The organism is [Anoxybacillus] calidus, from assembly GCF_013760845.1.
GTDB classification, from domain to species: Bacteria; Bacillota; Bacilli; order Bacillales; family Anoxybacillaceae; genus Paranoxybacillus; species Paranoxybacillus calidus.
In genome coordinates this window covers 230685-288355 of sequence record NZ_JACDUU010000005.1, presented here as the reverse complement: position 1 = coordinate 288355, position 57671 = coordinate 230685, and the positions used below count along the sequence as shown (strand labels likewise).

Below are 57671 nucleotides of genomic sequence, written 5' to 3'. Positions count from 1 at the left end.
CAAACCAGAATACTTGTAATTCCTTCTGTTAAATTAATGTCGCCATCCATCGATAATGATCCAGCGATATCACCGATAGTGATACCGACAATATACTCAAAAAACGATAACTTCGATAGCTGTTTTTTTCCTAATAACTTTGTGATAATAAACAGCCCGATTAATATACAAACTGATCGTATCACTGCTTCTAACCATGCTGGCATCATTCCTACTCCTTACATTCCATTGTATTGAGGTTCTTCTCGTTCCAATTGTCCAATTCTTTGTTTCAAATCGGCAATGATTTCTTCCGTTATAATCATCGCCTCGTGAAACTCCCGCTGCGAGCGCTCGTCCGTTGAGATGAGCGCAAAATTTTGCAGTCCGGCATGAATGCTCTTTAAACTCGCCAAGCTTTGCTTAACTTGTGAACCGATCGTCACCTCTTACCACCCCGCTTATCCTTTCGGTTTAAATAACAAAGCACCGATGAAGCCAAACACAATTGCCGCAGAAATTCCCGCGCTTGTAACTTCAAACATTCCTGATAATACACCGATAATGCCGTGCTTTTCCGCTTCTTGCATAGCGCCATGGACAAGAGAGTTTCCAAAACTTGTAATCGGAATGGTTGCTCCCGCTCCAGCAAAATCGATGAGCGGTTCATAAAGACCAAGACCATCCAGAATAGCGCCAATGACTACAAACGTACTAAGCGTATGTGCTGGTGTTAATTTAAAAACATCAAACATAATTTGGCCAATTGTACATATAATGCCGCCGACCACAAATGCCCAAAAAAACATCGCCACCATCCTTCACTCACCTCCATACTCAATCGCTACAGCATGGGCAATGCACGGAATCGTCTCATTTTGCTGAAACGTTAATGGTGATAAAAGTGCTCCTGTTGCAACAACGAGAATACGTTTTAATTCCCTACGTTTCATCCTGTTAAGGAGATGTCCATAGACAACTGTTGCAGAACAGCCGGCACCGCTTGCTCCCGATAGAACGGGTTGTCCCTCGCGATAAATCATAAGACCGCAATCTTGATAACGTTCATCTTCAATACTAAGCCCGTTTTTCTTCATGAGGTCTAATGAAACTTCTCTACCGATATGTCCTAAATCTCCAGTGACAATCAAATCATAGTAAGATGGTTCAATTTGTAAATCACGCAAATGTGCTTCAATCGTATCAACAGCTGCCGGCGCCATCGCTCCTCCCATATTGAATGGGTCGCTTAATCCCATGTCAACCACTCGACCAATCGTTGCGGAAACGACACGTGGCCCTTCTCCTTTATTACTTAGCAATGCTACTCCTGCTCCTGTCACCGTCCATTGCGCAGTCGGCGGCTTTTGTCCACCGTACTCCGTTGGATAACGAAATTGCTTTTCGACAGCAGTATTATGGCTTGCCGCTCCTGTTAATACATATTGTGCCCCACCGTAGTTGACAATAAACGCACCTAATGCCAGTCCTTCCATTGATGTAGAACAAGCACCAAACACTCCGAGATACGGCGCTCCAATCGTTCTTGCCGCAAAGCTTGATGGCGTAATTTGATTGATCAAATCTCCAGCAATAATAAACTGAACTTTTTCCTTTTCAATTCCCGCTTTTTCCATCGCCTTAAAAAATGCCTCTTCAAATAACACTTTGTGCGCTTTTTCATACGAATCTTCGCCAAGCCAAAGGTCTTCATGCAATAAATCAAAATCATCAGCGAGTCTGCCATTTGCCTCAAACGGACCGCCAACTGTTGCAGTTGAGATAATAACTGGTTTATTCTCAAATATCCATGTTCGGTGGCCCTTCATCATCCTAATCCACCCCACTGTATAAGAATCGTTTTAATTAAGGCAACGACAAATGCTGCAAACGTACCAAACAAAATAACAGAGCCAGCCAGCTTAAACATATTCGAACCTACTCCTAGCACAAATCCTTCTGTGCGGTGTTCAATTGCTGCAGAAATGACTGCGTTCCCAAATCCTGTGACAGGTACTGCACTTCCCGCTCCGGCAAATTGGGCAATGCGGTCATACACGCCTAACCCCGTGAAAACCATTGAAATAAACACCATTGTCGCTACCGTTGGATTCCCGACCGTTTGCTCGGTAAAATCAAAAAAGTAAATATAAAAATAGGAAATGGCTTGGCCAATTGCGCAAATGAGTCCTCCTACCCAAAAGGCCCGAATACAGTTTTTTAAAACGGGTCGCTTTGTTTCTCTCTCTTTTTCAAACAAATGATACTCTTGCTGAACAGGCGTAAGATTCTTTCTTTTTTCATTTGCCATATCATCACCTCTTTCTAAGCCTTTTCATTGCTCAATTTTTCTAATTTTTCAATTTGTTTATCGATTTCTTTCTCATCCATTCCATCTTTACTTAATTTTCTTCTTAGTTCTTCTGTTTTCCAAAACAACTTAATATCGCTGGAAAGAATGATGTCATAATCTGGGAATAAATTCTCAAGCTCTTCTTTTACATCTTTCCGAATTTGCTTCATGCGAAAGCGCTGCATATGCTTCACTTGATACGCTAATAAAAGCTTCTTCTTCGTATTAACAGCAACAACATCCTTTATCTCACGCTTTTCTCTTATCTTTTGAACAGCCTGCTTAGCGACAGACTGATTAAGATTGGCATCCGCCGTTTCCTTTGTGCTTGATTTTGTAATATTAAAATTTTGTAATGACTGCTGCTGATTCTCTTTTTCCTTCGCACAACCAAAGAGGATTCCAATTATGAAAAAAGCCAGAAACCATTTTTTCATCATCCACCATCAACCCATTCATTTATGTATTTTGTTTGAAAAAAGGTTGGCCATAACCAACCTTTTCCGTCTCTGCTTTTCTTTATTGTCTAGCTCGGCTCGCAACGCCTTTCGGAAAATAACCTTCCTCCGTCGAAATGCAAGCATTTCTCGTCGGAAGAACATTTTCCTTCGGCGTTAGGCGCTCGCCTCCGCTTTTCTTTATTGTTTATATTGTGGCTCTTCGTTTTCGATTTCTTGCACGCGTGGGCTGATTAAATCTACAATCGCTTGTGCTTGTTTTGCGGCTTGTTGATAAAGCTGTTTTGCAGCTTGGTTTTCTGTCTGTAATGCGAATGTTTCAAAACTTGCTTGAGCTGATTTTAATCCTGCTAGTGTTTGTTTTACTTGAGATGCTACTGTCATCTTCTTAACCTCCTAAAGTTTCGTTACAATTTTTATATTGTATTTTTCATGAAAAAAATATAATAACAATTTTTTACATAAAAAAAGCTGTCTCAAACAAAGGGACAACTCCTTTATGAGACAACCTCAACAAATTGATTTTCTTTATTGGTTTGATCTGAATAACCCCGGTTCCTAGTGAAGGAGTATGAAGAATGCCAGCCATGACGAGAATGCTTAAAATGGCGTTATATCGTATGTCCGAAATCCATGTCTGCTCCAAATGTTTGGACAAGAATGACAACAAAAGAACCGATGGCAAACCAGAGTCCATCATTTTTAAAGCGATCCATAAAAATCCCCTCTCACTTTTTTAATAAATTATGTTTAGCTGATAGCGATTGAAAGGGGGGACACCTATTTCTTACTTCAACATGTTACTTTGCAAAATCATTGGTTCTGTCCAATGATCTACATTTACAAGGAAACTAAATCCAAGAAAATCGATTTCTTCGCTGATCGTCGTCATCAATCTCTTGTTCTTCGATCGCCGTGTCATCTTGTACGTCCTCAGCCGCTTCTAATTCAGGTCGATTTGATCCTCCGAACAACCAAGGATCGAACGGACGTCTTTTCGGAATGATTACGACATCATCTGCATGAACAATTAACTTATCAACATGAACCACACGTGATTTATGTTTTCTTTCTGACATTTATGTTACCTCCTTAATTGAATAGCCTATTCACACTGTTAGACTATGCACATTTCCGCTTTGTTGTATAGGCGTTTTTCATAAAAAAGAGATTATCTTTTTCGATAATCTCTTTCATCCAATGCTTATTTCTTCTTTATTTTTTTTCCGCATCCACATCCTCCTGTTTTCTTTGCAGTTGCAGAAGATGTAGAGGTGAGCGTCACTATTTTCTTCCCTATAATAATCGGCTTCTTCTGTGTCAATCACTTTCCCTCCTAAAGCATTAGAATACTAATAGCTTATGAGGGGAAAGATGATTTGCTCCGGCATTCGTTTCTATTTTTCTTCCTCACTGAAGGAAAAAGGACTTGATATCGAATGATGTTTCGGATTTGTTTTGGCAGAAGGAGAAACAATCGCGTTTTGTTGCTTTAACGTGCGAATAAACCAAGAATCAAGATTGGTTTCTTCCTCTATTTGCTTTTTCCGTTCTGCTAAACGTTTTTCAAGTTCGTCCTTTTCTTTTCTTACTTGTTGTAACTGTTTATATCTTTCCTCACTTTGAAACGCCAATTCTTTAAGAAGAACATTTTCCGCTGTCGCTTCATGCAGCCTTTTTGTTAAAGATTCTAATTCCCCTTTCAAATATTCATTTTCTTTTATTAATGACATCATATCGCTTTGTTCATACTGTTGCAATTTCGCTTTATAACGTGACAGCTCAGACTGATAATAAATGAGTTTTTGTTTTAACATCGTCACATTCTCTCCTTGTTTTTGTTTCACTGGTTAGCCTCCCCATCAAAAAATCATTTCCTCCTAATACATAAAAATTCAAACATTCACCAATTTATTCCATGAAAACTAAAAATAAAATTCCGCGTTTATCACTGCACACTTACCTAACTTTTTCATACTATACAGTAGTCCCGATACCCGCATGAAGTAATCATTCAATTTATTACAGCGGGAAAAATTTTTAAACAGGAGGAAAGAGTTATGAGTTACTCTCATCATAAAGAGAAAGTATGTATTAGTACTCGTAAAGTGTACGACTGGGTTACTCGTCAAGTGGATGTACCATTAAAAAGCTTCTCTAATAGCGACTTAGAATCCATTTTTCCAGATAACAAATGCCCCAGACACGGAAAAACGGTTTGTGAATTTTTCACTTCACACGGTTTTGACCCAGAAGACTTCAGTATTAGATGTTTCTTAACAGACGAGGACGGGAATCGAATCGATCCAGTAGTCGATAACAACGCATTAATTTGTCAAGAAATCATCCAGCCAAATGGCCGTCAACCAGTACAAGTTACACTTCCTTCAGGAGAAACAGTCACACTGCAAAAAGTAAAAGTACTAGTTAAAGGTCATGTCGTTGTGCAAGTTGTTAACGCAAACGGTCAAGTTGTTTGTGAATCTGATCCAATTCCGTTCGCAACTGCTCAAACATTCATTTTATGTGCCCCTGAAGGTACTGTGGTAGACTGCCATATCTCCTTCTTCGAATGTGACGCTAGCTTAATCTGCACAGACAATTTCTCACAACTGGATGTTTCCATCACTCTATGCCTTGAAGTACAAATGGAAGCAGATGTAAAAATCGAAGTAGAAGCTCGTTTCTGTAAACCACGTGAAGAAATTTTAGAAGCTACACTTTGTCCTACAGATAAGTTCCCACCTCAATGTCCTGAAGTATTCCCAGCTCACTAAATTCACTTAACGAGTTAGGCTGTTGTGCTTTCCAACAGCCTTTTTTGTTTTACAAATTTATTTCTTTACATATACATTAAAGCGAAGAGGGGTGAGAAAATGGAGCGACGTCGCCCAACAGCGGATATGAATCAACAAATTCAACTGCAACAAAAAATTATTCACTATCGTTCAGAAATATCAAATTATAAAAATAAACTAAAAGCATTAGAAACAGAATTAAAAAAAGAAACACTTCGAAATCAATATTTACAAAAAAAATTACATCATATTCAAACTGAGAATATTGAGCAATACGAAAAAAAGATTGCATCTCTAGAAAATCAACTACTATCATATGAAGTGGCATTAGAGGAAGAAAAAACACAGTTGAGCGAGCTGAAAAAAAATTTGTATTTACAAAAAGATAACCATCATTCACAACCTATCGTAAAACTCCAGTCGTTTTTTAATTATTCGTTGCTCCTCCCTGGAACAAGTGAAGATGAGTTATTAATATTTGGCGATTTCACTATGGACAATATTGGGACAGAACCTCTACATGAGCCTATGATATGCATTCGTATAAAACCGATTCATGCGGGGAAACTAAGTGGTAAAATTACAACACAACCACTGAAAACCACCGGAGAAAACTTCTTGCTAGCTGAACATTCCTCTACAGAGTGGACATTTGTCCATGAAAATTGGAGAGAGATCATAAAAAATAACGGTGAGTATTGGCTGAAGCCATTGTATCATTCAACACTAGAGCCAAGCGAGTTATTACAGTTTCATAATTTTGAAATTCAAGCAAGAAAAACGGATGATAAACATGCTTTAGTTATTGAAGGCTATGTTTACTGCAAAGAGTTTCCAAAAGGAATTCCATCATTAAACAATATTATAGTCAATTGGTAGACATCCATATCATTATGTTTTTAGCTTCACTAGCAAAATGCTGACTCGATCATCTTCCCTCTATCCATACAGCATATAGAGTAGATGAGATAGCAAATCCTCTAATCCTCTTATATTTCTTAGATGATTGAGTCAGTATACTTCAAGTAAAATCAATCATTTTTCTCTTAGAACTATGCGCTTCTCTCCCCAATCTCTTATGACAATCTTTCCACAACCACTTCCACTAAGGCAGCGCAGCCAGCAATCGCCAAAATAAATATAATCGGTGTAAAAATGCTAGACCAAACTAAATAACCTATATATAGAAAAGCCGAACTCCATATCCCTGTGCACCAATAACAACTCAATAGTTCACCAATCCAGTATTTTAAGCCGGTTCCTTTCACTTTTAAAAATGTTTGCATTGAACCATCTGGCAATTGTTCCTCTACGATTTCATGAAACGGTTTTCGAATAAATGAAGTAATTGTATCATTCACAATTAATCGTGTTAACCGAAAACTCGCCAAAAAAAGAATAAGAAATTCAAAGGAGCTTAGCATAAATCCCCCGCCTTTATCGATCCAAAGTTTCTATATAGTTTATGAGATGGACGAAATGCAAATGATAAAAAATTCCTTTTATTCTTAGGCTGATGACCATCCGCACCAAAAGATGGAAACATATGATGGTATAGACGCTTTAACTATAAGTAGGAGGGAGAGAAAATCATGAATAAAATTATTTTCAACCAAAATTTCATAAAAAAACAACGTCAGCAACAACATCAGGAAGTTGAGCAACATAATAGCGTGCATGAAATATTACGCAATCTCGAACCTGGAACAGAAGTAAATATTCATGTGGGAGAACAGACGTATTATAATGCTGTATTTTTAGCATTTGACATAAACCACAATAAAGCATCTTTTTGGAACGATCGATTTTATAAAGGTAGCAATCGCTTAACTATTTTAAACAGCAGCGATATCACTTCGATTGACTTACCAGTACTAACAGACAAAGATGTGAGTGTAGATAATGAGGAGGATGAATAAAAGAGTAAAGCCAGCCCTTTTCGACAAAAGGCTGGCTTTACTCTTTGAACTTTTGGAACAAGCTTCTCTACTTCTATATGCCCTTCTGATAAATCATATTTACTAGAGAAATATAATCATGTGGAGAACCTATATCAAACCTTTTTCCATCGGGAATTTTACCATAGCATGCTTCTTTGGCTAGTAATTCTTTTATTGCATTTGTCAGCTGAACCTCTTCTCCTTCTTGCGGATTTAATAATTCCAAATATGAGAATATGGAAGGAGTAAACACATATCTTCCAATGACAGCTAAGTTGGATGGTGGATTTTCTTTCGGTTTTTCGATAATATCCATAACATTATAAATCTGATTACCAAGCTCTTTCCCTGCTATAACGCCATATTTATGCAAATGTTCCGCATCAACTTTATTAAGTCCAATTACACTATAACCATGAATCTCATGCTCTTCTATTAACTGCTTTATCGCGGGCTTCTTTCCTCCTAATATAATGTCGTCAGGCAAAAGAACCGCAAATGGTTCGTTCCCAACAAACGACTTTCCTAAACGCACAGCGTCACCGAGCCCCTTCGCATATGGTTGACGTGTGTAATAAAGCTGTATGTTAGGAACAAAATCTTTCCTCAATAAATGTGTTTTGTTTTTCTTTTCTAAAAACGCTTCCAATTCAAGAGAATGATCAAAATAATCCATAATTAAATTTTTTGTTCTTGAAACGACAATTAAAATCTCTTCGATTCCCGATTCGATCGCCTCTTCTACTACAAACTGAATAGCTGGTTTCACTCCGATGGGGAACATTTCCTTTGGGATCACCTTTGTAATCGGCAAACTTCTAGTACCGTATCCTGCTGCCGGAATAATCGCTCTCTTTACCATGTTCATTTCCCCCTCTATTTTCTTTATCTTTATCGTATTCGTTACATAGCAGCAAGGAAAGTTGTCTAAAGAAAATAGGCACTGCACTCCGCCACATTGGGTATCTGCAACTGTAACATATTAGACCTGTCCATTAATACGCTATAAGAGCCACATACTTTTTATTGAGGGGAGTGTACTATTTGTGAATATATGTGTAATAGGCGCCGGATACGTAGGCTTAACAACCGCTGCCGTTCTTGCTGAACTTGGCCATGAAGTAAACTGTGTCGACAAAGACAAACAAAAAATAGAAATGCTAAATAACGGTAAAGTTCCTATCTATGAGCCAGGCCTAAAAGAATTAATTGATAAAAATTATAATCATCTCACCTTTACTGATTGCCTCGATGATTATATAAAGAGAGCTTCCGTCGTTTTCATTTGTGTTGGTACCCCTTCTTTAGAAGACGGAAGTACCGATTTATCATATATTGATTCAGTGATTGATGAGCTATCAAACCGCATTAACTCGTATAAAACCATTATTACTAAAAGCACTGTGCCTCCTGGAACGAATGAATGGATGTATAAACAGTTGATTAAAAAAGGTGTCTGTCCGGAACTTTTCAACATCGTCTCAAACCCGGAGTTTTTAAGAGAAGGCTCTGCCATTCATGATATGTTCCATGCTGACAAAATTGTTGTAGGTCTTCGGTCTGGCGATCATCAGTCATTAGCAGTTATACAAAAAATATATACCGGAATCGACGCTCCTTACGTGATTACTAGCTTAAATGGAGCAGAGATGATTAAATATGCTTCAAACGCCTTTTTAGCTACAAAGATTTCATTTATAAATGAAATTTCTCGCATTTGCGAAGCATTTCAAGTAGATGTAAACGATGTTGCAAAAGGGATCGGACTAGATCCGCGAATCGGTCCGCATTTTTTACAAGCCGGCTTAGGATATGGAGGTTCTTGTTTCCCAAAAGATGTAAAATCACTTGAACGAACTGCTCTTTCGAAAAACATTCAACCTTATATTTTACAAGCAGTACAAACAGTGAATGAGACACAAATTGATATTTATATGGAAAAATTAAAAATGCTTTTCCCTCATTTTACTCATCTTAAAATCGCTGTTTTAGGAATTGCCTTTAAACCGAACACCGATGATACACGCTACTCACCGGCTAAACGACTCATTCAATGCTTGAGCCAATTAGACTGCGAAATTCATACTTATGATCCACAAGCGAAGTTAGAGAATCCTCTTCCTGCAAATGTCATCCAAAAGGACTCAATCACTTCTACTATTCATGACGCTGATTGTGTTATTATTGCAACCGATTGGAATGAATTTAAAGAGTTAGATTGGTCGGAAGTAAGGCAACTTATGAAAGGGACGATTATTTTCGATACACGCAATTGCCTTGATCGCAACAAGATAGAACAGTATGGATTACATTATGTAGGAGTTGGTCGGGGATGAACATTCTCGTTACTGGCGCTGCTGGCTTTATTGGCTCTCATTTATGTGAAAAGTTATTGGAAGATGAAAATAATACGATCATTGGTATCGATTATTTCATTGGTCCTACCCCATCTAATATCAAAAAATGTAATTTAGAAAAACTCATTCTTCATCCAAGGTTCACGTTCATTTCAGAAAATCTTCTCTCCATTGACCTTCATGAACTTTTAAAAGATATAGATGTTGTTTACCATTTGGCAGGAATGCCAGGTGTTCGTACAAGTTGGGGAAGAGACTTTCGAACATACGTTGACCATAACATTTCTTCAACTCAATTGTTGTTAGAAGCTTGTAAAAACCTTCCGCTGAAACAGTTTATTTTTGCTTCAACATCTTCTGTTTATGGAGAAAAAATAGGAAAAGTATCAGAAGGAATGGAGCCAACACCATTATCACCATATGGGATTACAAAATTAACAGCCGAACATTTATGCAAAGTATACAAAACAAGTTTTGAAATTCCTATCGTTATTTTGCGCTACTTTACCGTTTATGGCCCTCGCCAAAGACCCGATATGGCCTTTCACCGTTTCATCAAACAAATACTAACGAATCAACCAATTACCATTTTCGGAGATGGAACGCAAACACGGGATTTTACGTACATTTCTGATTGTGTAAGCGGAACGGCAGCTGTCTTAGGGAATACAAATACGATTGGAAAAACCATCAATATCGGTGGAAAAGAACGAGCATCAATTAATGACATTATTGATTTATTAGAGGTACTGACAGGAAAAAAAGCGAAGAGACATTATACCAAAACCGTCATCGGAGAACCTAAGCATACATGGGCTGATATCTCTACTGCAGAGCGTTATTTAAACTATGCTCCAACCATCACATTAAAAGAAGGATTGCAAAGGGAAATTGACTATATACGCTTCATTTATAAGGATGAAATATCATGAAAATCGCTTTTATATGTACAGAAAAACTCCCTTCTCCTGCTGTGAAAGGTGGAGCGATTCAGCTCATGATTGATGGAGTTGCCCCATTCATTAGCCAAAAACATCAACTTATAATATTCTCTATAACAGATTGTTCCTTACCATTAAAAGAAAAAAGAAACAACATTGAATACATTCGCTTTCCAAAAGAAACGTACGAAGAAAATGTCGCTACTGAATTAACTAAACACACATTTGACGTCATTCATGTCTTCAACCGTCCAGCAAATCTCGTTAAATATAAAGAGGCTTCACCGACAAGCGCTTTTGTGTTAAGTGTTCATAATGACATGTTTTCTCCTTTAAAAATCACTAAAGAGTTAGCCGAACAAGCAATACAGCAAAGCACCATCATTACGACTGTCAGTGAGTACATTAAGCATACGATTACTGGACGATATGAACTGCCTTCTGACAAGATTGAAGTCGTCTATTCTGGTATTGACCTTGAGCAATATGTTCCGGTATGGACAGAAACAGGGCAAAAGATTCGTGAATCCATGCGAAAAGAATGGAATGTTGCAAATAAAAAAGTGATTTTGTTTATTGGCCGATTAAGTAAAACAAAAGGACCTCATATACTCATTCAATGTATGAGTGAGGTTCTTTCCTGCCACCCTGATGCTGTTTTAGTCATTGTTGGCGGGCGATGGTTTAGTGATAACGGATGGAATGATTATGTTGAACGATTGCATCATTTAGCCAAACCATATGGAGAGAAAATTATCTTTACAAACTACATCCCCTCTAAAAAAATTCCACATATTTTATTAATGAGTGATGTGTTCGTTTGCAGTTCTCAATGGCATGAACCGCTAGCGAGAGTACACTATGAAGCGATGGCTGCAGGGGTCCCGATTATTACAACCAATCGTGGTGGGAACGCTGAAGTGATTCATCATATGAAAAATGGGTTTGTCATTGACGACTATCAAAATATTCAATCATTCTCGAAAGCAATTCATTTTATGCTTTCTCATCGAGAAAAAGCTGCGCAAATGGCGAAAAACGGACGAAACTATGTAGAGGAACATTTTCAATTCACACATGTAGCAGCACGGTTAGAAGCCATTTATACGAAAGCATACAACATCGTTCAAAAAAGAAAAGCGGGAGTGTCTCATACGGAATGAGACGCTCCTTTTTTAAGACTTGATCATTGAAAAAACTCTACTTTTCCTCTTTATTGACAAGCGTTTGTTCCTCTCCTATACCAATTAGCGTGAGAGAAGCAATTTTTTCCGTTGAAATCGTTACTCTTTCGTTATCTTTTGCAGTTTGAAATATTACTTGTTTATCTTTATATTCGATTATATACCCTTCATAATTTTTATTGTCGATGATCAAATTACACTTGATCTTCGAAAGATGAGCAGGAAGGTTAGCTAAAAAATTCAACTTTTCACCAAGTGTCATTTCTTGAAAACCCTTTGTTTCAAACGCTTTTCTTAAATGTCCCTCTGTTTCTTTTATAGTCTGAGACTCTTCAGTCTGCTTTTTCACTTTTTCGGTGTGTGCTATAAATGTTTCTTGCATATAGGTTACTGTCTGCTTTAGTTTGGGTTGAACAATATATAGGAGTGGAGAATTAGGAACAGCTTGATGTGTTTTCATTACACGCCCTCCTTACTTTTTTATATAAAATATATATGCTTCTTTCTTTCAGAATTGCGAATAAAATGTTCGCCAACAAAAAGAAAAAAGCTGTAACGGTTAAACCCCGTTGACAGCTTTTTCTTTTTTATTTCAATTGATAAACTAAACGGTTCAGATTGTAGTGAGTCGCCTCCGCTTTTCTTTTTGTCTAGCTTCGGCGCCCAGCCGCTCGGGGACAAATAACCTTCCGGAGCGAAGTCAAAAAGCGACTTCTTGCTCCGGAAGAACATTTGCCCATCGCGGCTAAGCAGGGCGTCTCCGCTTTTCTTTTTGTCTAGCTTCGGCGGCTATCCCCTCGCGACGCTTCGGCCCCGCTGTGGCGGCAACAGCCTCCTCGCGGGTCCTCCAGCGCGTTTCGGGGATAAGCAAGCCGCCTCCGCTTTTCTTTTTACCGGGCTAAAATGTGGTAACCAGAGTCGACATGAATATTTTCACCTGTAATACCGCGAGATAAGTCGCTGAACAAGAATAATGCCGTGTCGCCTACTTCTTCCTGCGTTGTCGTACGGCGCAATGGAGCACGTTCTTCAATTTCCTTTAAAATGGAGTTAAAGTCACTGACACCTTTTGCTGATAATGTACGAATTGGACCAGCGGAAATGGCATTGACGCGAATTCCGTATTTTCCTAAGTCATTGGCTAAATATTTCACACTCGCTTCAAGCGAAGCTTTGGCAACACCCATAATGTTATAGTTTTGCACGACACGCTCGCCGCCAAGATATGTCATCGTTACAATGCTGCCGCCTTCTGTCATCAAATCTTTTGCCGCTCTTGCCACAGCCGTTAATGAATAAGAGCTAATATTATGCGCTAACAAAAAGCCGTCACGACTTACGTTCATATATTCGCCGCTTAAATCTTCCTTATTTGCAAACGCAATGCAGTGAGCCACGCCGTGAATGACACCAACTTTTTCTTTAATCTCAGCAAAACATTTCGTAATTTCCTCATCGTTTGTCACATCACAAGGAAGTACAAGCGCAGTTTCATCTTCAAGCGTTGCCACTAATTCACGGACACTTGCTTCTAAGCGTTCGCCTGCGTATGTAAAAATGAGTCTAGCACCCGCCGCATGCAATGAACGAGCAATTCCCCAAGCGATGCTTCGTTTATTGGCTACTCCCATGACAACATATGTACGGCCTTTTAAGGATAAATTCATTTTGTCATCCTCCTAAATATATTGAACTCTATTTTATTATTTGTTATTAGTACCAAGTATTAATTTCATTATAACAAAAAAGAAACTGCCCCTCAAGGAAAAGTATCAGCCACTGCAACTATCCTATAACCACTGGATAAAAACACGATATATGGTGGATTGCACGTAAGGTTAGATACTTCTGGGCAGTCCCTTTTAAGTCATGCAAAATTCTAACACTCTTCGCAGTTCATCGACATATTCTTTTGAACCGGTAACAACAAGACGATCACCGATATGCAGTTCCGTATCTCCATGTGGAACGATCGAATCTTTGCCTCTAAAAATCCGAACAATAATACAATCGCCGGTAAACGGAAAGTGTCGCAGCATGACACCATCATATTGTAAATTGTTCATTTCGATTTGGTACAAAGCAGATTCTTGATTCGTGAGAATATTAACAACACTTGGCGATTCGATCAACGCTTTTAATAATGCTTTTGTTGAAAATAATATGGAAATAACCTCAATATTCATCGCTCTCAGTTTCTCATCAAGCTCCGATGTTCCGACAAGGGCAATGACTCTCTCGACACCTTGTTCTTTCGCAAATATGGCGATTTCCGCATTTAACTGTTCAGTGCCTGTAGAGGCAATAAGAATATCCGCTGTAAATACTTGCTCACTGCTTAATGTTTCAAGAGCATAGTCATTTACTTCAACGATTGGAAATACAGGTTGAGCGATTGGTAGTTCAATTTTTTCCTGCTTTGTATGATACAATGTCACGCCATATAGCTTTTCATCCAATTCTCGCGTTACAGGTAATGTGAATTGGTTAGCACCAATAAAATGCACTTTCAGCTTATGTTCGTCTTCTGATAATTTTGGATATAGCTTTTTAAATAAAATCGGCGAAATAATACTCGTCAATACAGCTACTAAAATGAGCGCTCCTTTCATTTCTTCACCAATCATGTTCATACGCTCAGCAATCGTCGCAGCTGCGATGACAAGCGAAAGGGTCGATACTAACAAAAAACCGGAAGCAAGCGCCGTTTTTTTATCATACCAAAATCTCATCATATAAACAGGAACCATTTTTGAAATCACTAACGCGATAAACAATAATGGGATAAGCAATAAAATTTTTGGTTCTGCGAACAATGAACCCAAATCAAGGTTGACCCCAACCATCACAAAGAAAATGGGAATTAAAAAACCATAGCCGAATGAATCGAGCTTATGAACTAACTCTTGATTTGGAGAAAGCATCGAAACAAGCACTCCCGCTAAAAAAGCACCTAAAATGTTCTCTGCACCTAATGTTTCTGACAGAGCAACAAGAACAATAATAAGCGCAAATACCGCTCTTGTTCCAATCTGTATCGTTCCTTTTGCCATCGTCTCCATAAACGAAAGATTACGGAAATATTTACCAAGGAAATAAAATAAAACACCGACAACAAACAATCCGAGCAACAGCCATGTATTGCCGTGTCCCGTATCATAAATAGAAACGAACACAGCTAATAAAATCATCGTTACTAAATCAGAAATAACAGCAACAAGCAAAATAATTTGTCCGACGTTCGTTTTCATCATTTGCGCATCTTTTAATGTCGGTACAACAACACCCAGTGAAATCGTTGAAATAATCAACGTCATTAAAAAAGCATTATCGATATAGCCTAGTACCACAAACAAATAAGAAAGTCCAAGTGAAATGACAAAAATACCAAGAAAAATAAGTGCGGCAATAAGAAACGGATTCGGGGCATATTTTCCGTTTGCGAGTTTCTCTTTCTTTTTATTTCCAGCGAAAGAGGAAAAATCAATTTCAAGTCCGCTTAAAAACATGAGAAAAATGAAACCGAGAGTAGACAAAATCTCAATCCATGCATCAGGCTTAACAATATTAAAGCCTGTTTTTCCTATCATTAATCCAACAATAATTTCCGCGACAACAACAGGAATGATGTGCAACCTGAATCGATGTAGCAAAATTGGCGTTAAAAACGCAACAACGATGACAATAACCAAAGATGTAATGGACCCATGCTCTTCCATTTCCAGCCCCCTTAAAGTAGATAGTTCATAAATATTGTCGCTAACCCAAAATAAATTAAAATGCTGATAATATCATTAATCGTTGTAATAAATGGCCCTGACGCCACAGCCGGGTCAACTTTCAGCCTATACATAATCAGCGGAACAAGAGCCCCGGCAACCGTTGCCACCGTTAATGTAGCTAATAGCGAAAAACCGACAAGCAGTCCTAAAAAAAGATCATGTTTCCATAAGTAAACAATTAGAGTAATCAATGCACCGCAAGTTGTTCCAGTAATCAATCCTGTTCCTGCTTCTCTAACAATCAGCTTCCATTTCCCCTCTTGTTCAAAATCCCCCATCGCAAGACTTCTCACCGCAACCGCTAACGCTTGTGTTCCCGTATTTCCTGACATTCCGGCAATAAGCGGAATAAATACCGCAAGAATCGACACCTTCTCAATCGTTTTCTCAAATCGTCCAATAAGACTTGCTGTCATCATTCCTAAAAACAATAAAATAACAAGCCATGGCAATCTTTTTTTCGCTGCGCTAAACGGATTCTTGTCTATAGAATCCATATTTGTTACACCTGCTAATTTTGAATAATCATCTGATGCTTCTTCTTCGATGACATCAACAATATCATCAACCGTAATAATCCCTAGCAAATGTTTTGAGGAGTCCACAACAGGAATCGCTAAAAGGTCATAATCGCTCATTTTGTGGGCTACTTCTTCTTGATCATCATCAACAAGCACAAAAACAACTCGTTCGTTCATAATATCACAAATCATTGTATCGTCATTGGAAACGAGTAAATCTCTCAAAGACAGAACACCGACAAGCCGCTTATCTTCATCGATAACATAAAGATAATAAATCGTCTCGGCATGCAGCGCTTCTCGTTTTAAAATTTGCATCGCTGATTGAACCGTTTCATTGGCATGAATGGCGATATACTCCGTTGTCATAATGCTTCCGGCAGTATATTCCTTATAATGAAGCAAATCTTTAATTTCTTTTGCCGCCTCATCGCCCATAATCGTTAAATAATTAGCGACATCACTTTTATCGAGTTCATTTAAAATATCGACCGCATCATCGGTATACATGTAGGAAAGCATTTGCGCTGCAAAAGTAGGATCCATTTCCTGTAAGTAAATTTTATATTTCTCATCTTCAATCTTTAATTGCTCAAAAATGGAGGCCATTTCTTTAGGAGACAGGTAATGATACATACGCAAACGAATGTCTTGTTCTTGTTCAACATAAAATTTGGCTTGGTCATATGGATGCAAATCTAAAAACAACTGGCGGAACTCATCAATATTTTCGCTTAAGAGAGAAGCGGTAATTTGTTCATACTCCCGCTTTTTTAATTGTTTTTCTAATAAGTTTCGCATGTAATCATTACCTCCTCTCGAACATAATTGTGTCTTTTTACATAGTAATAAATCTTACCTTATTTGTAATGAAATAAGCAAGTTTTTCTACTTGATTTAAACTCTTCCTCTTTGCAAAAATAATAGAATTAGCTAATATGGATATGGTAAAGCTCTTAATATGGAGATGGGTGAAAAATGGGAAACGATAAAACACCACAACAAAAATTAGATTATAATTTGCTGTTTATTCTCTTTTTAATGGCGATTATTAGTGCGATTGCCATTGACAGCGCCGAGCCTTCTTTGCCACTGAAGCTGCAAGAGGTAAACTTTGCGCAAAAGCAGTTAATGTGGTACGGTGTTGGTGCATTTGTCATTGCAGCAACGATGATTATCGACTATGACCGCTTCTTTCAAATTGCTTGGTATTTGTATGGTTTTGGCATGTTGCTGCTGATTGGACTTGAACTTAAAGTGCCGGGAACACAAACAATTAAAGGGGCAACGAGCTGGTATTCACTTGGTCCCCTTGGTAACTTCCAGCCGTCTGAACTGATGAAAATTTTTATGATTATTGTACTAAGTCGCATTATTGTTAACCATAGAGAAAAAAATCCTAATCCGACGATTCAGGACGATTTTAAACTATTAGGAAAAATGGTTTTGGCGACGTTTCCTCCGTTACTCTTGTTAATGAAACAGCCTGACTTAGGAATGTCGATGGTTTTTACGGCTATTCTCGGTTCTTTACTACTCGTTTCTGGCATTCGCTGGCGCATTATTTTCGGCATTATTTTCAGTGGTATTTTTGTTACTGCTACATTAGTATTTATTTTCTTTAAATTCCCTGACTTTTTCCATAAATATATTTTGAAGGAATATCAATTAGACCGTTTTTACGGTTGGTTAGCACCCTACGAATACTCTAATGAGCAAGGCTTCCAATTAATTCGCTCCTTGCTTGCAATCGGTTCTGGTGAACTTTATGGAAAGGGATATCAAAATTTAGAAGTTTATCTCCCAGAGGCACATACCGATTTTATTTTTGGAATCATTGCTGAACAATTTGGCTTTATCGGTGCCAGCATCGTTATTTCTTTATTCTTCTTATTAGTTTATCGAATGATTCATACCGCTTTAGAAAGCCATGATTTATTCGGTAGTTATTTGTGCGCAGGCGTCATTGGCATGATTACATTCCAAGTATTTCAAAACATCGGTATGACGATTGGGCTTTTGCCGATCACAGGTTTGCCACTGCCATTTATCAGCTATGGAGGAAGTTCGCTCGCCACATATATGATTGCGATCGGCCTTGTCTTAAATGTCCGCTCGCGCACGAAAAAGTTTATGTTTTCTTCCGATCGTCAATAAAGCCGCGTCTTTGCGGCTTTTTTGTTTAGTAATTAAATTTCTGCGAAAAATGAAATTAAAGTGAAACTTCATTCCCTACCCAATGATATTAGTTGTACTTATCGTACCTCTAACGTCCGTTGTCTCTCACCTGTAGAGGTGGGAGACTTATGGATGATTAGAACAGAATAAACTTTGAAAGTTGGTGAGAACATGAAAATAGATATTATTGGTGATATTCACGGTTGTTATGATGAATTTAAAAAATTGACAAAAAAACTCGGCTACGAGTGGAAAAATAATATTCCTGTTCACCCACAAGGACGAAAACTCGGTTTTGTTGGCGATTTAACCGACCGTGGTCCACAGTCGTTGAAAATGATTGAAACCGTGTATAGTCTTGTTAACAGCAAACTTGCTTACTATGTGCCAGGAAATCACTGCAATAAGCTGTATCGCTTTTTTCTAGGTCGGAATGTACAAATTACTCACGGCCTTGAAACAACAGTGGCGGAATACGAATCTTTATCTTCTGACAAGCAAGTAGAGATTCGCAAAAAGTTTATGAAGTTGTACGAAAACGCTCCCCTCTATGAAGTGCTTGACAGTGGAAAACTTGTTATTGCTCATGCGGGCATTCGCGCTGACTATATAGGAAGATATGACAAAAAAGTACAGACATTTGTGCTGTATGGAGATATTACCGGGGAAACGAATCCTGATGGTACCCCTGTCCGTCGAGATTGGGCAAAGCATTATAAAGGGAAGGCATGGATTATATACGGACATACTCCAGTAAAAGAGCCACGCACTGTTAATCGAACAGTAAACATTGACACAGGATGCGTTTTTGGCGGGAAGTTAACAGCACTGCGTTATCCGGAAATGGAAACTGTGTCCGTTCCATCTACCATGCCTTTTATACAAGAAAAATTTAGAGAGTTTGATTAATATAAGAAAGAGGCTGAGCCATAAGTATCTGAGTTCAGGCACATCACCAGCAATATATAATAGTGTTGAGTGGTCTAACACTTTGTATCTGGGTCAGCCTCTTGTTCAATCAGTCGTTTCATATCCTCCGGAAGATCGGATTGAAAACAATATTCTTTCTGTACAAACGGATGGAAAAACGAAAGCTCTTTGCTGTGTAATGCTTGACGTGATAATTTTTCCCTGCTCCCGCCATATAGTTCATCCCCAACAAGTGGATGACCAATATGGCTCATATGAACACGAATTTGATGTGTCCGGCCCGTTTCTAACTGCAATGAAACATGCGTATAATGTTGCATTCGCTTGATCACTTGAAAGTGAGTCACTGCTCTTTGACCGTCTTCGCGCACTTCTCTCTCAATAATACTATCGCTTTTGCGGCCGATCGGTGCATCAATTGTTCCTTTATCTTGACTTAGCTGACCATGACAAACCGCTTCATACCGTCGTTTGATTTGTCCCCGTTTTTGCAATTCTGACAGCAGATGATGGACATGGCGATGCTTCGCAACCAGCAATAAGCCTGAGGTGTCCCGATCAAGTCGTGTGACAACGTGAATGGTTGTTGGTAACTGTTGCTGATCATAATAATAAAGCAAAGCATTTGCTAATGTTCCCGTTGGATGCTCTCGCGAAGGAATGGTAGACATAAACGGCGGCTTGTTCACGACAAGCAAATAGTCGTCTTCATAAACGATAGAAAGAGGAAGCGGCTGTGGAACCATGTCGGCACTGCGCTGCTCTGGCGGAAAACGCACTTCAAGCACCTCTCCTGCCCGCAGTACATGCCGAACGGTGACGAACTTGCCATTCACATAAATGCCGCCTCCGTGAAACTTAATATCGGTTAACGCTGTTCGCGAGATGTTTTGCTCCTTTAAAAACTCGCGGACAAGCTTCCCCTCATCTTTTTCGGTAATCTTCCAAGTTAAAACAAACGATTTCAACTTTCTAGTCCTTTCTGTTTCTTTCTAATCACAAATAAACGAATCCCGGACGCGCTTCCAAAACGGAAACGGTCGGAAGCGGGCAAAACGAATTTTTTCATTGGCAACGCGGCATTGAATGGATTTCACATCTTTATGAAGCAAAGATAAATGATCAACCGTGATTTGAAAGTCCACATCGTTGACTGGCTTCAATAAGCACGTGTGATGAGCTGGAAGCACAAGTGGCGAGCCGATTGTTCGGAACACACGATTGTTAATCGATGCCATTTCAGCTACTTGAATCGCCTGCAAAGACGGATGCAAAATCGCTCCGCCTAACGCTTTATTATAAGCAGTGCTTCCAGATGGTGTAGAAATGCAAAGCCCGTCGCCACGGAACGTCTCAAATAAATCCCCTTTAATTTCGACGTCCATCACAAGCGTGCCGCTCACGCTTTTTACTGTACATTCATTCAAGGCAAGATATCTTGCTTCTTTTCCCCCGTTATTATAGCGAATAATCACCTCTAACAACGGATACTCTACGACTTGATAAGGAGTTTTCGCAATTGCAATGACCAGCTTTTCAATTTCATCAGGCACCCAGTCCGCATAAAAACCGAGATGGCCTGTATGTACGCCAATAAACGCCGTTTTATCGAGACGGCTGCGGTAGCGGTGAAATGCATAAAGAAGCGTCCCGTCTCCGCCGACAGAAATAACAAGATCGGGCTGATCTTCATCATATTCCAGTTCAAAATCTAACAAATACGTTTTCATTTTTTGCATTAACGTATTCGATGTCGCATCTCCTTTAGATGTGATGGCAAACTTCATTTTTCCATCCTTTTTCATCATCATCAATCCTCTTGTTTAGCCTCTTGTTTTCGTGAAAACACAGCTTGTGCTTCTTGAATCTCAAAACGAATCTTTGACATTTCCTCATCGAGAAGATAAGCGGCTTCCGCTGCACGCTGCAGACGCAGCTTAATGTCCTCCGGAAAGCGACCACTATATTTATAGTTTAAAGAGTGTTCAATGGTTGCCCAAAAATTCATCGCAAGTGTACGAATTTGAATCTCGACTAAAATTTTTTTCTCGCCATGAATCGTTTGCACAGGATAACGAATAACAACATGATACGAACGATAACCGCTTTCTTTCTTTTGCGTAATATAATCTCGCTCTTCAACGATTTCAAAATCATTTCGCTTTCGCAACAACTCTACAACTGTCTTGATGTCATCAACAAACTGACACATCATTCTTAGCCCCGCAATATCTTGCATTTGTTCTTCAAGTTTATCGAGCGGAATGTTTTTCTTTTGGGCTTTATCAAGAATGCTTGCAATCGGCTTCACTCTTCCGGTCACAAACTCAATCGGTGAATGAACACCTTGCATTTCAAATTGCGCCCGCATTCCTTTCAACTTTACTTTTAATTCCTCTACCGCTTGTTTGTAAGGTGCTAAAAATAAATCCCAGTGTTTCGTCATGCAACCACCACCAACCATAAACAAGTTATACAAGAAATACTTCTTTTACCGCTTTTTCCATCTCTTCTCCATAATTGGCATTGCCATCAATGTTTTCGATTAAGTATGCCAATTCATCCGCCATTCCCGTAAGTTCTAGCAATACGTTTTCATCTTGCAGAAAAACAGGCAGATGAGCTTTAAGTGCTTCGTTTAACTCCGTCCATAAAGAGTTTGGAATTGAAATGTAAATAAACTCATTATCCACTTCAATGATATATACAAACGCTAACTCATCTGAGTCCACCAACATATAGTTTTTCGCCTTCGCCTCTTCAAGTGAAAAAGAGTGCGGTGCAGGAAATAATAGCAGTTTGTTATGTTGTCTTTCTGTTTTCTCAATCGTTATCTTTTTCTTCATAACTATCTCCTTCCACTAAACAATCCACATCTATTTTACCACATTACTCCTATGCACAATAAACCATTGATATTCATTCATGAACATTAGATAATAATTGTATAAAGCAGGAGAGGACGAAAACGATGAAGCAAGAATTGGAAATTGAGTTTAAAAATTTACTTACAAAGGAAGAATTTATAACACTTAAAGAAGCGTTCCAAGTCTCTGATGAAGCGTTTATTTATCAAGAAAATCACTATTTTGATACGCAGCAATTTTCTTTAAAAGAAAAAGGAGCTGCTTTACGTATTCGTTTAAAAAACGGGTCTTATACATTAACATTAAAGCAGCCTCACAAAGAAGGACTGCTGGAAACACACGAATCCCTTACAAAGGAAGAAGCCTATTCTCTTCTTCATGGACAAGCTATGCTGAAGGGAGAAATGAGTGAGATTATCAAATCTTTAGGTATTGAACCAGAACACATTCAATATTTCGGCACCCTTGCCACCTATCGCGCTCAGTTCGACTATAAAGGGGGCATTCTTGTACTCGACCATAGCCATTACTTGCAAACCGATGACTATGAAATCGAATATGAAACAACTAATTTTACTTTTGGAAAACAAGTTTTTGAAGAATTACTCCGTTCATTTAACATTCCGATTCGAAAAACCGATAATAAAATTAGACGGTTTTATTTAAAAAAATATCAAATTGAGGGAGAACAATGAACATTCAGCAAGTGAAAATGTTAATGGAATTACAGGCGTTGCGCAGTTTTACGCCAAATTCAATGAAACCGAACGATACAAGTGAATCATTTTCCTTCCAAACTTTTTTGTTAGAGATGTTAAACAGTGAGCTAAAAACCGCAAATTCACAAGAAGAAGCACCGATTGTAAATCAAACAACGATACCGCCTTCTCTTTCCAATTTGAAAACTGACGCCATACGCGAAGATATGGAGGCGATTATTCATCAAGCAGCAGAAAAATATCATATCGATTCCCGTTTAATTAAAGCCGTCATTCAACATGAATCGAACTTTAATCCATATGCAAAGAGCCGCACTGGAGCCGCCGGATTAATGCAACTAATGCCAAGCACAGCAAAAATGTTAGGTGTCCATAATATTTTTGACCCCGTTGAAAATATTGAGGGAGGAACAAAATATTTAAGAAACTTACTAGACCGCTATAATGGAAATATTGCGCTTGCTCTTGCTGCTTACAATGCAGGTCCTGGAAACGTTGATAAATATGGTGGAATTCCTCCATTTAAAGAAACACAAGCGTATGTGAAAAAGGTAATGGACACATATTATTCATAACCAAAACCCGCTGTTCAACAAAGGCGGGTTTTCTTGTTGGAGCCAGGATGGCGACATTTCGTCAGCTGCCTTTAGGCGAAATTGGGTCGCCTCCGCTTTTCTTTTTGTCTAGCTTCGGCGACTAGCTCTCTTCTGCCAAATAACCTTCCCCCTCGAAGTGTCAAGCACTTCTGCGGGTGAAGAACATTTGGCTTCGAGAGCTAAGCAAGCCGCCTCCGCTTTTCTTTTTTGAGACGCTTTATTTGAGATAAACCATCGTGATTGTTAAAATAACAGTACATAATATTTATTTTTCTAAAGGAGTTTTGGAACATGTCAAAGCAATTCGAGACACCTTATGAAGCGATTGGCGGAGAAGAAATGATTTCCAAGCTTGTTGAAGCTTTTTATAAACGTGTGGCAAAACACCCAGATTTAACACCGATTTTCCCAAAAGACTTAACAGAGACAGCAAGAAAGCAGAAACAATTTTTAACACAATATTTAGGCGGCCCAGCCCTCTATACGAAAGAGCATGGTCATCCAATGCTGAGAGCTCGCCATTTACCGTTCGAAATTACACCTACACGAGCAAAAGCATGGCTTTCTTGTATGAATGAAGCAATGGATGAAATTGGCTTATCTGGTCCATTGCGCGAAGAGTTTTTTCAGCGGCTTGTTTTAACAGCTCATCATATGGTTAATACACCAGACAATTCTACAGAGAAAGGAGTATTCACTTGAGCGACAAGTTAGCTGGGAAAGAGATGAACACTTGGTTAATTTCCCAGCATTGTGGAAGTGAGTCAAAACCTTTAGAAATTTATTTATTTATTGACCCATTATGCCCGGAATGTTGGGCTCTTGAACCAATCATAAAAAAGCTCCTTATTGAATATGGACACTACTTTACTCTTAGACATATACTGAGCGGCAAATTGGCAACGTTAAACCTAACTAAAAAACAAAAGTTTGAAAACATTGCACAAATATGGGAACGAACAGCTAGTCGCTATGGGATGTCCTGCGACGGAAGTTTATGGCTTGAAAATCCTATCTCTACCCCTTACGCCGCCTCTATTGCAATTAAAGCAGCAGAGCTTCAAGGGAGACGTGCTGGAATACGTTTTTTAAGAAAACTGCAGGAAGTTCTTTTTCTTGAAAAGCAAAACATTTGCGACCCAGCTGTATTAATAGAATGTGCCAAAAGTGTTCAGCTGGACGTTGATGAATTTATGAAAGATCTTCACTCTAACAGTGCAGCCAAAGCATTTCAGTGTGATTTAAAAATTACTTCTGAAATGGAAGTACATGAAATTCCAACACTCGTCTTCTTTAATGAAAATATTGAAGATGAGGGAATTAAAATATCCGGCTACTATCCTTATGAAATTTATGTGGAACTTATTCATGAAATGCTCGGATTTGATCCTGAGCCTTCTTCCCCTCCTCCGCTTGAATCATTCTTAAGTTATTTTAATTTCGTTGCAACAAAAGAAATTGCTGTTGTATATGATATGACTTTAAATGAAGTGGAAAGGGAGATGAAAAAACTTCAATTGAGACAAATTGTTGAAAGAGTTCCTGTTAAATACGGAACGTTTTGGCGATATATCTCTTACACGGATCGATAAATAGAGAAAAAGACTCGGCAAAAAGCCGAGTCTTTTTCTCGTCATCAAGACAACAAAGGGGATGGGAGAAATTTTTCACGGTCAAACAAAGGGGTATAAGTTTGTTTGTGATTTCATTCACATCATTATAATAGCAAATCTTGTCGAGTTTTGACAATAACTTTGTGTTATTGTTCACATTTTTGTCATAATTAAATGAGGTTATGGATGGTTCTACTTCTATTCCATTATCCAACATATTTTGATTAGTGCTTAAGTCATCATGAATGAATTTTGTTAACCATCATATAGTTAAAATAAGAGTTTGAAGTATTTCGGAGGAGATTATGAAAAAGTTTACGCTCTTTTTTGGAATAGTAATGACGATCGTTTCTTTATTTTTCTATTTATTAGGACTTATGAACCTTGTTCCGCTCTTTATTACAGCACCACTATTATTTCTCTCCATTCTCTTTACACTATGGATATTAAATAATCGAAATCGCTTTAATGGATTTAAACAAAGAGGCTGACCCTAAAGCAAAGTGCCAGACCTCACAAACACGTGAGGTCTGGCACTTATGGGGCAGCCCTTTTGTTTTTGTTTATGATAGAAGTTGTTCCATTTCTTCTAATTTTTGTGCAAACACTTTGCATGCTTCCTCAATTGGTTTCGCTGTCGTCATATCGACGCCCGCTTTTTTCAACACTTCAATTGGATAATCGGAGCTTCCCGCTTTTAAGAACTCAATATAACGCTTTACAGCTGGTTCTCCTTCCTCTAAAATTTGCTTGCTTAATGCTGTTGCCGCACTGAATCCTGTCGCATATTGATAGACGTAGTAATTGTAATAAAAATGCGGAATGCGCGCCCATTCTAATCCAATTTCTTCATCAATGACAATGTCATCGCCAAAATATTTTTTATTTAAATCATAATAAATTGATGTCAACAAATCAGCCGTTAAGGCTTCACCTTCCTGCGCTCTTAGATGAATCGTATGTTCAAACTCAGCAAACATCGTTTGACGGAATACCGTGCCGCGGAAGCCTTCTAAATAATGATTTAACAAGTATAGACGTTTTTTCTCGTCATCAATCGTTTTTAATAAATAATCATTTAAAAGTGCCTCGTTGCACGTCGATGCTACTTCGGCTACGAAAATCGAATAGTTTCCATATACATATGGCTGCGTTTTTCTTGTGTAATAACTGTGTACAGAATGTCCAAATTCATGAGCGAGCGTAAACAAGTTGTTTATATTGTCTTGCCAGTTCATTAAGATATACGGATTTGTGCCATATGAACCTGATGAGTACGCTCCGCTTCGTTTTCCTTTATTTTCATGGACATCAACCCAACGGTTTTCAAAGCCTTCTTTAATGACATTCAAATAATCTTCACCAAGTGGAGCTAATCCTTTTAACAAATACTCTTTTGCTTCTTCATATGTGACTTTCATATTTACATTTTGCACAAGTGGTGTATATAAGTCATACATGTGCAATTCGTCAACACCTAACACTTTTTTACGTAAGCGGACATAGCGGTGTAACAAGTGCAAGTTTTTATGAATGGTATCGACGAGATTATCATAGACACTTTCTGGAATGTTATTGCTGCTTAATGCCGCTTCACGGGCTGATTTGTAATTGCGGACGCGCGCAAAAAAGTTGTCCTTTTTGATCGCCCCGTTTAATGTGCTCGCAAATGTATTTTTATATTTTCCATATGTTTCATAAACCGCTTTAAACGCATCATGACGTACGCGGCGATCTTCGCTCTCAAGAAAACGGATATAGCGGCCATGCGTTACTTCCACTTCGTCACCATTTTCGTCGATAATCGTTGGAAATGTTAAATCCGCATTGTTCAACATCCCAAACGTATTGCTTGATGATGCCATTACTTCTGCCGCTTGAGCGAGTAGCGCTTCTTCTTTGGCTGATAAAACATGTGGACGCTGACGGTTGATTTCATCTAAAGCATGTTCATACAATCTCAATTCTTCTTTTTCTTCAAGAAAAGTTTTTAGTTTGTTTTCATCAATCGATAAAATTTCCGGAACGATAAACGACATTGCGCTTGCTGCTTCAGAATAAAGATTAGAAGCACGGTCGTTTAAACCTTGATAAAATGAGTTCGTTGTATCTTGGTCATAGCGCATATGGGCATATGTATATAGCTTGCCTAGCCGCATCGATAATTCATCTTGATATTGAAGTGCATCGTAAAGAACATCGGCTGATTCTCCAAGTTTTCCTTGGTAGTTCAAAATGTTCGGAATCATTTTTTTCACTTCTTGAAATTCTTGTTCCCACGCTTCGTCTGTAGGAAAAATGTCTTCTAATCTCCACGTGTCCTCAACAGGGATTTCACTTCGGGATGGAAGCGATTTGACCGCTTTATTTTCTGCCATGTCGGCAAAACCTCCTTTTCCTTTATTGCTGCATTTAATAGTATTCTCAATTTTTTTCGAAATTTCCTCTAACCTAAAGGATAAAACCTCTTTTTTCTATTATTTTAAGTAATTTATGATCCATTTTGAGCGCTTCCTCAATCGTTTTTGGAATGGTAACTGGTTTGATTAGTCGAAATGTCGTGCTATTAACTATTTTTATATATCCTAGTTGTACAAGCAATAATAAATACTCGTTAATCGCGCGAAAATAGTGAAATGGCAAGTTTCTTACTTTTAGTTTGCGAGTGCGCACCATTTGGCTGATCGATGAGTATATATCGCTAAAATGGAACATACCGTTTTTTTGCTTTTTCATCATCATAATTAATATATACGTCTGCCAAATAAATGATGGTGTTTCAAACAAATAGCCATATTTAATGGGCAAACCTGCTTCACTTGGAAAAAGTGCCGGAACGATATTATGCTTATAAAAATACATGCAAACGAGTCGATTTTCTTTCGTTGGATAAAAAGGAAACATCAACCGCCAACGTTTTTTCTGCATAAACCATTCGTGCCAAAACATACTAGGCAATGAAATATCATCAATCTGGAACAGTTTCTCGAAGGATAACCGTTCAGCGGAATCAATCATGACAGTTGAGAAAGTGTTATAAACGGAAAAAGATGCAAGAGGAACAAGTCGAAAAAATTGTTTTGTTTTGGGACAATAGTAAAGAATAAGGAGATAAGATTGAGGCAGTGCTGGGTAGGCAAACAGCCATTGAAAAGTGGAAAGTCTGAAAGAAGAAGTAGAAGAGCGATGAAAACGGTTCGCACCGAGAATCCATAACGGTTTAATGCCTGCTTTTAAAAACGAAGCCGTCCGCTTTCGAAATAGTTCTTCACTAATCGTGGAACATTGATATTCGATGGCATATGTTTTTCCTTTATATGAAAGCAGCAAATCAGGACGTTGCTGGATTGATTGCAAATATGGTTCAAGTTTCACCTCTAACCTTTGCCTTTTTAACCATTTAAACAAATCCGCTTTCCCTGACAAATGATAAGAAGACTCTGTTTCATGTTCTATCGTACAAGCAGCTTCTCTTCGATGAGCAAAATGTGTAATGCGCTTTCTTCCTAATTTTAAAACAACCTCATTTTTACATATCGGACAAATAAACGTTTCCTTTCTCCTCAATAAATCAAGCTGCTCCATCCTCCAATCATCTAACAAAGATATAGACGATCCATTTTTTAACAAGGCAACAAGCAAATCATCATCTCCCTTACACAATGAAATATTTAATAAATTCTTTGCTCTCTAAAAAAGTCCTTCTTTTAATTAAAAAGAGGCCCCCCATAAGTGTCTAACCTCATGTGCATTTCACCATATATCGTTCATTTATCCAATGTTATTTCTTAATATATTGTGTTGTAGGGTCTGACACTTTGCTTGGGGCATCCTCTATTAAAGAAGCGGCGATAATAATCTTGCTGTTGATTCTATAATGCGAATCCAAATCGGTCGCTTTTTAAACACATCATAGTCAATGAGCGTTGAATCTTCGATATCTTGAAGAAAATCACGGACAAGTGTTTTTGTGCTGTCTGTATGATATAAAAAGGCATTCACTTCAAAATTAAGATGAAAGCTCCGCATGTCCATATTGGCTGTCCCGATTGATGCAAGTTCTCCATCGACGATAATAATTTTACTATGCAAAAAACCTTTCCTATATTCATAAATTTTCGCTCCAGCTTCAAGTAACACCGGAAAATACGAACGGGATGCGTAAAAAACGATTTTTTTATCGGGACGTTGCGGAACAAGAAGGCGAACATCAATCCCACTTAACGCCGCCACTTTTAAAGCTGTTAAAATATCTTCATCGGGAACAAAATATGGCGAAGCAATCCAAATGGATTTTTTTGCTGACGTAATCATTGCAAAAAATAAATGCTTAATGACTTCCCATTCGTTATCCGGACCGCCGGCAATCAACTGAACGCCACCTTGGTCGCTATTTTCCGCAAGCTGGGGTGATAAATAATTCAACGTTAATAACGTTTGCCCCGTCATATAATACCAGTCCTGTAAAAAAATAAGCTGAAGCGTGCGCACCGCTTCTCCTTTAAGCCATAAATGCGTATCGCGCCAAAAGCCGAAATACTCATTTTTCCCTAAATACTCATCACCAATATTTAAACCGCCGACAAACCCAATTGTCCCATCAATGACAATAATTTTTCGATGGTTGCGAAAGTTAATTTTGTTATTTAAAAACGGCAAGCGGACAGGAGAAAAAGGAACCATTTCAACTCCTGCTTCCCGCAGCTCCTCAATATATGTATTGGAAAGTTTCCAACTTCCAACGGCATCATAAAGAAAACGGACATGAACTCCTTTTTTCGCCTTGTCGATTAATATTTCTTTTAGCTGCTGTCCGACTCCATCATGCCTTACAATATAGTACTCTAAATGAATATGGTGGGTCGCTTTTTTTAATTCCTCAAAAATCGCTGAGAAAGTAGCTTCTCCGTTTGTGAGTATTTTCGTTTCGGTAGCAAGCGAAATCGGACTTTTTCCAAGACGATGAGCAAGCCGAAGCAAAGGCTGTTGATGCTCACTTATATGATGAAGATCCTCAAATTGAAAATGGCGGTTTCCTTCAAACTTTAAAAAAGTTTGCTCATCGAGTGCTGCTTTTTTCTTAAACAAACGTTTTTTTCGATAATTTCGTCCGAACATTAAATAAAAGAAAAAGCCAAGCAACGGAAAACTCCCAAGTACGACCAACCACGTCAATGTTTGTGTCGGATGTCGATTTTCTAAGGAAATCACAAACGCGATAAAAATAACTGAACAAGTAATTAAAAGACTGAGAAAACCAAGAATCCAACCTTCTAAGTAATCTTTTGAAATGAAAAATAAAATACCAATTAAAAAGATGAATATGAGAACTTGTAATGCGTTTCGCAACGATTTTCACCTAACCATTACATTCAGATTCACTTCGCAGAAAAAGGGCTGTCTAAAACAAAGGGTCAGACCCTACAACCACAATATATCATACATCATGTTTGGTAATGACACGATATATGGCGAATGGTGTGCTAGGTCAGACCCTTATGGGACAGCCCTTTTATTTCAACGGAAAATGTTTTGCTAATGTCGCTAAAGCGTTGTCCTGAATAATCTCTTTTCCATATTCTTCAAGACGATAAATCGTTAACTGAGAGTCCATTCCATATTCTAACAACAGACTTAACATATTATCAATTTCATGTTCTTCATAATCATCTTCGTTAAATTCAACATATAAATAATAACGATTTTCGAACATGAATAAACGGTTATTGAGATTCGTAAAATCGGCACGATGCGCTAAAGCAATCAAATCTTCAATATCCTTGAAATAAATCGTGAAATGAAGAGCTTCTTCGTCATCTTCCGGTAAAGCTTCTACATCTTTTCCAACATTAAAATGCTGGTCAAGCAACTCTTCAATTTTTTCATCTACCGGAAAATCTTTTAATTTATCTCCAGGGAGAGGAAGCTCAAGTTTACTTCCATCTTTAGACAGCTGTGCTTTGGTTACTAACACTTCTAATCCTTTTTCTAGCGCTTGAACTTGAATCCAAAGCGGACCTTCAAGAGAAAAATCTCCTTCACTATGAACTTCATCCATCATTTCCCAAAATAGCTCTTCGCTGCGCTCACGGTTATACCAAATTTCTTCACGATCAAAGCCGCGCTCCTCTATGTCAACATATGAGATGTAAAATTTAACAGTATGCTCATTAATACGTTCCATTTCCATATAAATGACTCTCCCTTCCTGTCCATGAATGTTGAAGGGACTTTTTACCCCCTAGCAAATGCTCTATAACTAAAAGCATATGCCTTGTACTTCTATTTTATGATAAAACAAGCAAGAAGGGAAATAAAAAAACCCCTAATTTTAAAATTTAGTTATGAAACTAGACATGTCCTATTATACTTTTTTTGAAACAAAAAACATTAGCGGGGGACACAAATGATATATGAACATATTTCTTCCATATTCATCATAGTCGGCATTGATATTATTCTCGGCGGAGATAATGCAGTGGTCATTGCGATGGCAAGCCGCAATCTTCCCGAACGCCAGCGGAATCTTGCGATCGTATTAGGGACAGCCCTAGCCATTATTATTCGCATTATTTTGACAACTACAGTTGTCTATTTGTTGAAAGTTCCTTTTTTACAGTTAATTGGCGGCATAATCTTGCTTTTCATTTCATTGAAACTTCTTATTGAAAAAGAAGATGCTGCTGTTATAAAACCTGGAGCTACACTTTGGAGAGCGGTACAAACGATTGTAACAGCAGATATTGTGATGGGGTTAGATAATGTGATTGCGATTGCCGGTGCGGCTCATGGCAATACTTCTCTTGTTATCTTCGGCTTTCTTCTTTCTGTTCCTATTATTATCTTTGGCAGCAAAGTCATTCTTCATTGGATCGAACGTTATCCTATCCTTGTTTATATTGGGGCGTCTATTTTAGCTTACACATCGGGAAAAATGATGACAAATGAACAGCAAATCCAGCATATATATAACCAATTTACCTTTTTCAAATCAATCCTTCCAGTTCTTACAATCATTATCGTCATTTTGCTTGGAAGCCTTTTGAACCGCCGAGCACGAACGCATTAATGAATAAAAAACTTCTACATGGAAAAACCATGTAGAAGCTTTTATTCATTAACAAGCCGCTGCGCTTGGCGAAGATGGTAAGTACGTACTTTTCTTGGCAGGAAACGACGAATCTCGTCTTCGTTATAACCAACTTGCAAGCGCTTCTCATCAATGATAATCGGTCTTCGCAAAAGACCTGGATTTTGCCGAATGACTTCATACAAGTCTTGCAGCGGCATCGATTCAAGATTTATATTAAGCTGTTGAAAAATTTTAGAGCGTGTAGAAATAATTTCATCTGTTCCATTTTCTGTCATACGAAGAATTTCTTTAATTTCTTCAATCGTTAATGGTTCAGCAAAAATATTTCGTTCAACATAAGGAATATTATGTTTTTCTAACCATGCCTTTGCTTTCCGGCATGACGTACAACTTGGTGAAGTGTACAATGTTACCATAACTTGGCTTCACTCCCTTAACAGGATCGAAATATATATCATAAAAGCAGTCAATCTCGATGATAGCAAAAACTAGAAGCAATGATTAAAAAGTATATTAATTTGAAATTACTTTAATTAAGTAATTTATATTGCATATTAATTATACAACAAATTTGTTTAGAAAGATATATTTTTTCTAACTTTATATGTATTATTTAAAACAAAACGGAAGGGATTTACAGAATACTCTAAACTATTCCTTTCAATTACAAGAAAAATCTTCTAAAATAGAACTAGGAGAAATGATTGACAACGGAGGGGATACGAGTGACACAATATTTTGTTGATCTGACAATCGTTGCACTGTTAGTGATCGGTATTACCGCCATTATGGGAGTGCTTGTTAACGGTATTGGTGAGAAACTATTTGGCGGTTCCGACCGAATGGAAAACGTAAATCAAACAGCAAAGACGCAAACAGGATGGAAACTAATTGGCGGAAAAAAATAAAAAATCTGCGGATGGCTACCTACGAATAGAAGCAATATTTTATGAAGCGAGCTGATCGTGCCTTTGCTTGAGTCAGCTGTTAGTGAACAATACGTTCAGTGAAAATGATTGAAAACAACATAGTGGTTCGTTAGGTTTATGTTTAGAAGAAAAGGGCTTATTCCCTCCAGTAGATTTCTACTTTTGGGATAGCCCTTTTCACGTATACATGGCTTTATATTGCTTATATTCCGCTTCAGAACATAAAACGAAATGTCCTGGTGTGATTTCACGGAAGCTAAGTTCTTCTCCCTCTTTATAATTGTGTTGAGATGGATCGTACACAATGCGCTTACGAACACGTTCTGTTTCTGGATCTGGCAATGGAATTGCAGACAATAACGCCTTTGTATATGGGTGAATCGGATTACGATATAACTCTTCTGCATCTGCCAATTCCACTAATTTTCCAAAATACATGACACCAATTCGGTCACTAATATATTTTACCATCGAAAGGTCATGGGCAATAAATAAATATGTTAATCCTTTTTCACGCTGCAACTTTTTCATTAAGTTAACAACTTGTGCCTGAATGGACACGTCTAAGGCAGAAATCGGTTCATCAGCAATAATAAATTCTGGTTCAACCGCTAAAGCTCGGGCGATTCCGATCCGTTGACGCTGACCTCCGGAAAATTCATGAGGATAGCGATTTGCATGCTCTTTGTTCAAGCCGACTATTTCAAGCAACTCATATACGCGTTGCATGCGCTCTTCTTTCGTTTTCGCAAGACCATGAATGTCAATTCCTTCGGCAATAATGTCGGCTACTGTCATACGTGGATTTAGTGATGCATACGGGTCTTGGAAAATCATTTGCATTTTTCGATTTAATTCTTTTAATTCTTTTTTCGACTTTTTCGCATGTACATTCACACCATTAAACAATACTTCTCCTTCCGTTGCCTCGTACAAGCGAATAATCGTTCTTCCAGTCGTTGATTTACCGCAACCGGATTCTCCTACAAGTCCAAGCGTTTCTCCTTTGTAAATGTCAAAAGATATTCCATCCACTGCTTTAACAACTTGATCTTTACCCGTTTTAAAATATTGTTTTAAATTTCTTACTTCGAGGAGTTTTTGTTTAGCCACGGAATTCTCCTCCTTTCTTTCCTGAAGATAAAGCAAATTGACGCATGCGTTCTTGCACAACTTTTGGCGGTTCTACTTTTGGCGCATTCTCATGAAGCAACCAAGTTGCCGCATAATGTGTGTCGGACACTTTAAACATTGGCGGCTCTAGCTCATAGTCAATTTTCATCGCATACGGATTACGCGGCGCGAACGCATCTCCCTTTGGTGGATTCAATAAATCAGGAGGAGTTCCTGGAATTGAGTATAATTCTTCATCTTTATGGTCTAAACTTGGCATGGAAGCAAGTAACCCCCATGTATATGGATGCTTCGGATTATAGAAAATTTCATCGACCGTACCAATTTCGACCACTTTTCCAGCATACATTACCGCCACGCGGTCTGCCACATTCGCAACAACGCCAAGGTCATGAGTAATAAAAATGATTGACATTCCCATTTTCTTTTGGATATCTTTCATAAGCTCTAAAATTTGTGCCTGAATGGTTACGTCAAGTGCTGTTGTTGGCTCGTCGGCAATTAACACTTTTGGATTGCAAGCAAGTGCCATCGCAATAACCACACGTTGACGCATACCACCAGAAAATTGGTGCGGATATTGTTTAATGCGCAGTTCTGGATTTTTAATGCCTACTAGCTGTAACAGTTCGATCGCGCGATTACGCGCTTCATTTTTTGAAAGTTTTTGATGTTTTAATAATACTTCCATAATTTGATTTCCAATTGTCATCGTTGGATTTAGTGATGTCATTGGATCTTGGAAGATCATTGAAATTTTCGCACCACGAATCTCTTGCATTTCCTTCTCGGATAGCTTTGTTAAGTCTTTTCCTTCGAACAAAATCTCGCCTTGTTTAATGCGGCTTGGCGGAGTCGGCAATAGACGCATTAACGCTTTAGAGGTAACGGACTTTCCGCAGCCGGACTCCCCTACAATCGCCAATGTTTCCCCTTTATATAAGTCAAAGCTGACGCCGCGAACAGCTTGAACTTCGCCAGCATGTATATCGAAGGAGATATGCAAATCTTTGACTTCTAACACTTTTTCCATTTTCTCTTCTCCTTCCTATTCAACTTATTTACGCATTTTTGGATCGAGCGCATCACGCAATCCATCAGCGACTAAGTTAAAGCTTAAAATCAACAAACTAATGACAATCGCTGGAATCATCATCATATGCGGGAATGTTTGAATCGACCTATATCCCTCGCTTACTAATGAACCAAGCGACGCTTCTGGCGGGCGAATACCTAAACCGATAAAGCTTAAGAACGCTTCTGTAAAAATCGCATATGGAATGGTAAACATCGTCGTGATAATAATTGGACCAATTACGTTTGGAATTAAATGTTTAAAAATTAAACGTGAATTTGTCGCTCCAAGCGTGCGGGACGCAAGAACATATTCCATGTTTTTCAGCTTTAAAATTTGTCCGCGGACAATCCGGGCCATCGTTACCCAACCAGTAATAACCATCGCAATTGTAATGGAAATGATTCCGGGGTCAAAAATAAGAATAAACAAAATAACGACAATTAAGTTTGGAATACCAACTAATATTTCGATAATACGCTGCATGACGTTATCGACACGACCGCCGTAAAAACCAGAAATGCCGCCATACATAACCCCAATTAATAAATCAATTGCCGCTGCTAAAAGAGCGATATATAAGGAAATACGTGCACCATACCATGTTCTTGTCCATAAATCACGCCCTAAATCATCTGTGCCAAACCAATAATATTCTTTAATCCCGCGCTGCTCATAGACGTCCACACCGTTTGCATCCTTTCCGTCAAAAGGAAGCCAGCTAATATTTTCTAATACTGGTATTTTTGGAGGCAATTTAGCTCTCTTCAAATCTTGTTCTTTATAAGAATAGTCACTCGTCATCGGGGCAATGATCGCCATCAGTGATAAAATAATGATCATGATTAATCCAGTAATTGCCCCTTTATTTTTACGCAGACGAATCCACGCGTCTTGCCAAAACGTTAAGCTTGGGCGATTAATTTTTTCTTGATCATGAGTATTAACAGGAGCGGGTTGAAATAGCTCAGGTGATAGGTTTTGATAGTCTAGTTTATTCATTATTTTTTCCCTCCCGCTAAACGAATACGTGGGTCAATAACTCCATATAAAATATCGACAATAAAGATTACCAAAATTAATAACGCAGAATAAAATAATGTCGTTCCCATAATTACTGTGTAGTCATTTAAGTTAATCGAACGGACGAACTGTTCGCCTAAACCAGGCACTGCAAAAATTTGTTCAACAACAAGCGTACCCGTCATTAAGTTAACAGCCATTGGACCAAGAATTGTAACGATTGGAATTAGTGCGTTACGAATCGCGTGTTTAAAAATGACGCCAGCTTGACTGATCCCCTTTGCCCGGGCTGTTAAAATATAGTCGGAGTTTAATACTTCAAGCATTTCCGTTCTTGTAAAGCGCGCAATGTTGGCAATAACTCCCATCGAAAGTGCAATCGTCGGCATAATTGTGTATTCAAAACCTTGCCAAAAAGCAACCGGAAGCCATTGCAATTTTACCCCTATATAATATTGTAAAAGTGCTGCAAAAACGAAAGAAGGAATGGAAATACCTAATACCGACAAAACGGTAGCAAAATAGTCTCCTGCCGAATTATGACGAATAGCTGCAAAAATGCCTAACAATAATCCGACAATTGTTCCAAAAACGATTGCTTGAAAACCAAGTTGCGCTGACGGACCGATACGCTCTACGATTAATTCAGTTACTGGACGATTATCATATTGGAATGAAATTCCTAAATCTCCTTGCACTAAATTTTTTAAATAGTTGACATACTGTACAGGAACAGGATCATTTAATCCGTACTTCTCTAAAATAATTTGTTTTTGTTCAGGTGTTAGTTTTTCTTGGTTCGTAAGCGGAGAACCAGGAAGTAGTTTCATTAAAAAGAACGTAGCTGTTGCAATAATAAACAACGTAATAATCATGTAAATGAAACGTTGAAGCGTATAACGTGCCATGACAGCACCTCCCCTTACTACATAATATTCTTAATCTTCATCATCTTTCGACAATTTTCGCTTCATCAGTCAAAAGGAGAGTATATGCTTTTGCATATACTCTCCTTATTAGGCTATGAACGATTATTCAATGTACGCCCACTTGTAACTCCAGTCACCACCGAATTGATGTTCAACAATACCTTTTACATATTCACGTTGTACATATGCCCGGCCACGTTGGTAAACCGGAGCAATAACCGCTTCATCTAGTAAGATTTTTTCAGCTTTAACCATTGCATCCCAGCGGGCTTGTAAGTCACTTAACAATGTGGTTTTCGCATCTTTAACAAGCTTATCGTATTCAGGGTTAGACCAGCCAGTTTGGTTGTGAGCACCGTTTGTCACAAACATATCAATGAATGTCATAGGATCTTGATAGTCTGGACCCCAGCCAGCTAAAGAAATTTCATATTGCATTTTTGTTTCAAGATCAAGTTTTTGTTTGAATGGTTGTTGTTTAATGTTAATGGTTAAGCCTTCAAGGTTCGTTTCAAGTTGTTCTTTTAAGTACTCACCAAGTTTCTTAGAAGATTCAGTGTCATAGTTTAGCAACTCAAGTGTAATTTTGTCTTTTCCAAGCTCTTTCTTCGCTTCAGCCCATAATTTTTTCGCTTCTTCTACATTTGTTTTTAGAAGATCGCCATTTTCTTCACGGAAGTCTTTTCCATTAGGACCTTTTACAAAACCTTCTGGTACAAAGTAATTAGCTGGTTTTGAACCGTTATTTAGGATTACGTTAGCAATACCTTCTTTATCAAATGCCATCGCAATTGCTTTACGAGCTTTTACGTTTTTCAACACTTCGTTGTTTTGATTCATACGAAGGAAAAATAAAGTAGGCTCTGAAATAGGAAGGTAATTTGGATCATTTTTGTATTTGTCAACAAACTCAGCTGTTAATTCTGCACGATCAGCTTTCTTAGTTTCATAAAGGTTAACAGCAGTAGCTGTATCTTTTACAATGTTAAAGTTAATTGTTTCTAATTTAACAGTGTTTGCATCCCAATAGTTAGGGTTTTTCTTTAATTGGAAGCTTTGCTCATGTTTCCATTCACTTAATACGAACGGACCGTTGTAAAGAGTTGTGTTTGCTTCAAGACCGAATTTTTCTCCTTGAGCTTTTACAAATTTTTCGTTTTGCGGATAGAATGTCGGGAATGTTGTTAAGCTTAAGAAATATGGAATTGGGTTCTTTAACTCTACTTGAAGAGTTTTGTCATCTAATGCTTTTACGCCAAGTTGATCAACTGGTAATTTGCCAGTGTTCACTTCTTCTGCGTTTTTAATGTCATACATAATGTAAGCATACTCGGCCGCAGTTTTAGGATCTAACGCTCTTCTCCACGCAAATACAAAATCATGTGCAGTTACTGGATCGCCGTTAGACCATTTTGCGTCGCGAAGTTTAAATGTGTAAACTTTACCATCTTCGCTTACTTCATAGCTTTCCGCCATACCAGGCGTAGGCTCGTTGTTCTTGTCAAGACGGTATAGGCCTTCAAATACGTTGTTCATTACGTTGAATGAAACAGCGTCTGTTGCTAATACAGAGTCCATAGATGGAATCTCTTGTGTTTCAAGCAAGTTCAATACTTGCTCTTTCTTTGTTTCAGCAGGTTTGTCTCCTTCTTTTTTGTCGCCTGCTGCGTTGTCATTCTTGCCTCCACAAGCTGCTAAAAGTGTTGAAACAGCTAGAAGAAGGACAAGAAATAATGATAGTTTCTTCTTCACAAAAATTCCCCCCTTAGAATATGTAAAGATTTTATTTTACCTTCTGATTTATCAGAAGATTCAGCCTACTATTGTTATTATAAACTGTATTAATATATTTGAAAAGAATTTTTTACAACCTTTTTAATTCAAAATTCCCGAATTTTTTATTTACTATTGTTACTAATCGAATCCTTGCGATTCGATTACTTAGAATTTTATAAGTTTTTTTAACAAATGTAAACAAAAAATTTAAAAATAAAAAAAATTAAAACGCTTTCATTCACCTTTTTATTACATTTTATAAAAAAACAACAGTTTTATGTCTGTTTTTTTCGAAATTTGTCATATGATCAAAAAATTTTGTTGATATAGTTTTAAGAATAATCTATAATACATTTTTTAAGAGAAAATGTGATAAATTACGCACCCTCTCCTCCTAGCATCGATAATGATTCATCCCTCTTATCATCTTCATCTCATTTGTAATGAAATGATATAATAGATAAGCTAACTGTTTTCTTCTAGGAGGAAAAGATGAAACACATCAGTATACGAACCGTTCAAATCAGTTTGACTACATTGCTTCTGGCATTGATTCTCACAATCATTCAAGGTGATGTTTCATTATTAACTTTCATTAATATTAGTTTTTTATTATCTCTTCCTTTGCTTATGCTTGGTGGCTTTTTATTCGTATATGAAGGCGGCTTTTTTAATGGGCTCATTTATAGCTACCGTCGCCTGCGCCGTTCTACAAAAATGGGAAAATACGTTGCTCAATTCGATCATCTTGATCATGAATCAGTTGTTCCAATGACTTTTTCGGTTACTAAACCTATATTTTTTTCCGGATTGCTTATTTTCCTTTTTACATTAATCATTGCCTATTTTATGCGCTAAGCTTGCATTTTAAAAACATTTCCTTTAGAATATTTAGCAAAAATATGCATGCGATGAGAAAGAATAGTACATATTGCGATGCATTCAGAGAGCTTGTGGTTGGTGCGAACAAGCTGCTTAGCAATATGGAATGGGCTTTCGAGCATCCAAGCTGAACGTTGAGTAGGCTTGGACGTCCGCCTTACGTTACAAAGGCTCCATGTTTTGCAATAAACATGGGATTGAGTGATTGTACTTATGGTACAATAACTAGGGTGGCAACGCGGTCCCAATCGTCCCTAACTGTTATTAGGAGCGATTGGGTTTTTTATTATGTTTGTAAAGGAGTGGTTTCATGAAAACGATTTTCTCTGGCATTCAGCCAAGTGGTGTCATTACGCTTGGTAATTACATCGGAGCAATGAAGCAGTTTGTTGAATTACAAAACGAATACAACTGCTATTTTTGCATTGTTGACCAACATGCGATTACTGTGCCGCAAGATCGTCTTGAGCTTCGCAAAAACATTCGCAGTTTAGCTGCACTCTATTTAGCAGTCGGTATTGATCCGAACAAAGCAACGTTGTTTATTCAATCGGAAGTTCCAGCCCATGCTCAAGCTGGTTGGATGCTACAATGTATCGCCTATATCGGAGAATTAGAACGAATGACACAATTTAAAGATAAGTCCGCAGGTAAAGAAGCGGTCAGTGCAGGTTTGTTAACGTATCCACCGCTCATGGCTGCCGACATTTTACTTTACAGCACAGACATCGTTCCTGTTGGCGAAGACCAAAAGCAACACATTGAATTGACGCGCGATTTAGCAGAGCGGTTTAATAAGCGATATGGCGAAATCTTCACGATCCCGGAAGCACGTATACCAAAAGTAGGCGCTCGTATTATGTCCCTTGCTGAACCAACAAAGAAAATGAGCAAGTCAGATCCAAACAAAAAAGCGTTTATTACATTGCTGGATGATGCAAAAACAATTGAAAAGAAAATTAAAAGCGCTGTTACGGATTCCGACGGCATTATTAAACACGATAAAGAAAATAAACCGGGAATTACAAACTTGTTAAACATTTATTCCATTTTAGCGAATAAAACAATTGATGAATTACAAAAAGAATATGAAGGAAAAGGATATGGAGAGTTTAAAGCAGACCTTGCGCAAGTCATCATCGATACACTAACGCCAATTCAAGAGAAATACTACAATTTAATGGAAAGCGACTTGCTAGACCAAGTTCTTGATGAAGGAGCAGAAAAAGCCAATAAAGTTGCTAATAAAATGTTGAAGAAAATGGAAAACGCAATGGGACTTGGAAGAAAGAGAAAAAAATAAAAATATAAAGGGGCAGAACTATGGTCAGCCCCTTTTAATTTACTTTCGGCTCTTGTTCCATTTCCCATAACTTCTCAAAGAACGGCTGGCCTTTAATTAAATTTTCGCAAAGTTGGGCATGCTTGTCCGTCCAGCCGTACTTTGCCTCTTCATATAAGTTATTCCACGCCTCTTCAAAAGACATTTTTTGAATGTGAGTATATTTTTCTGGAGCCCACTCTGTATACCAATAACGTACTTCTGCTACATTTTTTGTTGAATAAAGCTGATCGAGAGCCATAAATAAAAGCTGCTTAAGCTGACGCTCTTTCCGCGTTAATCCGCTCATTAAGTGCGGTGAAGGCGACAAAATATGATGTTCTTTCTCAGAGGAATGGAACGGATATACAGCTTCCTCTTGTTCCGCTACCATATCGTATACTAGCTGCTCTTGTCTTGGAATTAATCGGCTTTTACGAATCGGAATGTTATAGCCGATTGTATCAACAGCAAGTATTCCCTTGCCGTCAGAAATAACAAAGCAATAATCTAACTGAATACGTTCATGATTTTTTCTTACAAATGCTTTTTGATATACATCCTCAAGAAGCGCCTGTGGAATTTCAGATAAACTATTTTCAATGTAGTCATACAATGCCGAGGAAACTTTCAGTAAAGGGACTTGATCTAAAAGCTCGACTTGGTCATCTTTACGCCATTCGTGAAAATAGCATACATTATAACCATTTTCTTCACCTTCAAACCAATTAACCCAAATATCATGAAGATACAACATGAAATACCCCTCACTTCAAAACCTATTTGTCCATCAGTATAGGCAGGGGTCGTTCATTTTATTCCAATAAAACCTTTTTTCTCCATTTATTCTTGATTATTCGGAAAATAAAGGCTTAACCACATGAGAAAAAAACCAAACGGAAACAAATAACATTCTACTTTTTTGCTTATAAAATAAAAATAATCGATTATACCTTGTTCGGCTGTAATAATATTTAAATACGTAATCGTGGTAACACCGCCAATAATTGAAAAGCCAAAGCCGATTAGATAAACGAAAACTCGTATCATCGCATCATTCCTTTTCTTTGCAAAACTTGTCCATCTATTACTAAATGTATGATGCAGAAAAGAAGAGAATGACTAAACAATAAAAGAGACGATTTCAATCATGAAACGTCTCGGTCAGCAAGTTTCGCTATTTTCTCGGAAGTTAAAGACATTAACTTTTCAAAAGTGATATCTTTCTTTTGTAAACAACGATTGACAAGGTCATATCCAACCGCGTAACCAAGCATTTTTGGATAGAAGTTCAATCCATAAAGCAGACGGTTATAAAGAGGATGAGTAACATGAATAGATTGGTAAGGTAAAATATATCTTTTCCAAAATTCAGCTAATTGCTTTTCAGAATAATAAGTCGTCCACTTTGCATTATAGGATTGCCCAACATATTTACGAACAGCCGTTTCTGCCAATCCTTCTAGAACGATTACATCGAGCAATGTATAATCTTCTTCTTTCTTTACCATTCTCCTTAACCGGCAAACATGATTGTACTCATGAGTGATTAACGCTTCCATCTCCTTTTTTGTATGATGTGGCAGCAAAAACAAAAACAGTTTGTCTCTATAGGCAAGACCTCCTTTACTGTTAAATTCACGTTGTAATCTTCCATTTCTCCAATCAGCAGGAAAAATAAAAATGGGTATATCAGGGCCGTTCCATCGCTTCATTAGTATATTGTATATTTTTTCAACATCTTCCCATATGAGTTGTGTTTTCATTTCTTTGACAACTTGTTTTAATCCATTTGCAGATCGATACATTCCGTGTCTTATTAAATGAGAAAAAATTTCACGTGAACTGACATCCTTAAAATAAGGTATTAACTTTTTACACAATTCAATCGGCTTCTCTCCTACCTGTATCAACCATTCATCCGTACGTAAAACAGGCATTTTCTTTCACACCTTCATTTTTCTATTATCGTATGTATCAAAGAAAAGCTAGGTGAACATAAAAAAGGATTGGTTGACTACAACCAATCCTTTTATTTACTATTCATATTTTTTAAAGATTAATGTCGCATTATGCCCGCCAAATCCAAGCGAGTTGCTTAATACAGCGCGCACTTGTTGTTTGCGAGCGACGTTTGGTACATAATCAAGATCACATTCTGGATCTGGTGTTTCATAGTTAATCGTCGGCGGAATGATACCTTCTGTAATCGTTAATACGGAGAACACTGCTTCGACGGCACCTGCTGCTCCCAGTAAGTGACCAGTCATTGATTTTGTTGAGCTCACTGCCAACTTATAAGCATGCTCACCGAACACTTCTTTAATGGCCATTGTTTCATATTTATCGTTATATTCTGTACTTGTACCATGTGCGTTAATATAGTCAATTTCTTCTGGTTTCATACCTGCATCAGAAAGTGCCTGTTTCATCGCCCGTGCGCCGCCTTCACCGCCTGGAGCAGGAGCTGTGATATGATAAGCATCTCCTGTTGCTCCGTAGCCAACAACTTCCGCATAAATTTTCGCACCGCGTTTTAATGCATGCTCTAATTCTTCTAATACAAGAATACCAGCGCCTTCCCCCATGACAAAACCATCACGGTTTTTATCAAATGGGCGGCTTGCTGTTTTTGGATCAGGATTCGTTGATAATGCCGTATTCGCACAAAAGCCGGCCAAAGACATTTTTGTGATCGGCGCTTCTGTTCCTCCTGTAATCATGACATCGGCATCGCCCCGCTGAATCACTTTAAAAGCATCGCCAATCGAGTTCGTTCCTGTGGCACAAGCCGTCACCGTACATGAGTTGATTCCTTTTGCTCCGAGAATAATCGAAACTTGACCAGCTGCCATATCCGGAATCATCATCGGCACAAAAAACGGGCTGACGCGGCGATATCCACGTTGTTGAAAAATTTCAAACTGCTGTTCAAATGTTTCCATGCCACCGATTCCTGAACCAATCCAAACACCGACGCGCGGTGCGTTTTCTTCTGTAATCTCTAAATTCGCATCTTTCACGGCCATCAACGAAGCGGCAACGGCATATTGCGTAAAGCGGTCCATTTTTCTTGCATCTCTTTTATCCATATAGTTCTCTGGATTAAAATCTTTCAATTCTGCTGCCACTTTCGCCGGATAATCATCAGGATTGACACGCGTCAGCGGACCGATTCCTGATTTGCCGGCAATTAAATTATTCCATGTTGTTTCTACATCGTTCCCAAGCGGCGTAACAGCACCTAAGCCTGTGACAACGACTCTTCTCTTTTTCATCTTTTCCGCAGCTCCTTTTTCTTTTAATGATACATAAAAGAATGTCAATTGTCATTGATTAGCGGCCCCAGCGTAACGCAATGGCTCCCCATGTTAATCCACCGCCAAAACCGACCATAATAATTAAATCGTCATCTTTAATCTTTCCAGCCTCATACTCTTCAACAATCGAAATCGGAATCGAAGCAGCCGAAGTATTTCCATATTTTCTGATCGTTGTTGACATCTTGTCTTCCGGCAATTCCAAGCGCTGTCGTGCCGCTTCGACAATACGAATGTTCGCTTGGTGCGGGATAAGAAAGTCAACATCTTTTTTCGACAATCCCGCTTTTTCTAATACGTTAATGCATGATTCCCCCATTTGTCTTACCGCGAACTTAAACACTTCTCTGCCGTTCATAATGACATATTCATCTTGATATAAATGCTTTCCGCCTGAGCCGTCTGCTCCAAGTTCAAACGATAAAATGCCGCGTCCTTCGGAGACAGGTCCCATGACTACTGCTCCGGCGCCATCCCCAAATAAAACGGCCGTGTTGCGATCTTGCCAATTGAGAATTTTTGAGAGTTTTTCAACCCCTACTACTAGTATATATTTATAAGCACCTGTTTCAATGAATTGTTTCGCCGTAACCATACCGTACATAAATCCTGCACACGCCGCGCTGATATCAAGTGCCGCCGCTTTTGTTGCCCCTAAACGTTCCTGCAACATACACGCTACAGAAGGAAACGGACGATCTGGTGTCACTGTTGCCACTAAAATAAGGTCAATATCTTGTGCAGAAATTCCTGCATGCTCTATAGCTTTTAAAGATGCTAAATATCCCATATCGGACGTATCCATATCGTCTGAAGCGATTCTTCTTTCTTCAATTCCCGTTCTCGTACGAATCCATTCATCAGATGTATCCATCATTTTTTCTAATTCAAAGTTTGTTAACACTTTTTCAGGTAAATATCGGCCTATCCCTATAATACCTGCATTCACGCCGAACAACCCCTTTTATATTTATATATATAACCAATTATTATTACTTGGTACTAATTTTAACTGAATTTTGTGAGATGTGCAATATGAAATTGCCTTTGTTCAATAGTGGCAATCGTCTATTCACACGCTTTAAATTTTTCATAAAGTACTAGTAAATAAAAGGAGAAGAGGGGGATTTCATGAAAAGTGATGACAAAAGCGAAGTAAATGAATATAACGATCGATTTTCCCGTCTCATGTTCGGACCGTTTCCATCAAGACAAGCTATGACGGAGCATAAAAAAGATGAAACCCATTTTTCAGATCCGCTACACCAAATCGATTTTATGCAGCTGATGAAAGATATCGATACACTTGTCTCATCCTTTGAGAAAATTAAGCCCATTGTAAAACAACTGACTCCTTTATACAATTTGTTTAAAAATAGAAGCTGACCCATCAGTGTCTGACCTCACGCACAATCCATAATAGATATCCTATAAATTATGGTTGTGGGGTCTGACACTTTCCTTTTGGGTCAGCCTCATTATTCATTAGGCAATTTACCTGTCTTTTGATAACGCTCAATTTCATTAGCCAGTTCTCGACGAAACTGTTTATCAACTAGTGGACTAAACTTTCCCATGGAAATGACTCCATCCTGAAAGTCAAAATACAAATTTCCTGATTTTAGTTTTCCATCATTAAATTTCTTTGCAACCAGCTCATATAAGCGGTCAACATGTTGTACAGTACTTGTTAAAACGGTCAACTTTCCTAAATCCGATTGATCAGTAACATAACCAATAGCATAGAGACCATGCTGCTTTAATTTTTCAACGACTGGAACATTATATCCATCACCAGCTGGATAAACAACATCAACGCCATCAGCAATTAGTTCATCAAGCAACTCTAGAGCACGGTGAACATCATCCCAATGTTCAACAAAGCGAACTTCCACATCAACATTTTCGTTTTGATATAATGCCCCTTCAAAAAAACCGTTCACTTCAGGCTGCCATTCAAAAGCAGCGATTACTCCGACTTTATCTGTCTTTGTCATTTTCCCAGCAACCATTCCCCCAAAAAACCCCATAGCATTCGCGGCAAAATTTAAACTCGTTACATTTTTTTCCTTCGCTTCCCCATTAAAGCAAACGAAATGAATATGAGGATATTGCGAAGCTAGACGATTGAAATACTCAGCGTACTCGCTTCCGTGTCCAAAAATTAAATTGACCCCTTTACGGTCAAATTCTGCCACAGCTTGTTTCACGACTGCTTCATTATCCATACCTTCTTTATAGAAAACATCTACTTTAAACTGCGACTGAATCTTTAACAAGCCTTTATATCCTTTCGTTCCCCAAACTTGATCATTAATCGTTTCAGGAACTAATAACCCCACTTTTTTCAGCTGCCCATTTGTTTGGACTAGCGGTCGACAGCTCGCTATTACAAAAATGCATAAAAGCATAGCTAAAAGAGGTTTTTTCATTAAATGTTGCACTCCCTCAAATCCTCTCTCCCTAATAAAAAACTGACATTGAAAATGCTTGTTTTTTCACCTTCATTTTACATCCATGAGACGATATGGTAAAGTTTATTTCTTTTTGCCATAAAAAATCATTCCTCTATCATTTATTTATATTTGATAGAGGAAGCTCATGATAAATCATTATTCTCTTGATAAAACTTATAGATCGCATGAGAAAATCCATATCTTTTTTCCGGCAAATGATAAATAACAGCAATTGGACACCCCAAATTTCTCCTTAATTCTTCATATTTTCGACAATGAAGGGAAGATGGATAATGAGTAACACCAGACATTTGCCATATTTTCACCGGGAGACATTTTTGTTTCGTTGGTAGTGACCAAAGAATGGAAGAAATATTGTCATCCTCCACCTCATAAGCTGAAGCTATTTCTTTTATCATTCGTTTGTAAAAAAATTTGTTTTCTTGTTCATAAGCTACTTGTGCCTGCAAATCTAAACATGGACTCAACATCGCCACTGCGCGAATTTGATCCGGCATCATATCCATTAGACGTAAGGCAACTAAGGCCCCCATTCCTTCAGCAAGAAGATAAATTCGCTTGTTTAGTATTTCACTTTTTAGTACGTAATAAATGAGCTGTTTAGCAAGCCGAGCTGCTTTTGGGCTCCCCCAATGTCTGCCATATAAATTCGAATAAAAAATGGTATATCCGTATTCTCTCAACTCCTCAATAAGTTGGCTTCTTCCCTCATGTTGCATCCAAAAGCTTGTTTTTTCATTGACAAAATGATTCGTATCTCCAATGATCAATATTGCAAAACCGTTGGGGCGTTCAGGCAAATGAATGGTACACCATTGCTCATCAAGCTGAAAGAAGCGTTCCTTGATTATCATCTCATTTCACCTTTACTTTCACAGTACATAATTGTACATTATAATTTATGCGAAATCATAAAAGCGGTAAGGGTATTCGCCTAGAATGGCATGATAAAGTGACAACTTTAGAAAACAACTTTGCTGCCAGAGTTAATTGTGCTAAGATAAAAAAAGAATGTCATGGAAACTGAGGTGAAAGCGATGAAATTTTTCTGGACTTTCTTTTGGACGTTTTTGCTTGTGCACATGGCTACATATGTTGTGAGCTCAATGCAAGGTAATGCATATGATGTCGCAACTGGTTCATTACTAGCTGTAGTTGCTACAATTATCGTTATTGCAATTGCAAACGTTCTTCCAAACGAACCCGTAGAACATCATTAAAAAGTGCTCTGTCATCTACATGATCAGCTGAACACTGCTAATTCTTCCAAAACAAAAACAGACCGATAGAGGCTATCGGTCTGTTTTTTCTTGTTTTTGAACAACAATTTGCCCATTTTCATAGTCAATTAGCACATTACTGTAGTCTTTTATTTGTCCAGCAATGATTTCTTTTGCTAATTTCGTTTCAATGTGTTTTTGGATAAACCTCTTTAATGGACGTGCTCCGTAAACAGGATCAAAGCCAGCAGTTGCAATGTATTCTTTTGCTTTGTCTGTCAATATTAGTGTAATATGGCGTTCGGCAAGCCGCTGGCTAAGCTCTCTAATTAATTTATCAACAATTCCTTTTACTTCATTCACTGTTAACGGCTTAAATAAAATAATATCATCGATACGATTTAAAAATTCCGGACGGAAATGTGCCCGCAATTGCTGTAACACTTGCTCCCTTGTTTCTTCTTTAATTTCTCCTTCATTTGTTGCTCCTTCTAGCAAGAAGTGTGAACCAATATTTGATGTCATAATGATGACCGTATTCTTAAAATCAACCGTTCTGCCTTGCGAATCAGTAATTCGTCCATCATCAAGCACTTGCAGTAAAATATTAAATACTTCTGGATGAGCTTTTTCAATTTCATCTAAAAGAATGACTGAATAAGGTTTGCGACGAACTGCTTCCGTTAACTGTCCGCCTTCTTCATAACCGACATATCCCGGTGGCGCACCAATTAAACGAGATACGGCGTGTTTTTCCATATACTCTGACATATCAATGCGAACCATTTGCTCTTCACTGTCAAACAATGATTGTGCTAATGCTTTGGCGAGTTCCGTTTTTCCGACCCCGGTCGGTCCTAAGAAGATAAAAGAGCCAATTGGTCGATTTGGATCTTTGATGCCGGCACGGGCGCGCAACACTGCATCGGAAACAAGTTCCACTGCTTCATCCTGACCAATGACACGTTCATGCAAAATATCTTGCAGGCGCAATAGTTTCTCACGTTCCCCTTCGACAAGCTTAGCAAGTGGAATGCCTGTCCATCTTGACACAATTTCCGCTATTTCTTCTTCCGTCACTTCTTCACGAAGCAAACGTCCTTCCTCTTGTTTTTCGCCCATTTGCTGTTCAAGCTGTTTTAATTCTTTTTCAAGCTGAGGAATACGACCATGACGCAATTCAGCAGCTTTATTTAAATCATACTCATTTTCTGCTTCCTCTAATTCGCGTTTTGCCTTTTCTAACGCCTCACGCAAATTGCGTACGTTTTGAATCGCCTCTTTTTCCTGCTGCCACCTTACTTTCATGCTGTTTGCCTTTTCACGCAAATCAGCCAATTCTTTTGTCAACGCTTCTAGACGTTCTTTGCTCGCTTCATCTGTTTCCTTACGTAAAGCGGCTTCTTCAATTTCTAATTGCATCACTCGGCGCATGACTTCATCAAGTTCCGTTGGCATTGAATCAATTTCAGTCCGTATCATGGCGCATGCTTCATCTACTAAGTCAATCGCCTTATCTGGAAGGAAACGTTCAGAAATATACCTGTCTGATAAAGTAGCTGCAGCAACGAGGGCACGGTCGTGAATATTTACCCCGTGATGAATTTCAAATCGTTCTTTTAATCCTCGTAATATAGAGATCGTATCTTCTACTGTCGGCTCTTCAACAAGTACTTGTTGGAATCGACGTTCAAGCGCAGGATCTTTTTCAATATATTGACGGTACTCATCGAGCGTTGTCGCTCCGATGCAATGCAACTCTCCCCGCGCAAGCATCGGTTTTAACATATTGCCCGCATCCATTGCCCCTTCCGCTCTTCCGGCGCCAACGATTGTATGAAGTTCATCAATAAACAGAATAATACGCCCTTCACTTTTCTTTATTTCATTTAATACAGCTTTTAAACGTTCTTCAAACTCCCCGCGAAATTTCGCCCCAGCAACGAGAGAACTCATATCAAGTGCAAAAATCGTCTTATCCTTTAGTCCTTCTGGAACATCTTTACGAACGATGCGCTGAGCTAAGCCTTCAACGATTGCTGTTTTACCGACTCCCGGCTCGCCGATTAACACCGGGTTATTTTTTGTTTTGCGCGATAAAATGCGAATGACACGGCGAATTTCGCTGTCACGTCCAATAACAGGATCGATTTTTCCCGCTTTCACTTCGGCAACTAAATCCCGTCCGTATTTTTTTAACACTTCATATGTAGCTTCAGGATTTACACTCGTCACTCGTTGATTCCCCCTTATATCCATTAACACTTTCAATAATGAATGACGTTCAATATGATATTTTTTCAATAAGTCCACTATTTCGTTTACTTGTGTATCATTCGTTAGCGCCAACAACAAATGTTCGACTGAGATGTATTCATCTTGTAATCGTTTTGCTTCTTCCTGAGCATTCACTAATAGGCGTTGAAGATGATGGGTAATATACACTTTTCCTCCCTCTACACCTGCTCCCATCACTTGCGGCTTTTTCTTGATCAGTGCATGCAAATCATTGACAAACGCTTCAATATTAATATGAAGATAATCGAATATTCGTCTCGCTAATCCGTCTTGTTGCTGGATTAAGGCGAGTAACAAATGAACGATATCGATTTCTTGATGATAATGTTGTATGGCTAACGATTGGGCGGACATGAATGCTTCTTGAACTTTTTCCGTCATTTTGTTCATATCCATTACCTTTTTCGCCTTCCTTTTTGACTTTTTTTGACCTTTATTTTTATTATATCCAATTATTTTTTTTATTTTCAATTCAAAAGCCATCCAGCATAGGATGGCTCTGAGCATTTGAATATTTGCTTCTCGCACCGCCACTTTTCTTTATGGTTTACGCACGTAAGTCCAATGGCGGTTATGATTCGATGTTTCCGGGAACGTGTCCCCTGCTTTCAACTTAACTTTCTTTGGGTTTTTTACGTTGTCTCCTGTTTCCCCAATTTCGATATATACCCCATTATTCGGAGCTTTATCTCCCGGTCCAAAGTGTCTTCGTTGTCCCATGTTTTGATTCCTCCTTGTAGAACGAAACTACATTATTAACATTCCCATTTTCACCACAATTATGGTTTACATGAGAAGGCAAAATATAGATGAACCTCTCCCACCTGCACGTTGTTTAGAGGTGGGAGACTTCTCGGTGAACATGTTAAAAATTGAAGGTCTTAGTTTTGAACTACTTATGAACACCGCTCCTTTGTTTGCGGTATTGCTGATTTACAAAGAAGACTTGCTTCGTTTAGCAAAAAATGGAGTACAATATTTAACGACAAAAGAACAAAGTGCAAAAGATGATTTTCGCTTTATCATCTATTTAATTCTTGGCACGATTCCTGCTGGAGTAATTGGAATTTTATTTCTCGTATTATTGCTTTATTGTCGGCGCACTCGTCATCTTATTTACTTAATAAAAAAGGCTGTCTCATAAGGGTCTGACCTCACGCGCGTTTCACAATATATGGCTCATTTATCTAACATTATGTCCTATATATTGTGTTGTGGGGTCTGACCCTTGGCTTTTGAGACAGCCATTTTTTATGATCCTAATAATGACAATAAAATTGCTTTTTGTACATGAAGACGGTTCTCTGCTTGCTGGAACACTACAGAATGTTCACCATCAATGACATCTGACGTTACTTCCTCACCGCGGTGAGCCGGCAAACAATGCAGGAAAATGTAATCTGATTTAGCATATTGCATTAATTCCGCGTTTACCTGAAACGGCTGAAAAATGCTCAAGCGTTCAACGCTTTCTTTTTCTTGTCCCATACTTGTCCATACATCTGTATAAATGACATCTGCATCTTTTACCGCCTCATACGGGTTATGATGAACTACGATATTTGCTCCTGTATTCTTAGCGATTCTTAAAGCTTCTTCGACATAGCCTTGCTTCGGTGCATAATTTTCCGGACAAGCGATTGTGTAATCCATTCCTACTTGCGCTGCGGCAATCATTAATGCATGTGCCACATTGTTTCCATCTCCGACGTAGACGAGTTTAATGCCCTTAAACTTCTTCTTCATCTCGTAAATGGTTAATAAATCAGCAAGAGCCTGGCACGGATGATCATCGTCTGTTAACCCGTTAATGACCGGAATGGTCGCATGTTCCGCTAATTCTTCAATTTTACTATGGGCAAATGTACGAATCATAACCGCATCGACATATTGCGATAATACTTTCGCTGTATCAGCAATTGTTTCTCCACGCCCTAGCTGCAAGTCATCACTGCTTAGAAAAAGCGCATGACCGCCAAGCTGTGTCATTCCTGCTTCAAATGACACTCTGGTACGCGTTGATGGTTTTTCAAAAATCATCGCCAATGTTTTTCCATATAGCGGCGTATAAATTTCTCCAGATAGCTGTTTTTTCTTTAATTCACTGGCCAGTTCTAACAAATAATGAATTTCTTCTGCTGAAAAATCTTTAAGACTTAAAAAATCTTTCCCCTTCAAATGTACATTGGGATTTATGTGAAACTTTGCGACTGTATTCATAAAATCACCGCTTTCTCTGTTTGTTGTTTATGCAAAAGCCACTGTTGAATCGAGGATACGGAAAATTCTTTACAATGAATGCCTTTTAAAAACAATTGGCATGTTTCCAGTTCCGTAAACGTCAAAATTTGTTGGGACAACGCAAGTTTTCTCCACGTTGAACTTTGTTCATCTTTCTTTAAGCTAAAAAACGCTAATGCTTCCTTACGTTTCACCCATTCTTCAAACGGCATTTCCGTAACAACAGTAAGCTGTTTTTCTTCTATCACGTTTTTAAGCTGATTTATTTCTTCTGTCTCTTCTAAACCATCCATATCTAAATAAATTTCATTCGCTTCTCCTTTTCTTGAAACATATGGATGGAATGCCTTTGCTGCTGCTTCTTCCAGCGTGTTTGCAATGCTGATTCCTTCTCCCGTTGATTTCATTTCTGGTCCGACAAGCGAATCGACTCCAGGCAGCTTATGGGTTGAAAAGACAGGATATTTTAAAACAACATACGGGACATCATCCAGCAATTCGACTTTTATCTCAACTACGTCTTCCAAACATTTCCCAAGCAATAATTTTGTCGCAATTTGTGCTAGCGGAACACCTGTCGTTTTGCTGACAATCGGCACGGTGCGACTTGCGCGCGGATTCACTTCTAACACATACACAATATTGTTATGAATCACATATTGAATGTTCATAATTCCTCTGAAGCGTAGCTTGCGAACGATTTTTCTTGCATATGTCACAATCTGTTCTTTTTCATATTCGGTGAGTGATACTGCTGGTAAAATCGCGTAGCTGTCCCCTGAATGAACTCCCGCTTTTTCTACATGTTCAACAATTGTCGGAATCAAAATATTTTCTCCATCAGCCACTAAGTCAACTTCTGTTTCTTTTCCTTGCAAATAAGCATCGATTAATACAGGATAAGTGATTGATGATGATTCTTTCACTAAAATTTGCAATTGTTCCTCACTTTTTACAATGAACATTCCTTTTCCGCCAATGACATATGAAGGTCGCAGTAAAATGGGGTAACCGACCTCTTTTGCTTTTTCAAATAGTTGCCCCTCATCATCAGCAATTAATCCCGATACATGCGGTATATTAAGTTCTTCTAATAGTTGATAAAAACGATCCCGATCTTCCAATTGATCGATCACATCATGGGAAACACCAACAATATTTACACCGGCTTCTTCTAATCCTTTCACAAGATTAATCGCTGTTTGTCCGCCGAATTGAACAATCACTTTATCGATTTGCTCCGCTTCAATGACGTTTAACACATCTTCGAACGTAAGCGGCTCAAAGTATAAACGATTGGCAACAGCAAAATCGGTGCTGACTGTTTCCGGATTGTTGTTAATAAGAACCGTTTCATAGCCTTCTTGCTGCAACGCATACACGCTATGAACAGAGCTATAGTCAAACTCAATTCCTTGCCCGATGCGAATCGGTCCGGAACCGATGATTAATACTTTCTGTTTATCGCTTTCCTTTAGCTCATTTTCGCCAAAATAGCTTGAATAATAATAATCTGTCTCTGAATGAAATTCGGCTGCACATGTGTCAACCATTTTATAAGAAGGAACAATTCCTAATGATTTTCGCTTTTCCCTTACTTCACTTTCACTCACATCCCATACGTTAGCTAAAAAGAAATCGGAAAACCCTTTCTCCTTTAGGATTTGCAATGTGTTCGCATCCACATTTTGCATGTTTGTTTCCATCGCCTTTTTTTCTAACGTAATTAATTGCTGGAATGAATTTAAAAAGAAGTGGTCGATTTTGGTTAATTGATGCACCGTTTCAATGCTTTCGCCGCGACGAAACAGCTCTAATATCGCAAAAAAGCGGCGGTCATCAGCTTTTGTTATCAACTGTTTCAATTCTTCTGTTGTCATCTTCTGTAACGAAGGTAACAGCAATCCAATATTTTCTCCTTCTAATGAATGAACGGCTTTTTGGAAAGCGCGCTCCATATTTCGATCAATCGCCATCACTTCACCGGTTGCTTTCATTTGCGTGCCAAGCTGACGGTTCGCATAAGGAAATTTATCGAACGGCAGGCGTGGAAATTTAACAACAACGTAGTCTAACGCCGGTTCAAAACTTGCATACGTATTTTTCGTGACAGGGTTTAATAATTCCGCTAACGTATATCCGACCGCCAGTTTTGCGGCAATCCGCGCAATTGGATATCCTGTCGCCTTTGATGCTAATGCAGAGGAGCGACTGACACGCGGGTTGACTTCGATTAAATAATAGTTTTTACTAAACGGGTCTAACGCAAATTGAATGTTGCATCCGCCGATAATTCCAAGCGCAGAAATAATTTTTACAGCTGCGCTGCGCAGCATATGATATTCTTCATCTGTTAACGTCTGGGATGGTGCAACAACAATCGAGTCTCCCGTATGCACTCCTACAGGATCAACATTTTCCATGTTGCACACGGTAATGCATGTATCGGTATGATCGCGCATCACTTCATATTCAATCTCTTTATAACCAGCAACGCTTCGTTCGATTAAACATTGTGTAATCGGGCTTTCCGCCAATCCTTTTTCAACAAGGAAAATGAATTCTTCCATTGAAGCAGCAATGCCGCCGCCGCTTCCTCCTAACGTGTAAGCGGGACGGATAATAATCGGAAAACCGACTTTTTCGGCAAATGCAATTGCATCCTCCACATTTGTAATGATTTCACTTTCTGGAACAGGTTCGCCCAGTTCGTACATTAACTGGCGGAATGCCTCGCGATCCTCTCCTTTTTTGATCGCCTCAATCGGCGTTCCTAACAATTTCACCTTATATTTTTTTAAAATTCCTTTTTCATGGAGCTGGAACGCTAAATTTAACCCCGTCTGTCCGCCAAACGTCGCAAGCAGCCCATCGGGTCGTTCTTTTGCCATGATTTTCTCTAAACTTTCTACTGTCAACGGCTCAAAATAGACAGCATCTGCATGCACCTCGTCGGTCATAATGGTCGCTGGATTGTTGTTCACTAGGATGATGCGATATCCTTCTTCCTTTAAAGCTAAACATGCTTGTGTACCGGAATAATCAAATTCTGCTGCCTGGCCGATGACAATCGGTCCTGAACCAATAATTAAAATGGATTGAAGTGTCTGATCTTTAGGCATACACTTTCTCTCTCCTTACGTTCTTCACAGTTTGCAAAAATTCATCGAAAATGCTGGTCGTATCGCTCGGACCTGGATGTGCTTCAGGATGATATTGCACTGATAAAATCGGCTTGGTTGGATGAAACATTCCTTCTACTGATTGATCGTTGACATTTGTAAAACGAATCACAAACGGTGTATGCGCCAAACTTTCCTTATTCACGACATATCCGTGATTTTGTGATGTCATAAACACTTTCTTCTTCACTGAATCGTAGACCGGCTGATTGGCCCCGCGATGACCGAAACGCAGCTTTTCTGTATCTGCCCCGTATGCCAAGGCAACTAATTGATGCCCTAAGCAAATCGCAAGCGTCGGATAATGGTCAATCATTTTACGAATCGTTGAAAGCTGTGGCATAAGCTGCTTTGGATCTCCAGGACCGTTTGATAGTAAAATGCCGTCCGGCTCAAGCGCTTGAATCGTTTCAAATGACGTGTTATATGGAACAACAGTCACTTTACATTCTCTTTCCAGCAAAGATTGCAGGATGGATTTTTTATAGCCAAAATCAACAAGAACAATATGTTCTGAACCATCTCCATATGTTTCAATTTGCGAAATGGCTACTTTCTGTATAGGCTGTTCTTGTTGCTCTTTTACAAATTTTCCGCATTCAGAAGTTAAACTAATCTTCCCTTGCATGACTCCTTCTGTACGAATTTGTTTTACTACCGCGCGTGTATCAATATGAGTAAGCAAAGGAATATTCCATGCTTGCAAATATTCCCTTAAACTATATTGAGATTGATAATGATATCCTTTATCCCTTGTTTCATAGACGATTACTGCTTGAACATGGGGTTTTTTGCTTTCAAAATCAGTTGCATTAATTCCGTAGTTGCCGATGAGCGGATAAGTAAATACAATCATTTGGTTTTTATATGAAGGATCAGTGAGTACTTCTTGGTATCCAGTCATTCCTGTAAAAAAAACAACTTCACCGCTAACCTCACCGTTAGGCAGTTCCGTTTCCAACTTCCCTTCAAACATTTTCCCATTTGCTAAATGCAAATAAGCTTTCATTGTGACACCTCATTATTGAATTTTTATTTAAATATAAGTATTTTTATACATCTAACTTAATAAAGGTACAGCCACTTATTCGTTAGCTGCTACATGTTCCTTTATAAATGTATATTGAATAATCTTCACCGCTTCATCGATTTCATCTGTACGAACGACAAGCGGAGGCAATAGACGAATGACATTCGGACCAGCTGTTAATACAAGCAAACCATTGGCATGAATGTTTTTAATTAATTGAGTAACATCATGCTTGCATTCAATTCCGATCATTAAACCAAGACCTCTCACTTCCTTGACCACATCAATATCTTTTAAAGCTTCCTTTAACTTTTGCAGAAAATATTCTCCTTTCTCCGATACTTCCTGCAAAAATTTCTCTTCAAAGATCACTTCCAGTGTCGCTTTGGCTGCTGCCATCGCAAGCGGATTGCCACCAAATGTAGAACCGTGAACCCCGGCAGTAAATGAGTTCCTTAAAAACTCTTTCCCAATCATTGCGCCAACTGGAAAGCCGCTTCCTAATCCTTTTGCAACCGTAATAAT

61 protein-coding genes, 1 pseudogene and 1 other annotated feature (2 of these 63 cut by a window edge) are annotated in these 57671 nt (G+C 38.4%); of the genes and pseudogenes, 20 read left to right on the top strand and 42 right to left on the bottom strand.

Translation table 11 applies throughout. The features are described 5' to 3' along the window. The 9 genes from HNQ85_RS11980 to HNQ85_RS17630 all read right to left on the bottom strand — a co-directional run. Nucleotides 1-206: the 5' portion of a DUF421 domain-containing protein gene (locus HNQ85_RS11980; protein WP_181537952.1), read on the bottom strand. It extends 655 nt beyond the left edge of the window; the window shows 206 of its 861 coding nt (coding positions 1-206); the start codon lies at nucleotides 204-206; its stop codon lies off the left edge, out of view. Nucleotides 207-218: 12 nt separating this feature from the next. Beyond that, on the bottom strand, nucleotides 219-425 hold the full coding sequence (locus HNQ85_RS11975; RefSeq protein WP_111646407.1) for a DUF1657 domain-containing protein: 207 nt from the start codon (nucleotides 423-425) through the stop codon (nucleotides 219-221). 15 nt (nucleotides 426-440) lie between these two features. Next, the gene (gene spoVAE, locus HNQ85_RS11970) at nucleotides 441-797 is read right to left on the bottom strand and encodes a stage V sporulation protein AE (protein WP_181537951.1); all 357 of its coding nucleotides are present in this window, start codon (nucleotides 795-797) and stop codon (nucleotides 441-443) included. A gap of 3 nt (nucleotides 798-800) precedes the next feature. Then, complete coding sequence (gene spoVAD / locus HNQ85_RS11965; protein ID WP_181537950.1) at nucleotides 801-1811, bottom strand: stage V sporulation protein AD; 1011 nt, start codon at nucleotides 1809-1811, stop codon at nucleotides 801-803. After that, nucleotides 1808-2290: a stage V sporulation protein AC gene (gene spoVAC, locus HNQ85_RS11960; RefSeq protein ID WP_181537949.1), complete on the bottom strand. Its 483-nt coding sequence runs from the start codon at nucleotides 2288-2290 to the stop codon at nucleotides 1808-1810. Before spoVAC ends, spoVAD begins: the two co-directional genes overlap by 4 nt. A 14-nt stretch (nucleotides 2291-2304) precedes the next feature. Beyond that, entirely contained in the window at nucleotides 2305-2772 is a 468-nt protein-coding gene (locus HNQ85_RS11955; RefSeq protein WP_181537948.1) for a YhcN/YlaJ family sporulation lipoprotein, read from the bottom strand. 198 nt (nucleotides 2773-2970) lie between these two features. After that, nucleotides 2971-3174, bottom strand: coding sequence for a DUF1657 domain-containing protein (locus HNQ85_RS11950; RefSeq protein WP_181537947.1), 204 nt, complete (start codon nucleotides 3172-3174; stop codon nucleotides 2971-2973). A 467-nt stretch (nucleotides 3175-3641) separates the two neighbouring features. Next, a complete protein-coding gene (locus HNQ85_RS11940; protein WP_181537946.1) occupies nucleotides 3642-3869 on the bottom strand; it encodes a hypothetical protein in 228 nt (75 codons plus the stop codon). Between the two features lie 318 nt (nucleotides 3870-4187). After that, entirely contained in the window at nucleotides 4188-4637 is a 450-nt protein-coding gene (locus tag HNQ85_RS17630; RefSeq protein WP_246326855.1) for a hypothetical protein, read from the bottom strand. A gap of 213 nt (nucleotides 4638-4850) precedes the next feature. Between HNQ85_RS17630 and HNQ85_RS11930 the strand changes: the two genes are divergently transcribed. Together HNQ85_RS11930 and HNQ85_RS11925 are read left to right on the top strand one after the other, a co-directional pair. Continuing rightward, a complete protein-coding gene (locus tag HNQ85_RS11930; protein ID WP_181537945.1) occupies nucleotides 4851-5567 on the top strand; it encodes a BMQ_0737 family morphogenetic spore coat protein in 717 nt (238 codons plus the stop codon). 99 nt (nucleotides 5568-5666) lie between these two features. Beyond that, the gene (locus HNQ85_RS11925) at nucleotides 5667-6467 is read left to right on the top strand and encodes a hypothetical protein (protein WP_181537944.1); all 801 of its coding nucleotides are present in this window, start codon (nucleotides 5667-5669) and stop codon (nucleotides 6465-6467) included. 197 nt (nucleotides 6468-6664) lie between these two features. Here HNQ85_RS11925 and HNQ85_RS11920 read toward each other — a convergent pair whose 3' ends face one another. Continuing rightward, nucleotides 6665-7012, bottom strand: a complete 348-nt coding sequence (locus HNQ85_RS11920) for a DUF1360 domain-containing protein (protein ID WP_181537943.1) — start codon at nucleotides 7010-7012, stop codon at nucleotides 6665-6667. 168 nt (nucleotides 7013-7180) lie between these two features. Here HNQ85_RS11920 and HNQ85_RS11915 point away from each other — a divergent pair, with 168 nt between their 5' ends. Further along, nucleotides 7181-7507, top strand: coding sequence for a hypothetical protein (locus tag HNQ85_RS11915; protein WP_181537942.1), 327 nt, complete (start codon nucleotides 7181-7183; stop codon nucleotides 7505-7507). 73 nt (nucleotides 7508-7580) lie between these two features. On the opposite strand, the gene HNQ85_RS11910 is transcribed toward HNQ85_RS11915, so the two are convergent. Continuing rightward, nucleotides 7581-8390 (bottom strand): UTP--glucose-1-phosphate uridylyltransferase, encoded by an 810-nt coding sequence (locus tag HNQ85_RS11910; RefSeq protein WP_181537941.1) that lies wholly within the window; start codon nucleotides 8388-8390, stop codon nucleotides 7581-7583. Nucleotides 8391-8574: 184 nt separating this feature from the next. Between HNQ85_RS11910 and HNQ85_RS11905 the strand changes: the two genes are divergently transcribed. From HNQ85_RS11905 to HNQ85_RS11895, 3 genes are read left to right on the top strand one after another with little or no spacing between them, the layout of a single operon-like run. Beyond that, nucleotides 8575-9864: a nucleotide sugar dehydrogenase gene (locus HNQ85_RS11905; RefSeq protein WP_181537940.1), complete on the top strand. Its 1290-nt coding sequence runs from the start codon at nucleotides 8575-8577 to the stop codon at nucleotides 9862-9864. Next, nucleotides 9861-10817, top strand: coding sequence for an NAD-dependent epimerase/dehydratase family protein (locus HNQ85_RS11900; RefSeq protein ID WP_181537939.1), 957 nt, complete (start codon nucleotides 9861-9863; stop codon nucleotides 10815-10817). Before HNQ85_RS11905 ends, HNQ85_RS11900 begins: the two co-directional genes overlap by 4 nt. Beyond that, entirely contained in the window at nucleotides 10814-11989 is a 1176-nt protein-coding gene (locus HNQ85_RS11895; protein ID WP_181537938.1) for a glycosyltransferase family 4 protein, read from the top strand. Before HNQ85_RS11900 ends, HNQ85_RS11895 begins: the two co-directional genes overlap by 4 nt. Before the next feature lie 37 nt (nucleotides 11990-12026). Here HNQ85_RS11895 and HNQ85_RS11890 read toward each other — a convergent pair whose 3' ends face one another. The 4 genes from HNQ85_RS11890 to mgtE form a co-directional block, all read right to left on the bottom strand. Beyond that, nucleotides 12027-12470: a CotO family spore coat protein gene (locus tag HNQ85_RS11890; RefSeq protein WP_181537937.1), complete on the bottom strand. Its 444-nt coding sequence runs from the start codon at nucleotides 12468-12470 to the stop codon at nucleotides 12027-12029. Between the two features lie 430 nt (nucleotides 12471-12900). Then, on the bottom strand, nucleotides 12901-13677 hold the full coding sequence (gene fabI / locus HNQ85_RS11885) for an enoyl-ACP reductase FabI (RefSeq protein ID WP_181537936.1): 777 nt from the start codon (nucleotides 13675-13677) through the stop codon (nucleotides 12901-12903). A gap of 195 nt (nucleotides 13678-13872) precedes the next feature. Next, nucleotides 13873-15729, bottom strand: coding sequence for a monovalent cation:proton antiporter family protein (locus HNQ85_RS11880; protein ID WP_181537935.1), 1857 nt, complete (start codon nucleotides 15727-15729; stop codon nucleotides 13873-13875). Nucleotides 15730-15740: 11 nt separating this feature from the next. Continuing rightward, entirely contained in the window at nucleotides 15741-17114 is a 1374-nt protein-coding gene (mgtE, locus tag HNQ85_RS11875; protein WP_181537934.1) for a magnesium transporter, read from the bottom strand. A 177-nt stretch (nucleotides 17115-17291) separates the two neighbouring features. Here mgtE and HNQ85_RS11870 point away from each other — a divergent pair, with 177 nt between their 5' ends. Continuing rightward, nucleotides 17292-18470, top strand: coding sequence for an FtsW/RodA/SpoVE family cell cycle protein (locus tag HNQ85_RS11870; RefSeq protein ID WP_181537933.1), 1179 nt, complete (start codon nucleotides 17292-17294; stop codon nucleotides 18468-18470). Between the two features lie 192 nt (nucleotides 18471-18662). After that, entirely contained in the window at nucleotides 18663-19400 is a 738-nt protein-coding gene (prpE, locus tag HNQ85_RS11865; protein WP_181537932.1) for a bis(5'-nucleosyl)-tetraphosphatase PrpE, read from the top strand. Nucleotides 19401-19474: 74 nt separating this feature from the next. Here prpE and HNQ85_RS11860 read toward each other — a convergent pair whose 3' ends face one another. From HNQ85_RS11860 to HNQ85_RS11845, 4 genes are read right to left on the bottom strand one after another with little or no spacing between them, the layout of a single operon-like run. Continuing rightward, nucleotides 19475-20389, bottom strand: coding sequence for an RluA family pseudouridine synthase (locus tag HNQ85_RS11860; protein WP_181537931.1), 915 nt, complete (start codon nucleotides 20387-20389; stop codon nucleotides 19475-19477). 24 nt (nucleotides 20390-20413) lie between these two features. Next, nucleotides 20414-21208: an NAD kinase gene (locus tag HNQ85_RS11855; RefSeq protein ID WP_181537976.1), complete on the bottom strand. Its 795-nt coding sequence runs from the start codon at nucleotides 21206-21208 to the stop codon at nucleotides 20414-20416. Between the two features lie 23 nt (nucleotides 21209-21231). Further along, the gene (locus HNQ85_RS11850; RefSeq protein WP_181537930.1) at nucleotides 21232-21867 is read right to left on the bottom strand and encodes a GTP pyrophosphokinase; all 636 of its coding nucleotides are present in this window, start codon (nucleotides 21865-21867) and stop codon (nucleotides 21232-21234) included. Nucleotides 21868-21892: 25 nt separating this feature from the next. After that, complete coding sequence (locus HNQ85_RS11845) at nucleotides 21893-22267, bottom strand: UPF0738 family protein (RefSeq protein ID WP_181537929.1); 375 nt, start codon at nucleotides 22265-22267, stop codon at nucleotides 21893-21895. A 125-nt stretch (nucleotides 22268-22392) separates the two neighbouring features. Between HNQ85_RS11845 and HNQ85_RS11840 the strand changes: the two genes are divergently transcribed. The 5 genes from HNQ85_RS11840 to HNQ85_RS11820 all read left to right on the top strand — a co-directional run bounded on the left by HNQ85_RS11840 (nucleotide 22393) and on the right by HNQ85_RS11820 (nucleotide 25707). Then, nucleotides 22393-22983 carry a CYTH domain-containing protein gene (locus HNQ85_RS11840; RefSeq protein WP_181537928.1) on the top strand — a complete coding sequence of 197 codons (591 nt, stop codon included), beginning with the start codon at nucleotides 22393-22395 and terminating at the stop codon, nucleotides 22981-22983. Further along, nucleotides 22980-23582, top strand: a complete 603-nt coding sequence (locus HNQ85_RS11835; RefSeq protein WP_181537927.1) for a lytic transglycosylase domain-containing protein — start codon at nucleotides 22980-22982, stop codon at nucleotides 23580-23582. Before HNQ85_RS11840 ends, HNQ85_RS11835 begins: the two co-directional genes overlap by 4 nt. Before the next feature lie 312 nt (nucleotides 23583-23894). Beyond that, a complete protein-coding gene (locus HNQ85_RS11830) occupies nucleotides 23895-24305 on the top strand; it encodes a globin domain-containing protein (protein WP_181537926.1) in 411 nt (136 codons plus the stop codon). Continuing rightward, nucleotides 24302-25195: a ClpXP adapter SpxH family protein gene (locus tag HNQ85_RS11825; RefSeq protein ID WP_281363462.1), complete on the top strand. Its 894-nt coding sequence runs from the start codon at nucleotides 24302-24304 to the stop codon at nucleotides 25193-25195. Before HNQ85_RS11830 ends, HNQ85_RS11825 begins: the two co-directional genes overlap by 4 nt. A 326-nt stretch (nucleotides 25196-25521) precedes the next feature. Beyond that, nucleotides 25522-25707: a hypothetical protein gene (locus HNQ85_RS11820; protein WP_181537925.1), complete on the top strand. Its 186-nt coding sequence runs from the start codon at nucleotides 25522-25524 to the stop codon at nucleotides 25705-25707. 72 nt (nucleotides 25708-25779) lie between these two features. Here HNQ85_RS11820 and pepF read toward each other — a convergent pair whose 3' ends face one another. The 4 genes from pepF to mecA form a co-directional block, all read right to left on the bottom strand. Continuing rightward, nucleotides 25780-27594, bottom strand: a complete 1815-nt coding sequence (gene pepF / locus HNQ85_RS11815) for an oligoendopeptidase F (protein ID WP_181537924.1) — start codon at nucleotides 27592-27594, stop codon at nucleotides 25780-25782. Between the two features lie 73 nt (nucleotides 27595-27667). Further along, nucleotides 27668-28858, bottom strand: coding sequence for a competence protein CoiA (locus tag HNQ85_RS11810; protein WP_181537923.1), 1191 nt, complete (start codon nucleotides 28856-28858; stop codon nucleotides 27668-27670). Nucleotides 28859-29053: 195 nt separating this feature from the next. After that, on the bottom strand, nucleotides 29054-30541 hold the full coding sequence (gene cls / locus HNQ85_RS11805; RefSeq protein WP_409994131.1) for a cardiolipin synthase: 1488 nt from the start codon (nucleotides 30539-30541) through the stop codon (nucleotides 29054-29056). A 187-nt stretch (nucleotides 30542-30728) separates the two neighbouring features. After that, complete coding sequence (mecA, locus tag HNQ85_RS11800) at nucleotides 30729-31406, bottom strand: adaptor protein MecA (RefSeq protein WP_181537921.1); 678 nt, start codon at nucleotides 31404-31406, stop codon at nucleotides 30729-30731. 216 nt (nucleotides 31407-31622) lie between these two features. Here mecA and HNQ85_RS11795 point away from each other — a divergent pair, with 216 nt between their 5' ends. Next, nucleotides 31623-32285, top strand: a complete 663-nt coding sequence (locus tag HNQ85_RS11795; protein ID WP_181537920.1) for a TerC family protein — start codon at nucleotides 31623-31625, stop codon at nucleotides 32283-32285. A gap of 41 nt (nucleotides 32286-32326) precedes the next feature. Here the strand turns inward: HNQ85_RS11795 and spxA are convergent, their stop codons facing one another. Beyond that, nucleotides 32327-32725, bottom strand: a complete 399-nt coding sequence (gene spxA, locus HNQ85_RS11790; protein WP_181537919.1) for a transcriptional regulator SpxA — start codon at nucleotides 32723-32725, stop codon at nucleotides 32327-32329. Between the two features lie 309 nt (nucleotides 32726-33034). Here spxA and HNQ85_RS11785 point away from each other — a divergent pair, with 309 nt between their 5' ends. Next, a complete protein-coding gene (locus HNQ85_RS11785) occupies nucleotides 33035-33217 on the top strand; it encodes a hypothetical protein (RefSeq protein ID WP_181537918.1) in 183 nt (60 codons plus the stop codon). 198 nt (nucleotides 33218-33415) lie between these two features. On the opposite strand, the gene HNQ85_RS11780 is transcribed toward HNQ85_RS11785, so the two are convergent. The 5 genes from HNQ85_RS11780 to HNQ85_RS11760 form a co-directional block, all read right to left on the bottom strand. Continuing rightward, the gene (locus tag HNQ85_RS11780; RefSeq protein WP_181537917.1) at nucleotides 33416-34351 is read right to left on the bottom strand and encodes an ATP-binding cassette domain-containing protein; all 936 of its coding nucleotides are present in this window, start codon (nucleotides 34349-34351) and stop codon (nucleotides 33416-33418) included. Beyond that, complete coding sequence (locus HNQ85_RS11775) at nucleotides 34344-35405, bottom strand: ABC transporter ATP-binding protein (RefSeq protein WP_181537916.1); 1062 nt, start codon at nucleotides 35403-35405, stop codon at nucleotides 34344-34346. Before HNQ85_RS11775 ends, HNQ85_RS11780 begins: the two co-directional genes overlap by 8 nt. A 24-nt stretch (nucleotides 35406-35429) precedes the next feature. Next, nucleotides 35430-36449 (bottom strand): oligopeptide ABC transporter permease, encoded by a 1020-nt coding sequence (opp3C, locus tag HNQ85_RS11770; RefSeq protein WP_181537915.1) that lies wholly within the window; start codon nucleotides 36447-36449, stop codon nucleotides 35430-35432. Further along, complete coding sequence (opp3b, locus tag HNQ85_RS11765) at nucleotides 36449-37378, bottom strand: oligopeptide ABC transporter permease (RefSeq protein WP_181537914.1); 930 nt, start codon at nucleotides 37376-37378, stop codon at nucleotides 36449-36451. The genes opp3C and opp3b overlap by 1 nt, the downstream gene beginning before the upstream one ends. Before the next feature lie 123 nt (nucleotides 37379-37501). Continuing rightward, nucleotides 37502-39151 carry an ABC transporter substrate-binding protein gene (locus tag HNQ85_RS11760; RefSeq protein ID WP_181537913.1) on the bottom strand — a complete coding sequence of 550 codons (1650 nt, stop codon included), beginning with the start codon at nucleotides 39149-39151 and terminating at the stop codon, nucleotides 37502-37504. A gap of 516 nt (nucleotides 39152-39667) precedes the next feature. Here HNQ85_RS11760 and HNQ85_RS11755 point away from each other — a divergent pair. Together HNQ85_RS11755 and trpS are read left to right on the top strand one after the other, a co-directional pair. Continuing rightward, nucleotides 39668-40033, top strand: coding sequence for a DUF3899 domain-containing protein (locus tag HNQ85_RS11755; protein ID WP_181537912.1), 366 nt, complete (start codon nucleotides 39668-39670; stop codon nucleotides 40031-40033). Nucleotides 40034-40077: 44 nt separating this feature from the next. Beyond that, nucleotides 40078-40316, top strand: a binding site (T-box leader). A gap of 51 nt (nucleotides 40317-40367) precedes the next feature. Then, complete coding sequence (gene trpS, locus HNQ85_RS11750) at nucleotides 40368-41360, top strand: tryptophan--tRNA ligase (protein ID WP_181537911.1); 993 nt, start codon at nucleotides 40368-40370, stop codon at nucleotides 41358-41360. Nucleotides 41361-41394: 34 nt separating this feature from the next. On the opposite strand, the gene HNQ85_RS11745 is transcribed toward trpS, so the two are convergent. The 5 genes from HNQ85_RS11745 to HNQ85_RS11725 all read right to left on the bottom strand — a co-directional run bounded on the left by HNQ85_RS11745 (nucleotide 41395) and on the right by HNQ85_RS11725 (nucleotide 45647). Continuing rightward, a complete protein-coding gene (locus HNQ85_RS11745) occupies nucleotides 41395-42135 on the bottom strand; it encodes a YjbA family protein (protein WP_181537910.1) in 741 nt (246 codons plus the stop codon). Nucleotides 42136-42221: 86 nt separating this feature from the next. Next, complete coding sequence (locus HNQ85_RS11740) at nucleotides 42222-42428, bottom strand: hypothetical protein (RefSeq protein WP_181537909.1); 207 nt, start codon at nucleotides 42426-42428, stop codon at nucleotides 42222-42224. Between the two features lie 98 nt (nucleotides 42429-42526). Further along, on the bottom strand, nucleotides 42527-43318 hold the full coding sequence (locus HNQ85_RS11735) for a DUF2268 domain-containing protein (protein ID WP_181537908.1): 792 nt from the start codon (nucleotides 43316-43318) through the stop codon (nucleotides 42527-42529). 99 nt (nucleotides 43319-43417) lie between these two features. Continuing rightward, on the bottom strand, nucleotides 43418-44656 hold the full coding sequence (gene fabF / locus HNQ85_RS11730; RefSeq protein WP_181537907.1) for a beta-ketoacyl-ACP synthase II: 1239 nt from the start codon (nucleotides 44654-44656) through the stop codon (nucleotides 43418-43420). A gap of 58 nt (nucleotides 44657-44714) precedes the next feature. Then, nucleotides 44715-45647 (bottom strand): beta-ketoacyl-ACP synthase III, encoded by a 933-nt coding sequence (locus HNQ85_RS11725; protein ID WP_181537906.1) that lies wholly within the window; start codon nucleotides 45645-45647, stop codon nucleotides 44715-44717. 182 nt (nucleotides 45648-45829) lie between these two features. On the opposite strand from HNQ85_RS11725, the gene HNQ85_RS11720 reads away from it, so the two are divergent. Beyond that, nucleotides 45830-46084, top strand: coding sequence for a hypothetical protein (locus tag HNQ85_RS11720; RefSeq protein ID WP_181537905.1), 255 nt, complete (start codon nucleotides 45830-45832; stop codon nucleotides 46082-46084). Between the two features lie 92 nt (nucleotides 46085-46176). On the opposite strand, the gene HNQ85_RS11715 is transcribed toward HNQ85_RS11720, so the two are convergent. Both HNQ85_RS11715 and HNQ85_RS11710 read right to left on the bottom strand, forming a co-directional pair. Further along, entirely contained in the window at nucleotides 46177-47130 is a 954-nt protein-coding gene (locus HNQ85_RS11715; RefSeq protein WP_181537904.1) for a BMP family ABC transporter substrate-binding protein, read from the bottom strand. A gap of 167 nt (nucleotides 47131-47297) precedes the next feature. After that, nucleotides 47298-48029 carry a hypothetical protein gene (locus tag HNQ85_RS11710; RefSeq protein ID WP_181537903.1) on the bottom strand — a complete coding sequence of 244 codons (732 nt, stop codon included), beginning with the start codon at nucleotides 48027-48029 and terminating at the stop codon, nucleotides 47298-47300. Nucleotides 48030-48212: 183 nt separating this feature from the next. Between HNQ85_RS11710 and HNQ85_RS11705 the strand changes: the two genes are divergently transcribed. Continuing rightward, the gene (locus tag HNQ85_RS11705; protein ID WP_181537902.1) at nucleotides 48213-48395 is read left to right on the top strand and encodes a DUF2929 family protein; all 183 of its coding nucleotides are present in this window, start codon (nucleotides 48213-48215) and stop codon (nucleotides 48393-48395) included. Between the two features lie 72 nt (nucleotides 48396-48467). Here HNQ85_RS11705 and clpB read toward each other — a convergent pair whose 3' ends face one another. After that, nucleotides 48468-51089 carry an ATP-dependent chaperone ClpB gene (clpB, locus tag HNQ85_RS11700; protein ID WP_181537901.1) on the bottom strand — a complete coding sequence of 874 codons (2622 nt, stop codon included), beginning with the start codon at nucleotides 51087-51089 and terminating at the stop codon, nucleotides 48468-48470. A 144-nt stretch (nucleotides 51090-51233) separates the two neighbouring features. Then, nucleotides 51234-51413 (bottom strand): YjzC family protein, encoded by a 180-nt coding sequence (locus tag HNQ85_RS11695; protein WP_181537900.1) that lies wholly within the window; start codon nucleotides 51411-51413, stop codon nucleotides 51234-51236. A gap of 61 nt (nucleotides 51414-51474) precedes the next feature. Here HNQ85_RS11695 and HNQ85_RS11690 point away from each other — a divergent pair. After that, nucleotides 51475-51768, top strand: a pseudogene (locus HNQ85_RS11690) (undecaprenyl-diphosphate phosphatase); the annotation flags it as partial. A 176-nt stretch (nucleotides 51769-51944) separates the two neighbouring features. Here HNQ85_RS11690 and argF read toward each other — a convergent pair. The 4 genes from argF to HNQ85_RS11670 form a co-directional block, all read right to left on the bottom strand. Next, nucleotides 51945-52913, bottom strand: coding sequence for an ornithine carbamoyltransferase (gene argF, locus HNQ85_RS11685; protein WP_181537898.1), 969 nt, complete (start codon nucleotides 52911-52913; stop codon nucleotides 51945-51947). Next, nucleotides 52910-56056: a carbamoyl phosphate synthase large subunit gene (locus HNQ85_RS11680; protein WP_181537897.1), complete on the bottom strand. Its 3147-nt coding sequence runs from the start codon at nucleotides 56054-56056 to the stop codon at nucleotides 52910-52912. Before HNQ85_RS11680 ends, argF begins: the two co-directional genes overlap by 4 nt. Then, nucleotides 56049-57125: a carbamoyl phosphate synthase small subunit gene (locus HNQ85_RS11675; protein WP_181537896.1), complete on the bottom strand. Its 1077-nt coding sequence runs from the start codon at nucleotides 57123-57125 to the stop codon at nucleotides 56049-56051. The genes HNQ85_RS11680 and HNQ85_RS11675 overlap by 8 nt, the downstream gene beginning before the upstream one ends. A 75-nt stretch (nucleotides 57126-57200) precedes the next feature. Continuing rightward, nucleotides 57201-57671, bottom strand: partial view of an acetylornithine transaminase gene (locus tag HNQ85_RS11670; RefSeq protein WP_181537895.1) — the 3' portion only. 690 nt of this gene lie beyond the right edge of the window; 471 of the gene's 1161 nt are visible here — the last part of the coding sequence; the start codon falls outside the window, past its right edge — the gene reads right to left on this strand; it ends in the stop codon at nucleotides 57201-57203.

Excerpts from the sequence above, each read along its gene's own strand:
- HNQ85_RS11915 (WP_181537942.1), top strand. The coding sequence starts at position 7,181 with ATGAATAAAATTATTTTCAACCAAAATTTCATAAAAAAACAACGTCAG.
- HNQ85_RS11820 (WP_181537925.1), top strand. The coding sequence starts at position 25,522 with ATGAAAAAGTTTACGCTCTTTTTTGGAATAGTAATGACGATCGTTTCT.
- trpS (WP_181537911.1), top strand. The coding sequence starts at position 40,368 with ATGAAAACGATTTTCTCTGGCATTCAGCCAAGTGGTGTCATTACGCTT.
- spoVAC (WP_181537949.1), bottom strand. The coding sequence starts at position 2,290 with ATGGCAAATGAAAAAAGAAAGAATCTTACGCCTGTTCAGCAAGAGTAT.
- HNQ85_RS11880 (WP_181537935.1), bottom strand. The coding sequence starts at position 15,729 with ATGGAAGAGCATGGGTCCATTACATCTTTGGTTATTGTCATCGTTGTT.
- HNQ85_RS11675 (WP_181537896.1), bottom strand. The coding sequence starts at position 57,125 with ATGAAAGCTTATTTGCATTTAGCAAATGGGAAAATGTTTGAAGGGAAG.
- HNQ85_RS11840 (WP_181537928.1), top strand. The coding sequence starts at position 22,393 with ATGAAGCAAGAATTGGAAATTGAGTTTAAAAATTTACTTACAAAGGAA.
- prpE (WP_181537932.1), top strand. The coding sequence starts at position 18,663 with ATGAAAATAGATATTATTGGTGATATTCACGGTTGTTATGATGAATTT.
- spoVAD (WP_181537950.1), bottom strand. The coding sequence starts at position 1,811 with ATGATGAAGGGCCACCGAACATGGATATTTGAGAATAAACCAGTTATT.
- HNQ85_RS11775 (WP_181537916.1), bottom strand. The coding sequence starts at position 35,405 with ATGGAAAAAGTGTTAGAAGTCAAAGATTTGCATATCTCCTTCGATATA.
- HNQ85_RS11870 (WP_181537933.1), top strand. The coding sequence starts at position 17,292 with ATGGGAAACGATAAAACACCACAACAAAAATTAGATTATAATTTGCTG.
- HNQ85_RS11925 (WP_181537944.1), top strand. The coding sequence starts at position 5,667 with ATGGAGCGACGTCGCCCAACAGCGGATATGAATCAACAAATTCAACTG.
- HNQ85_RS11715 (WP_181537904.1), bottom strand. The coding sequence starts at position 47,130 with ATGAAAAAACCTCTTTTAGCTATGCTTTTATGCATTTTTGTAATAGCG.
- HNQ85_RS11795 (WP_181537920.1), top strand. The coding sequence starts at position 31,623 with ATGATATATGAACATATTTCTTCCATATTCATCATAGTCGGCATTGAT.
- HNQ85_RS11920 (WP_181537943.1), bottom strand. The coding sequence starts at position 7,012 with ATGCTAAGCTCCTTTGAATTTCTTATTCTTTTTTTGGCGAGTTTTCGG.
- HNQ85_RS11745 (WP_181537910.1), bottom strand. The coding sequence starts at position 42,135 with ATGTTGTATCTTCATGATATTTGGGTTAATTGGTTTGAAGGTGAAGAA.
- fabF (WP_181537907.1), bottom strand. The coding sequence starts at position 44,656 with ATGAAAAAGAGAAGAGTCGTTGTCACAGGCTTAGGTGCTGTTACGCCG.
- HNQ85_RS11830 (WP_181537926.1), top strand. The coding sequence starts at position 23,895 with ATGTCAAAGCAATTCGAGACACCTTATGAAGCGATTGGCGGAGAAGAA.
- HNQ85_RS11695 (WP_181537900.1), bottom strand. The coding sequence starts at position 51,413 with ATGGGACAACGAAGACACTTTGGACCGGGAGATAAAGCTCCGAATAAT.
- HNQ85_RS11740 (WP_181537909.1), bottom strand. The coding sequence starts at position 42,428 with ATGATACGAGTTTTCGTTTATCTAATCGGCTTTGGCTTTTCAATTATT.
- HNQ85_RS11720 (WP_181537905.1), top strand. The coding sequence starts at position 45,830 with ATGAAAAGTGATGACAAAAGCGAAGTAAATGAATATAACGATCGATTT.
- HNQ85_RS11940 (WP_181537946.1), bottom strand. The coding sequence starts at position 3,869 with ATGTCAGAAAGAAAACATAAATCACGTGTGGTTCATGTTGATAAGTTA.
- HNQ85_RS11845 (WP_181537929.1), bottom strand. The coding sequence starts at position 22,267 with ATGAAGAAAAAGATAACGATTGAGAAAACAGAAAGACAACATAACAAA.
- clpB (WP_181537901.1), bottom strand. The coding sequence starts at position 51,089 with ATGGATATGAACAAAATGACGGAAAAAGTTCAAGAAGCATTCATGTCC.
- spxA (WP_181537919.1), bottom strand. The coding sequence starts at position 32,725 with ATGGTAACATTGTACACTTCACCAAGTTGTACGTCATGCCGGAAAGCA.
- HNQ85_RS11755 (WP_181537912.1), top strand. The coding sequence starts at position 39,668 with ATGAAACACATCAGTATACGAACCGTTCAAATCAGTTTGACTACATTG.
- HNQ85_RS11835 (WP_181537927.1), top strand. The coding sequence starts at position 22,980 with ATGAACATTCAGCAAGTGAAAATGTTAATGGAATTACAGGCGTTGCGC.
- HNQ85_RS11705 (WP_181537902.1), top strand. The coding sequence starts at position 48,213 with ATGAAATTTTTCTGGACTTTCTTTTGGACGTTTTTGCTTGTGCACATG.
- pepF (WP_181537924.1), bottom strand. The coding sequence starts at position 27,594 with ATGGCAGAAAATAAAGCGGTCAAATCGCTTCCATCCCGAAGTGAAATC.
- HNQ85_RS11950 (WP_181537947.1), bottom strand. The coding sequence starts at position 3,174 with ATGACAGTAGCATCTCAAGTAAAACAAACACTAGCAGGATTAAAATCA.
- HNQ85_RS11680 (WP_181537897.1), bottom strand. The coding sequence starts at position 56,056 with ATGCCTAAAGATCAGACACTTCAATCCATTTTAATTATTGGTTCAGGA.
- HNQ85_RS11735 (WP_181537908.1), bottom strand. The coding sequence starts at position 43,318 with ATGCCTGTTTTACGTACGGATGAATGGTTGATACAGGTAGGAGAGAAG.
- HNQ85_RS11930 (WP_181537945.1), top strand. The coding sequence starts at position 4,851 with ATGAGTTACTCTCATCATAAAGAGAAAGTATGTATTAGTACTCGTAAA.
- HNQ85_RS11850 (WP_181537930.1), bottom strand. The coding sequence starts at position 21,867 with ATGACGAAACACTGGGATTTATTTTTAGCACCTTACAAACAAGCGGTA.
- HNQ85_RS11710 (WP_181537903.1), bottom strand. The coding sequence starts at position 48,029 with ATGATAATCAAGGAACGCTTCTTTCAGCTTGATGAGCAATGGTGTACC.
- argF (WP_181537898.1), bottom strand. The coding sequence starts at position 52,913 with ATGAATACAGTCGCAAAGTTTCACATAAATCCCAATGTACATTTGAAG.
- mgtE (WP_181537934.1), bottom strand. The coding sequence starts at position 17,114 with ATGCGAAACTTATTAGAAAAACAATTAAAAAAGCGGGAGTATGAACAA.
- mecA (WP_181537921.1), bottom strand. The coding sequence starts at position 31,406 with ATGGAAATGGAACGTATTAATGAGCATACTGTTAAATTTTACATCTCA.
- HNQ85_RS11855 (WP_181537976.1), bottom strand. The coding sequence starts at position 21,208 with ATGAAGTTTGCCATCACATCTAAAGGAGATGCGACATCGAATACGTTA.
- fabI (WP_181537936.1), bottom strand. The coding sequence starts at position 13,677 with ATGAATTTATCCTTAAAAGGCCGTACATATGTTGTCATGGGAGTAGCC.
- spoVAE (WP_181537951.1), bottom strand. The coding sequence starts at position 797 with ATGGTGGCGATGTTTTTTTGGGCATTTGTGGTCGGCGGCATTATATGT.
- opp3C (WP_181537915.1), bottom strand. The coding sequence starts at position 36,449 with ATGAATAAACTAGACTATCAAAACCTATCACCTGAGCTATTTCAACCC.
- HNQ85_RS11895 (WP_181537938.1), top strand. The coding sequence starts at position 10,814 with ATGAAAATCGCTTTTATATGTACAGAAAAACTCCCTTCTCCTGCTGTG.
- HNQ85_RS11910 (WP_181537941.1), bottom strand. The coding sequence starts at position 8,390 with ATGGTAAAGAGAGCGATTATTCCGGCAGCAGGATACGGTACTAGAAGT.
- HNQ85_RS11890 (WP_181537937.1), bottom strand. The coding sequence starts at position 12,470 with ATGAAAACACATCAAGCTGTTCCTAATTCTCCACTCCTATATATTGTT.
- opp3b (WP_181537914.1), bottom strand. The coding sequence starts at position 37,378 with ATGGCACGTTATACGCTTCAACGTTTCATTTACATGATTATTACGTTG.
- HNQ85_RS11955 (WP_181537948.1), bottom strand. The coding sequence starts at position 2,772 with ATGATGAAAAAATGGTTTCTGGCTTTTTTCATAATTGGAATCCTCTTT.
- HNQ85_RS11900 (WP_181537939.1), top strand. The coding sequence starts at position 9,861 with ATGAACATTCTCGTTACTGGCGCTGCTGGCTTTATTGGCTCTCATTTA.